Genomic DNA, 56,150 nt, shown 5'->3' with positions numbered 1-56,150 from the left:
GCCAGATCCTGTTCTTCGGCCAATCGATCGACGGCAAGCGCAAGGCGCTGGTCTTCGACATCGAGGCGGGTCGGCTCGTCGCCGACATCACCGTCGCCGGCAACTAAGGCCGATGGCTGCCGGGCCGATCACGATCGAAAGCGCCGACGATCCGCGCATTGCGGAATTCCGCGCGATCCGCGAACGCGACCTGACGGGCAGGCAGAACCGCTTCATTGCCGAAGGCACCGTCGTGCTGCGCATGCTGGCCGAAGCCCACGCTACGAGACGCGGCTTCGAGGTCGAGAAAATCCTGCTGCTGCGAAACCGCGCCGAAGGCGTCGCAGACATTCTTGCGCGCGTGCCGGACGATGTCCCAGTCTATGTCGCCGAGGCGGATGTTCTCGACGGCATCGTCGGCTTCCATCTGCATCGCGGCGTGCTGGCGCTCGGCCGACGCATCGCGGGCAGCGAGAACCTGCTCGACAACCTGCCGGAGCGCGCGCTGGTGCTCGTTGGCTGCGGCATTTCCAATCACGACAATGCCGGTTCGATGTTCCGCAATGCGGCCGCCTTCAACGCGGACGCCATCTTCCTCGACGAGACCTCCTGCGATCCGCTTTACCGGAAGGCGATGCGTGTCTCGGTAGGTTCCGTGCTGAGCGTTCCCTATCAGCGGAGCAGCAGTGCTCTCGATATCCTCGTCGCACTGGCAGAACGCGGTTTCGATATCTGGACGCTATCGCCGCGCGCCAACACGGATATCCGTGCGATAAAATCTTCGGATCGCATGGCGCTGGTGGTCGGTACCGAGGGAGATGGGCTGCCGGAAGCTGTCCTGGCGCGCTTCAGGAGTGCGCGCATTCCGCAATCTGCCCGCCTCGACAGTCTCAATGTCGCAACGGCGACCGGCATCGCTTTGTTTGCGATGGCATCTGCGGCCGATCGCCTCTGAATCAGCCCGGTTGCGACAGGATCGTTGCGGCGCGCTGGGCGAGGCTCACGCGTTCGCCCTCTTCGTTACCCGCATCCTCCGGCAGAAGGTCGCGGATCGGCGAGGAGGGGCCCTCGTTAAGCGCCGTCAGTGCCACCATGCCGGCCGCGATCGAGGCGATCTCTTCGCGCATGGCGCTGTCGTTGCCCGTCGTCGCCTTCGCCTTGGAAATGCGATCGGAAACGGCTGCACTGCGCGCGCGAACTTCTTCGGCAAGGCGGGCGGCAACCGCTGCTGAATCAAGTTCGGAAGCTGGAGATTCTTCCTGCATCAGTTCCTCCCCTTTCATTTCGACCGTCGCCAGACCCGCATCGCGAAGCGCGTGGTTTGCCTTGCGCAAGCCGGCATTGAGCGACTTCAATTGCTCCTTGAGCTTGGCGATTTCCTGCTGGCGGCGGCCGAGCAGCGTTTCCTTGTCGGCAGCGGCAGCCGCCTCGCGGGCGGATTTGTCCTCCAGGCGGATCACCATATGCTCCTGCTGCGTCAGCTTCTGCTCGGCATCCTTGGCCCGCTTCTGCAGAAGATTGACGTCCTGGCGCAACGTGTCGCGTTCGTCGCGCAGCGCGTTGGCACGGGATTTTAGACTTTCCATCTCGGTTTCGCGCGCCGCCATGTCGATTTTGAGGTTGTCCGCCTGCTCGGCGAGCTTGTTGAGGCGCGTGCGCAGCGTCTCGATCTCGCTTTCCTTAGCAGAAGTCGCCTGTTCGGCAATGTGCAGGCTCGTCTTCAACTGGCTGATATAGTTTTCGTCCTTGCGCCGGTGGGAGCGCATTTCGGCGGCCTCGACGTTCAGATCGCCGATCTGCGCCTGCAATGCGCCGAGTTCGGACGACAAGCGGCCGGCATCGAGCGCAAGGGAATCATGGCGAAGCTGCAGGGACAGCGATTTTTCGCGCTCGCGTATCAGGTCCTGTGCCGTTCTGGCATTCTCCGCAGCGTAGAGCGCCCGTACCATGTCCTTCTGCGCCCTTACTTCCTGTGGGGTAAGGGGCATTGTCGCCTTCATGCGGTTTTCCGTATACCAGACGATGCGGCGATGGATTGCAGGAGAGATCAGGAAGACGAGGAACGCCGCCGTCAGGAAACCCAGTCCGAACAGAAGAGCATATTCGATCACGGCGCGGCCATTGCTTTAAGGTTTCATTTGCGTCAGCGCCAATGATTAAAGCACGCGCTGCGCCTAGAGCAAGTGGCGGATAGGTGACGGCGGGCAAGAAACCCGCCGCGGGATCGTGGGATTAGAAGGGGTTCCAGGTCGGGCCGGGCGTGATTTTCAGATAGCCGACGTTGACGCCGAGGCGGGCTCCGACGCCGGTGCGGATCGGAACCACCAGAACATTATTGTTTTTGAGCAGCGTCATGCCAAAGCCGGCAATGACGAAGGCCTGGCCGCTGACACCGCCGAAGCGGGCATAAATGCTGTCGATCGAAGGCAGGTCGTAGACCAGCATCATGACGCGCGTGCCCTGGCCGCCGTAGTCGATGCCGAGGGACGGTCCCTGCCAGTAGAGCGAATGTGCGCCGGCGTTCTTGGTGTTGAGCTGGCCTTCTCCGTAGGTCAGGCCGGCGATGAAGGCGCCGGATCCTTCCTGTCCCAAAACGTAACCGTTGGGCAGACCATATTTTTGAAAGGCCGCTTCAACTACCTTTGCCAGGCCGCCGCTGGTCGATCCGAAAAAGGAATGGCCAGCGTCGACGATCTCCTGCATGGTGTACTGATTGCTGTTGGCCTGCTGTGCTGCCGCCTGCTGCGGGGAGAGCACAAATGCTGCAATGGTCAGCGCGACGAAGAGTCGGCAAAAGCCCATAAATCTTCCGGGGGATTGAAGGCGCATGGTGTCATCCGTTCATCATGGTCGGTTCGATGAGCCGTTTCCGGCGTGGATGCATTTTGCGCGGATCGTCTTAACAATCGGTTTACCAAATATGGTGTCATTATGGCGACGAGTACGGCGCAAACTTCGTGCAATTTTGATCAAGCATGATAGGCGGGATGAAACTTTGCCGCCTTTAGGAGACGATGATGTCCAAGAACCCCAATCTCACATTGACCGGCCCGGATCTGGCCGCGCTACTTTGCAGCCGTGTTTGCCATGACGTCATCTCGCCCGTCGGCGCGATCAACAACGGTCTCGAGCTGCTGGACGAAGGCGGCGCCGATTCGGACGCCATGGACCTCATCCGCACGAGCGCGCTCAATGCCTCGGTTCGCCTGAAATTTGCACGCCTCGCATTTGGCGCCTCCGGTTCGGTCGGCGCGTCGATCGATACCGGCGAGGCAGAGCGCGCAGCCAAGGATTTCGCAGCTGCCGAAAAGAAGACCGAGGTGAGCTGGAATGGGCCGCGCGCCATCGTCGCGAAAAACCGGGTCAAGCTGCTGCTCAATCTCTTCCTGGTTGCCTATTCCTCGATCCCGCGTGGCGGCTCACTGGAAGTGACGCTTGAGAATCCGGAGTTCGACGCCAAGTTCAAGATCGTCGCCAAGGGCAAGCTGATGCGCCTGCCGGCGAAGTTCGTGGAAATCACATCGGGCCAAGTCGAGGAGGCGATCGATGCGCATTCGATCCAGCCCTACTACACGGTCCTGCTTGCCGAAGAGTGCGGCATGGAGCTCGGCCACAGCGCGACGGGCGAAGAAATTATCTTCACCGCGGAGGCGGTTTTTGTCTAGCGTCATGGTTGCATCGCTGCAGCCTGGCACGTCACAGGTAACACTTCCTTAGCCTAATGGACCTATTCTCAAGGACTGAGGAAGCGCCACTGGGGTAAAAGTGGAGCGAAGGAGCAGGCATGCAGCGGTTCATGATCACTGATAGTTCGGATGTCGTCCGCAAAGTCGGAAAGCGTATCCTTTCCGAACTCGATTTCCTTGTCAGTGAGGCGTCCAATGCAAGCGAAGCGCTTTCGCGCTGCCAGGCCGAGCTCCCGGAATATATGATCGTCGATTCCGGCATGGACGGCGCGCTCGAACTGATTTCCGCCATCCGGGCGATGGAAGGCGGCAAGGACGTCAAGATCTACTACTGTGTGATCGAGGCCGATCTCAAGAAGCTGATGATGGGCAAGCGGGCAGGGGCCACCGACTTCCTGCTGAAACCCTTCGACCGCAAGATCCTGACGGCCGTCTTCGGCAACCGCGCCATCGCCGCCTGATTTCCTATATTCTTCAAGGCCTGAGCCGCCTCCGGGCGGCTTTGTTTTTTGCGAGGCCATGCATCGAAACGAAAAATCCCGCCGGAAAAGCGGGATATCTCATGATCGAAAGGGGAAATTCGGTCTCTCAGGCGGTTTCGGCGTATTCGGCGCCATCCGGCTCGCGCAGAACGTAGCCGCGGCCCCAGACGGTTTCGATGTAGTTTGCGCCGCCGGCAGCATTTGCGAGCTTCTTGCGCAGCTTGCAGATGAAGACGTCGATGATCTTCAGTTCCGGCTCGTCCATACCGCCGTAAAGGTGGTTGAGGAACATTTCCTTGGTCAGGGTCGTGCCCTTGCGGAGCGAAAGCAGCTCCAGCATCTGGTATTCCTTGCCCGTCAGGTGAACACGCTGGCCGCCGACTTCAACGGTCTTGGCGTCGAGGTTCACGATCAACTCGCCGGTCATGATGACCGACTGGGCGTGACCCTTGGAACGGCGGACGATCGCGTGGATGCGAGCGACCAATTCGTCCTTGTGGAACGGCTTGGTCATGTAGTCGTCGGCGCCGAAGCCAAGGCCGCGGACCTTGTCTTCAATCCCTGCCATACCGGACAGAATCAGGATTGGTGTCTTGACCTTGGACAGGCGGAGAGTGCGCAGCACCTCATATCCGGACATGTCTGGAAGGTTCAGATCGAGAAGGATGATGTCGTAATCATACAGTTTGCCGAGATCGACGCCTTCTTCACCAAGATCGGTGGTGTAGACGTTGAAACTTTCGGATTTCAGCATCAGTTCGATGCTCTGCGCTGTCGCGCTGTCGTCTTCGATAAGTAGTACCCGCATTATTATCCCCTTTACCGCCGCCGAAAGGTGGTCTGGCCCCCTACGCGATACCGAATACTTCACTGCGTGATTTGGAAGCTGCCACGAAATGGTTAACAAATTCTGATTCACTCTGGCAAGAGGTAACGAATTTATTAAGCAATTTGTCCATTTCTCTGTTTTCCAATGAGAATCCGCAACGCCAATTCCTTAACTTTTACATTAAGAATGGCCGGTAAGCGATTTATTCGACTCACCAATGAACAGGATCCGGAAATCGCGTAGTGATGTTTACCGACCCTTAAATCATCGGCACTATCATTAACGATGCCCGTAAACGAAAGGTTACCAGCGGTAGGTTTTTGTTAATACCGATGGAAATTTTTTTGGCAGGCCGTTTCAAACCGGTGCGCAAGGGCAATTTTAGTAGAGCCGGATCTCGCATCACTGGAGTAATGCGTATGAAGTCGCGTGAGAGCCTAGTTCGCCTGAAGGAGTTTCAGGTGAACGAAAAACGACGTCAGCTGCAGCAATTGCAGATGATGATGTCGGAATTCGAACGAATGACGAAGGATCTGGAAAGTCAGATCGTCATCGAAGAGAAGAAGTCCGGCATATCCGACCCGAATCACTTCGCCTACCCGACCTTCGCAAAGGCGGCACGCCAGCGTGCCGACAATCTTCAGGTTTCCATCAAGGAATTGAAGATGCAGGAAGAGTCACTGGAGCAGGCGCTCGAGGAGATGCAGGCGGAATATGCCCGCGCTACCGCGCTCGAAGAGCGAGATAGCGTCATTCGGGCCCGCGCCTGATCGATTGGCAGCGGACGCCGGCTGCGGCGTCCTGTAGATCGCCTGAAGAAGCCATGTATGACGGGCCGTAGTCCGTCATACATGGCTTTTGGTGTTGTTAATTCACCACGTCGCGCCATTCCTCGTGGCGTTGTGATTGCGCCTTGAAGAACGGGCAGAGCGGAAAGATCTTCCAGCCGCCCTTTCTCGCCTCTTCGACGGCGTGAAGCGCAAGCGCCTGGCCGACGCCTTTGCCGCGCAGGGCATCCGGCACGCCGGTGTGATCGATGATGACGAGCTTCGGCGACGTGCGGGAATAGCTCATTTCGGCTTCGTGGCCGTCGACCTTGGCCACATACCGCCCGCCCGAGGCATTGTCTTCGTTCCGAATATCCATTGTATTTTCTCCGAAAACCGATGTTGTTCAGGCAGACCGTGACATGGCGGCCATGCCATGCCAAGCCGGTGCAGGTGACGACACAGTGTTCAACCAAGGGGTATTCGATGAGTAGACTGGTGGGAATCCGGCCGGTACTGCTTGCTGCAGCACCATTTTTCCTGGCGCTTGGGCTGGTACTGCCTCTGATCCGATTCGAGAAACTCTACTTCTTCGACGAAACGCCGTCGCTGCTGGAGATCGTTGCTTCGCTCTGGAGCGGAGGGGATATCCCGCTCGCGCTGATCGTCGGGATCGTGTCAATCGTATTGCCGATCCTGAAGATCGTCGGCATTGCCGCCGAGGCGACAGCTGCCGGCGGCGGGACCGGCAGCTGGTTTTATCGTCACGCCGTACCGTATCTGTCCAAGTGGTCGATGATGGACGTATTACTGGTGGCGATCGTGGTAGCGGCGGCGAAGACCACGGGCCTGGCGGATGCTTTTACTCAGCCGGGACTCTGGTGCTACGCAGCGTCAACAATAATTTCGGGCCTTCTTCACTCCCTTCAGGGAAATGCGTCCGGCCCGAAATAAATGTCTTTGCCTGAGGCAGATGGTTCAGTGACGGTATTGCTGGATACGCGTCGTGCGCAGGCCGGCAAGGCCGTGACTGTTGATCGACGATTGCCAGGACAGGAATTCTTCGACGGTGAGCGTGTAACGCTCGCAGGCTTCTTCCAAGCTCAACAGGCCACCGCGCACCGCGGCGACAACCTCAGCCTTGCGACGGATAACCCAGCGCCGGGTATTCGGCGGCGGAAGATCCGCAATCGTCAGCGGGCTGCCATCGGGGCCGATGACATATTTTACTCGGGGACGTATCATTTCGGTCATTGGACTCTCTACACAACTCAAGACCACGCGGGCACTCTAGCTTGTCACATTTAAAAATTGCCTAAGCGCACAGTAAGACTTTGATAACAACTTTAGCTGCCTGACCGCCCGCCGCGGCGGGCTGCCTGCCGTAGCGTCAATTTGTACCGGATGCATGACTCCCATGCCGAATAGATATTACAGACATTTTGCGGGCGGCCTTATAAGCGCTACAACATCATGAATGAGCGCTAGACCTCGTCTCCGTTCTTCTCGCAGCATCAGTCAAAGATTGCCTCGGCATGCCTACACGCCCCTACGACGCGGGGCATCGTTGCAGTCTTGCTGTTGTCCGGCGCCATAGCGCTTGCTCTTGCGAGACCCGAACCGATGGCCCGCGGCTGAGGACAAGTCGATGACAAGACGGCTGGCCCTTACCCCACCCCATTACAGACTTTGGCGCAGATTGACGGACGAGAGCTTTGGAGACGTCGTGCTGGGGTTCGTGAACGGCGGGAATGAGGGCGCATTGCCGCCCGGCAGCATTGGCTCGGTCGGTAGTGTCTCTGACCGTATTTCTGCTAAGGCTGGGAAGCAAATCGCCCGCGATGTCACCAATCTGCCGAAGTGTGAAGGGCGCAACGGACTGATGGGGCCTCTCGCTCATCAGGCCTCTTGTCTTGATGGAGGAGCGCTCAGGATGAGCACCGACCTGGATACCGTGCGGTCGCTATGATACGGTCGCGGCGGAGTACGCTGCCGAGGCCGCGGCGATGCCCGAATGGGTCGCGACAGAGATCGATGCGTTCGTGACCGAGCTGGGCGGCTCGGGCCGGGTGCTGGAGATCGGAAGCGGTGGCGGGCGAGATGCACTTGAGCTTGAGAAGCGGGGAATTAGCGTCCGGCGCACCGACATTGCAAAGGGTTTCGTCGAACTGCTTCGCGAAAGTGGCTTCGAGGCCGACCTGTTGGACCCGCTGACCGAAGACTTGGCCGACCCGCAGCGTCCCGGCACGCCGTACGACGGGATCTGGGCCTGTGCCTGCCTGATTCATGTCGCGCGCGAGGATTTCGGCACGGTGCTTGGACGGCTTGCCAAGGCGACCCGGACTGGTGGCCGCTTGCACGCCTCGGTTAGAGAGGGCGAAGGCGAGGATGTGTCCACACACGGCAGTGCTGCAGCGCCGCGGCGCTACGTCGAGACGTACTGGCGCGAGTCTGCCCTGCGGTCCGCACTCACAGACGCCGGCTGGATCGTCAGCGAGGTACGTCGGTGCGTCGGAAAGCCCCATGATCGGTGGCTGAGCGTTCGGGCGAGTCGGGCGTGACGCACACAGAACTTGCGGGAATGGCCGGTTGTGGCGCGACTATGAACTCTAGGTGGTCACCGCAATGTCGGCTTCCGGTCGAAGGCAAAGATCCCCTCTGTGGCCGACATGGGGGCGCATAGCGCTCGGTCGAATTGTTCAGACCGAGAACATTTGCGCCGAGAAGTACGGCCCCGCTGGATGCGGGGCCGCACTATGTCAAATCTCGGTATGCTCCGCTAGTTCCAAAGCATCCTCAATGTCCACCCCCAGGTACCTGACCTGTTCTCGATCTTGGTATGACCCAAGAGGATCTGGATCGCTCGAAGATTGCCTGTCGCTTTGTAGATCATCGCGGCTTTGGTGCGCCGAAGCGAATGCGTGCCGTAGTCTTCGCGACGTAGTCCGATTGCTGTTACCCACTCATCCACCAATCGGGCATACTGGCGAGTGCTCAGATGATCGGCACGGTCGACTCGACTAGGAAAGGCGTAGTCGTCAACTGTTCCACCTCTGCGTTCAAGCCATGCAGTCAGACTCGCCCTGACGTCAGTCGTGATCTCGAACTGCACCGGACGACCGGTCTTTTGCTGGACGACCATGGCACGGGTTCGAATTTCTATAGCTGTGACGAGAGTGCCGATTTTGATTTTAACGAGATCACAGCCGCGAAGTTTGCTGTCGATTGCGAGATCGAACAGCGCGCGATCTCTCATGCGCCCCTCCCGGTCAAGGAAGAAGCGTATTGCCCAAATCTGGCGCTGCTTCAGCGGCTTTTTGACGCCGACCTTCCGGCCGGCGTTCCATGCGGGACGGCCCAGTGCAGTTGGATCGTATTGTGCAATACCCATTTGAGTTCTCCTTCGGCCAAAGGTTGGCCGCTTGGAAAACGTATGTGAGCAGTGAGAGGGGCCGTCATTTCGTTGGCGAAGCGTTCCCAGGTATTGTGTCTTCTCACTAGATCGAAAGCCATGATAAGCGGCGCCTATGGGAATCAAGAACTATCTGATCGAAGGCGGTTCCGGCACTGGGAAAACGTCTGTCGCTACCGAACTGGAGCGGCGGGGCTACCATGTCGTCCATGGTGACCGGGTCTTGGCCTATGTCGGCGACCCCGAGAACGGCCAGGCACTCGCAGGACCACCCGAAGGCGCGGACCGCATCGTTTGGGGATACGCGCACTGGATCTGGCCTGTCGACAAGGTCCGGGCTATTGCTGCCGACACCACCCATCCTGCCACCTTCTTCTGTGGCGGCTCGCGCAATTTCGATAAATTCCTAGAGCTATTCGACAAGGTTTTCGTGCTCGACATCGACGTTGAGACGTTGAACCGACGATTGGATGGGCGGCCAAATGAGCCGGGCTTCGAGCCGGCCGAGCGGGCGCTGGTACTCCGCTACCATCATACCCGGGAATATCTTCCTGCCGGCATCAATATCGACACGGCGGGTACCGTCCCGAGTGTCGTCGACGATATCCTCGCTCAACTCACCTGACGCCCTGAAAGTATTGTGAATGGGATGGGAAGCACTCGATTATTGCGGGAACGCTAGCCGCCTGAACGGCTCACAGGCGGCATTATCGCTTTCGTAGTCGACCGGCAGCTCTCAGAATGAGAAACCGGGTGTTTTAACGACCGACAAGGGGGCGCGTCGCAGACGGAAAAGGGGGCCGTTTACCGACTGGCTGCTTTCACATCGCGCCGGATTCTGCTTCAGGGCTCACCATGAGCCGATATGACCTGATAGACTTTGAATGGCGCGTGATCGAGCGCTTCTTCTCCAAGCTTTTCCGCCGCGTTGCCACCCGATACGACAAGCACGCCGCCAACTTCCTCGCTATGGTTCAGCTCGCCTCAATGCGGCTTTGGCTCCGCGCTTATGAGTCTACGGCCTACCAGATACCCCTCCCTTCCGACGTCGTTGCGGGCGAAAGGGCTGCCTTCGCCGTCACGGTCAGCTGCACGCCATTCTTTTTTGATTTTTAAGGATTTTCGCCCGAAGCCATTTGCATCCGCACAGCCATTTCCTTGTCGCCCCAGGAGATGAAGTCGGGATTGGCGAAGTCGAAATCCGCCTTGTCGCCGGTTTTGCCGTAGGTCAGCGGCAATCCGTCCATGGTAACGGTCGTGCCGCCTGCAGCGCGCAGGATCGCGTCGCCCGCGGCCGTGTCCCATTCCATCGTCCGGCCGAAGCGCGGATAGAGGTCGGCCTTTCCCTCGGCAAGCAGGCAGAATTTCAGCGAAGAGCCGATATTGGTGCATTCGGAGATCGCCTGCTCGATGAGAAAGGTGTCGGTCGCGGGACTTTTGTGGCTGCGGCTGGCAAGAGCGAGGCGCTTGGCAGGTGGTGCGCGGACCGTGATTGCAATGCGTTCAGTCACCGTAAAATCGGCGCCGACGAGGAGTTTTTCCGCGTGTCCTGCCTTGCCTGCAAAAGCAATACCGAGTGCTGGTGCATAGACGATGCCCGCAAGCGGCACGCCATGCTCCACATAGGCAATGTTGACCGTGAATTCCCGCCGCCTGTCGACAAATTCGCGCGTGCCGTCGAGTGGGTCGACAAGGAAGAAAGCCTTACCCTCGATATCCGGCACGTGGCCGGCCGCCACCGATTCTTCGGCAATCACCGGAATATCTGGATAGCTGCGTGCAAGATGGGCAAGGATGATCCGCTCCGCTTCTTCATCCGCGCGGGTCACGGGACTTGAATCTGCTTTCGTCGCGACAGCGCACCCTTCGTCGAAGATCGCGATGATCGTTCTACCCGCCTCAAGCGCCGCCTTTTCGAATATCGCTAACATGTTCCCCTCAACGGATGTCAGCATCCGGAAGTAGTATAAAGACATATATGGTGATCGAGCCACCTTTTTGCGCGGGGCATAGCCGTCATTCGAGAAAATAGATTGCTGGCGACCGCGATGGCAACGGGCCATAGAGGGGCAAGTGGTTCCTCATCAAAACAATCGGAATTCTCCACAACGAAGGTTAGCGCAGGGTCCATTAGCACCACATCATAATTGATTCGACTGCACGTCTTTGCTGTGATCCACTCGCTTGGGCATGTGCCGCCGCCCTGAAGGCTGCCAACCTTAAGGAGCTCCACATGAGCAATAGCCAGGAGCACAGCAAAACGGTTGTCGAGACGCCGAGAACGCAGACGATCGACATGAAGCTGGAGATCGTCGTTATTCCTGTTTCGGACGTGGATCGCGCTAAGGGCTTTTACAGCGATCTGGGTTGGAGACTCGACGCCGACTTCGCCGCCGATGAAGGCTTTCGCGTAATCCAGTTTACGCCGCCTGGCTCCGGGTGCTCGGTTATCTTCGGCCAGAACGTCACTGCAGCAGCACCCGGCTCCGCGCGGGGCTTGTACCTGATCGTCTCCGATATCACTGCCGCCCGACGCGAGTTGCTCGGGCGTGGGGTCGAGGTCAGCGAGGTGTTTCACGACGCTAGCGGCGTCTACGCTGGCGCCGACGAACCCTACCTGTTTGGCCAGCTCCGGATCCCTGGTCCGGATCCCGAGCACCGCAGCTACCGCTCGTTCGCCTCATTCAGCGATCCAGATGGTAACGGCTGGTTGCTCCAGGAGATTACCGCCCGATTGCCCGGACGCGTGGACGCCGACGCCACGACATTCACCTCGTCGACAGAGCTCGCGGCAGCCCTCCGGCGTGCGGCTACCGCGCATGGCGAGCACGAGAAGCTGACGGGCGAGTACGATGAGGGCTGGGCGGGCTGGTACGCCGAGTACATCGTCAGCGAGCAGGCCGGCAAGCAGCTGCCATCGTAAGGGCGGTGCCGACGGCGGCGACGGGTCGCTGCAAAGGCATATCTGTTTTGCGCCACCGAGCCCGACCTTGCCAATGATGCCGCGAATGTCGCGTCTCGACCCGTTCTGCGGTTCCAGCAGGTTGATCCCTCTTCGTCCCGCTACAGCCACCGCCCGACGCGGGCTTTGTAGGTGAGATAGACGTCGCCGAACTTCCGCTCGAGATAGGCCTCCTCGCGGGCAACCACGCCGTAGCGGATGACGAGATAGAACGGCACCAGCAGGACGATGAGCCACAGACTGTCGATGGCGATGGCCAAGCCGATGAGGCCGAGGAACATGCCGATATAGATCGGGTTGCGCGTGAAGCGGTAGGGTCCCTCGTCGACGATCGTCGCCGTTGGCTGGGTGGTCTGGATCTGCGTCCCCGCACGGCGGAAGGTCCCCGCCGCCCAGATCAGCAGCGCCAGGCCGGCGAAGAACACGATGCCGCCCAGCGCAGCCGGCCGGCATGGCCGTCGGCATGAACGGCAGCCGATAGAGCCAGTCGAGCGCGAGCCCGGCAACTACAGCGAGCGCCCAGGCGATCGGCGGCCGTACCGCCGCGCCTGAACTGTCGCGCCAATTCCCGCTCACCTCGTTCATGCCCGCCCGCCCGATCTGCTCCGGGCCTACCAAGGCCCTTCCCCGGTGGGGAGTTTACGTTGCTTCGAAAGAGATTTGAAGTCAGAGGGCGTGGACAGGCAAGGATCGAATTCGGCCGACACTTCTCGCTATGCAAATGTCAGCTCCAGAGAAGCGACGGATTTTAACCTAAGGTGCACGTTTCCCGCCGACTTTTGTGATCGTGCAACATCCGCCCCTCTCAGCTCAAAGTGTGACTGCCCGGAACAAAGAGGCGGGCGGGCGTGTTAACCGGCGAAACCCACCGCGTTGAAGCTCCGCCTCATTTCCGCGAGACCAAGATGGCCATCCACTTCAATCATACGATCCTGTCGGCTCGAGACAGTAAGGCCTCGGCAGATTTCCTGGCCGATATGCTGGGCCTGTCGCCGCCGCGGCGCTGGGGGCCGTTCCAGATGGTCACGACCGACAACGATGCCAATCTCGACTATATGGATACGAAAGGTGAGATCGTACGCCAACACTACGCCTTCCTGGTCGGCGATGCTGAATTCAACGCGATATTCAATCGAATTCGAGAGCGGAACCTGCGTTACTGGGCCGATCCCGGCCAGAGAAAGCCAGGCGAAACCAATGACCACGACGGTGGACGCGGACTCTATTTCGAAGATCCGAACGGTCACCTGCTCGAAATCATCACGCGTCCTTATGGCAGCGGCGGCTGGAATCCGTGAGAGTTGGCACTGGCGCATTTGCCAATTGCAACGCCCGGCAGGCCGTTCGTTTGAAACGTTTTTCGCGTCCGGCCTTCGAATTTCGTAGGAATTTGCCGAAAGTTCCGGTTTTATGGAATAAGTGCCATGCTTAACGCAGCCCCGCCTTGCCCGCCTCGCAGGCGATTTGGTTAATCCACAGCCGGTTTCTGGCTAAAATTTCCTCAGGGAATGCCTCTTTAATGTGGATTTTGGGCCGAAACGCGCCATTTACGTCCGTTTCGCCAAGAATCTGACCCAGTAAAGCCTTTTTGTCTTCACATTTTCGCGGAAAACGGTATGGATGCCGCATATGAGGTTCCGATAAAAGGGAACTACAGACCAAAAAGAGATGCAGTCATGTTGGCTCGCATCCAGGGGAAATGACATATGGAGTATTTCGTCCAGCAGCTCTTCAACGGGCTGACGCTCGGATCCATCTATGGCCTTGTCGCTATTGGCTACACGATGGTTTATGGCATTATCGGCATGATCAATTTCGCCCATGGCGATATCTTCATGCTCGGTGGTTTCGCCGCTCTTATCGTCTTTCTCGTTCTCACATCCATCTTTGCAGGCTTTCCGGTCGCAGTTCTTCTGCTGCTGATGCTTATCGTTGCGATGCTGATGACGAGTTTGTGGAATTGGACGATCGAGCGTGTTGCATACCGACCGCTGCGCGGTTCCTTCCGCCTGGCGCCGCTGATCACCGCGATCGGCATGTCGATCACCCTGTCCAACTTCATCCAGGTGACGCAGGGTCCGCGCAACAAGCCGATTCCGCCGCTCGTCGGTTCGGTTTACAATATCGGCGGTATTTCGATCTCGCTGAAGCAGATCATCATCATCGTCATCACCGTGGTGCTGCTGGCCGCCTTCTGGTACATCGTCAACCGCACGGCGCTCGGACGCGCCCAGCGCGCGACGGAGCAGGACCGCAAGATGGCCGCTCTTCTCGGCGTCAACGTCGATCAGACGATCTCCATCACCTTCATCATGGGCGCGGCGCTCGCCGCAGTCGCCGGCACGATGTACCTGATGTATTATGGCGTCGCTTCGTTCAACGACGGCTTCACGCCGGGCGTCAAGGCGTTTACCGCAGCCGTTCTCGGCGGCATCGGCTCGTTGCCGGGTGCCGTTCTCGGCGGACTGATGATCGGCCTCATCGAATCGCTCTGGTCCGCCTATTTCACGATCGCCTACAAGGATGTCGCGACTTTTGCGATCCTCGCTTTCGTCCTGATCTTCAAGCCGACCGGCATTCTCGGACGGCCGGAAGTCGAGAAGGTATAACATCATGGCAAACATCGAAAATCCTGCTGGCAAGCCCGCACCCGGGCTTGTCCAGAAAGGCCTTACGGAAGCCTTATTCGCGGCCCTCCTTTCCCTCGGTCTGTTCGTTCTCTATGTCGGCCTCAAGACCGACCAGAACATCAACAACGAGCTCATCATCGTTCAGCGCTGGGGCTTGCTTGCGATCTTCGTGGCGATCGCTGCGATCAGCCGCTTCGTCATCGTCGTTTTCGTCAAGCCGAACATCGACAAGCGCAAGCTTGCCAAGGCGAAACAGGGCGAGCTCGACATCTCGACCGAGAAGGGTTTTCTCCGCCAGCATTTCCTGAAAATCGCGCTGGTCGCACTTTTGCTCTATCCCGTGGCCATCTACGCGGCCTTCGGCGCGCAGGGCTCGCTAAAATGGGTCGACAACTTCGGCATCCAGATTCTCATCTATGTGATGCTCGCATGGGGCCTTAACATCGTCGTCGGCCTTGCCGGTCTGCTCGACCTCGGTTACGTCGCGTTCTACGCGGTCGGTGCCTATTCCTATGCGCTGCTCTCCAGCTATTTCGGCCTGTCCTTCTGGCTTCTGCTGCCGATGTCGGGCATCCTGGCGGCGCTTTGGGGTGTCATCCTCGGCTTCCCCGTCCTGCGTTTGCGCGGCGACTATCTCGCCATCGTGACGCTCGCCTTCGGTGAAATCATCCGTCTCGTGCTCATCAACTGGACGGCTGTGACCAAGGGCACCTTCGGCATCTCCGGCATCCCGAAGGCGACGCTGTTCGGCATTCCCTTCGATGCGACGTCGGGCGGCTTTGCCAAGCTCATGGGCCTTCCGATGTCGTCGGCCTATTACAAGATCTTCCTCTTCTATCTGATCCTGGGCCTTTGCATGCTGACGGCCTACGTCACGATCCGGCTTCGCCGCATGCCGATCGGTCGCGCCTGGGAAGCGCTGCGCGAAGACGAAATCGCCTGCCGTTCGCTCGGCATCAATACGGTCACGACCAAGCTCACCGCCTTTGCGACGGGTGCGATGTTCGGCGGCTTTGCCGGCTCGTTCTTCGCAGTGCGCCAGGGCTTCGTCTCTCCGGAATCCTTCGTGTTCCTGGAATCGGCCGTCATCCTGGCCATCGTCGTCCTTGGCGGCATGGGCTCGCTGACCGGTATTGCGATTGCTGCGCTCGTCATGGTCGGCGGGACGGAATTGCTGCGCGAGATGGACTTCCTGAAAGCCGTCTTCGGTCCGGATTTCACGCCGGAACTCTACCGCATGCTTCTCTTCGGCCTCGCCATGGTCGTCGTCATGCTGTTCAAGCCGCGCGGCTTCGTCGGCTCGCGTGAACCGACTGCCTTCCTCAAGGAGCGCAGGGCAGTTTCCGGAAGCTTTATCAAGGAGGGGCATGGCTGATGAGCCCCGCAGAAATGACGACAATGTCCAGCGATACCCTGCTCAAGGTCGAGCATCTGTCGATGAAGTTCGGTGGCCTCATGGCCATCAACGACCTGTCCTTCGAAGCCAAGCGCGGTGACATTACCGCGCTGATCGGCCCGAACGGCGCCGGCAAGACGACCGTCTTCAACTGCATCACCGGCTTCTACAAGCCGACGATGGGAATGATCACACTGAACCAGCAGAGCGGAAAGCAGTACCTGCTCGAGCGCCTGCCGGATTTCCGCATCACCAAGGAAGCTCGTGTCGCGCGTACCTTCCAGAACATCCGCCTGTTCTCGGGCCTCACCGTTCTGGAGAACCTGCTCGTTGCCCAGCACAACAAGCTGATGAAGGCATCGGGCTATACGATCCTCGGCCTGCTCAACATCGGCCCATACAGGAAAGAGGCTGCAGCATCCATTGAGCTCGCACGCTTCTGGCTGGAAAAGGCCGATCTGATCAGCCGCGCCGACGATCCTGCGGGCGATCTGCCCTATGGCGCGCAGCGGCGTCTCGAAATCGCCCGCGCCATGTGCACCGAGCCGGAATTGCTCTGCCTGGACGAGCCCGCCGCCGGCCTCAATCCGCGTGAATCGGCGGCTCTCAACGCATTGCTGCAGGGAATTCGCGCCGATACCGGTACGTCGATCCTGCTCATCGAACACGATATGTCGGTGGTCATGGAAATCTCCGACCATGTCGTGGTGCTGGAATACGGGCAGAAGATTTCCGACGGCACGCCGGAGCATGTGAAGAACGACCCGAAGGTCATCGCGGCCTATCTCGGTGTCGAGGACAAGGAAGTGGAAGAGGTCATCGCAACCGTCGAGAGCCTCGAAGGGGGCGCAAACTGATGGCCGGCGAACAGCTTCTCAAGGTTCAGGGCGTTGAAACCTATTACGGCAATATCCGTGCGCTCGCGGGCATCGATGTCGACGTCAACAAGGGTGAGATCGTCAGCCTCATCGGCGCCAACGGCGCCGGCAAGTCGACGCTGATGATGACGATCTGCGGCAGCCCGCAGGCGCGCACCGGCGCAGTGATCTTCGAAGGGCGCGACATCACCCGCATGCCGACACACGACATCGCGCGGCTTCGCATTGCGCAGTCGCCGGAAGGCCGCCGCATCTTTCCCCGGATGACCGTCACGGAAAACCTGCAGATGGGTGCGGGCCTCGACAACCTCAAACATTTCAACGAGGACATCGAGAAGATCTTCACGCTGTTCCCGCGCCTCAAGGAACGCTACGCGCAGCGCGGCGGCACGCTTTCGGGCGGCGAACAGCAGATGCTGTCGATCGGCCGTGCGCTGATGGCGCGCCCGAAGCTCCTGCTTCTCGACGAGCCGTCGCTCGGTCTCGCGCCGCTGATCGTCAAGGGTATTTTCGAGGCGATCAAGAAGCTCAACGAGCAGGAAGGCCTCACCGTTTTCCTCGTCGAGCAGAATGCATTTGCTGCCCTGAAGCTCTCGCACCGCGCTTACGTGATGGTGAACGGCAAGGTAACGATGAGCGGGTCCGGCAAGGAACTGCTCGCCAATCCGGAAGTCCGTGCCGCCTATCTCGAAGGCGGAAGACATTGAGCTGGGCAGAAGGGAGAGTTTGATATGCAGGGACTTTTCTTCGAACCGGATACGGGCGTGCGGATGGTCATCCGCGGGCTGGTCGTGCTGATCGGGTTCTGGACGGCATGGCGCGCCGGCAGGGCTGCAGCTGAAAGCTGGAGCAACTATCCGCTGGTCGTCGTCTACACCTTCCTGCTCGCCTGGGTGATGCAGTTCCTGCATCATGCGCTCTTCAACGGGCCGATGCTCAGCGCCTTCTTTTACATCATCGATTTCGTGCTGCTGCTCGTCTTCTCGACAGCGGGTTTCCGTTATCGCCGCACCAATCAGATGGTCAACAACTATTACTGGCTGTACGAAAAAACTTCCGCGTTCTCGTGGAAGGACAAACATTGACAGTCCGTTGAAACTAGGCATGAATTGCCTTCAGAGTGGAACAGCTTTCCTGGCGCAGTCAATGGTGGGTAATGCGCCGGGTCTTGGACCGGAACCCGCCCAAAAATTGGGAGTAAGAATATGAAGAAATCTCTTCTGTCGGCAGTGGCACTGACGGCGATGGTCGCCTTCAGCGGCAACGCCTGGGCCGACATTCTCATTGGCGTCGGCGGTCCTTTGACTGGCCCGAACGCTGCGTTCGGCGCTCAGCTTCAGAAGGGTGCCGAGCAGGCAGCCGCTGATATCAACGCCGCAGGCGGCATCAACGGCGAGCAGATCAAGCTCGAACTCGGTGACGACGTCTCCGACCCGAAGCAGGGCATCTCGGTCGCCAACAAGTTCGTCGCTGACGGCGTGAAGTTCGTGATCGGCCACTTCAACTCGGGTGTTTCGATCCCGGCGTCTGAAGTCTATGCTGAAAACGGCATCCTCGAAATCACCCCGGCTGCAACGAACCCGGTGTTCACCGAGCGCGGCCTGTGGAACACCTTCCGTACCTGCGGCCGTGACGACCAGCAGGGCGCGATTGCCGGCAAGTATCTTGCCGATCATTTCAAGGACGCCAAGATCGCTGTCATTCACGACAAGACACCTTACGGTCAGGGTCTTGCCGACGAGACCAAGAAGTCCCTGAACGCTGCTGGCGTCACCGAAGCCATGTATGAAGGCATCAATGTCGGCGACAAGGACTTCTCCGCCCTCATCGCAAAGATGAAAGAAGCCGGCGTCTCGATCATCTATTGGGGTGGTCTGCACACCGAAGCCGGTCTCATCATCCGTCAGGCAGCCGACCAGGGCCTGAAGGCAACGCTCGTTTCGGGCGACGGTATCGTCTCGAACGAACTTGCTTCCATCGCTGGCGACGCAGTGGCCGGTACGCTGAACACCTTCGGCCCGGATCCGACGCTCAACCCGGCCAACAAGGAACTCGTTGAGAAGTTCAAGGCTGCCGGCTTCAACCCGGAAGCTTACACTCTCTACTCCTACGCTGCCATGCAGGCGATCGCCGGTGCTGCCAAGGCGGCCGGTTCGACCGATGCGGAAGCCGTCGCAACCGCGATGAAGGAAAAGGGTCCGTTCCCGACCGTTCTCGGCGACATCTCCTTCGACGAAAAGGGTGACCCGAAGATTCCGGGCTACATCATGTACGAATGGAAGAAGGGTCCGGACGGCAAGTACAGCTACTTCCCGCAAAGTATGTAAGCTTCGCTTGCACGGTCCTCTACCGTTTACGGAAGCCCGGTCTCGACCGGGCTTCTTTCTTTTGGACAGGCGTTTCAATTCTTGCGGTCATCCTCTAGTTCTTTGAGGCGTAGAATTTTGAGACGGAAGCACCAATGTCCCCACCGCGCATCCTCGTCACCCGCCGCTGGCCCGCCGCGGCAGAAGCCGCCCTTGCCGAACGTTTCGACGTAACCTTCAACGAGAAGGATATTCCGCTTGGTCTCGATCAAATGCGGCAGGCGATGGCAGCCTATGATGCGGTCCTTCCCACCGTTTCCGACAAGCTGCCTGCCAGCGTTTTCGAAGGTGATATCCGCGCGAAAATTCTCGGCAATTTTGGCGTCGGCTACAATCACATCGATATCGCTGCCGCCAAGGCGAAAGGCATCTTGGTCACCAATACGCCCGGCGTCCTCACCGACTGCACCGCGGATATCGCCATGCTGCTCCTGCTCGCCGTTGCCCGCCGGGGCGGGGAGGGCGAGCGCCAGCTTCGCGGCGGCGCGTGGAAGGGCTGGTGCCCGACGCACATGATCGGCACAAAGGTGGCCGGCAAGACGGTCGGGATCATCGGATTCGGCCGCATCGGCAGAGCCTTTGCGCAGCGCTGCCATTCCGGCTTCGGGATGGACGTCGTCTTCTACAATCGCTCGACGATCGATGCCGCGGAGGCTGCGCGCTATGGGGCTCGCCAGCTGGCGACGATGGAGGAGGTGCTGGCCGCTTCCGATTTCGTTTCGCTCCATTGCCCCGGTGGTGCGGAGAACCGGCATCTGATGAATGCAGCGCGCTTTGCGGCGATGAAGCCAGGCGCGTTTCTGATCAATACGGCGCGCGGCGACGTTGTCGACGAGGCGGCATTGATCAGCGCCCTTCAGAGCGGCAGCATCCGCGGCGCGGGGCTCGACGTCTACGAAACGGAGCCGCAGGTGCCGGAAAAGCTGAAGTCGATGGAAAATGTCGTGCTGCTGCCGCATCTCGGCAGCGCGACGCAGGAGACCCGAACGGCAATGGGCATGAAGGTGGTGGAAAACATCACCGCCTTTTTCGACGGGCGTGAGCCGCCCGATCGCGTCGTTTGATTTCGTTGCCTTTGGCGCAGGATGACCTATCGCGAGAGCTGCCGATCGGGCTCGCTTGCTGCAATCTTCCTGCCATGACCGCTCAAGCCGAACAGCACACGTGCCGGGCCAGGCACGAAGTCGACACAGACGGCGAAGAGCACCGAAAGCAGGATAGTGGCGGCCGTGACGATCGAATAGCTCACTGCGACCGGCATATCGAGCGGTAGCACATAGTACAGCGCGGCTACCGTTACGGTTTGATGCACGATGTACAGCGGGAATACCAGCCGGTTCATCGCAGACAGCTTTTCGCTGGGCTGATTGAAGTGACGCGCCGCAAAACCGACGAGCGACAGGATCATGCTCCAGGCCAGCAAGAAGATCCCTGCCGTGAATAGCGGCGTATTTTGCGCGTAGCTGCCGATCGCCTGGTCCTCCGGCACCATCCAGGCGTAGCGATAGAGCAGCCCGCTTGTCACCAGGGCGATCGCAGCACTGACGAAGCGCCGGCCGATGATCGTTTCGATTAGCGCACTGTGATGGCGGGCCATGAGAAAGCCCAGTCCGAACCAGCTTGCCCAGACGGCAAACCACGCGCCGTCATTGTAAAGGGCATTCGTTTGCTTCGGAAAGAAGGGCGAAAGCGCCAGGTTGAGTGCGAGCGGCAGCAGGAAAAAGAGGTAGATGAAGCCGGTTTTCGAAGTGCGTTCGAACCAGGCTGCGATCTTGTTTCCCGGCTGTACCAGATATCCGAAGATGGGATAGCAGATCACTGACATGACCAGCAGATAGGCGACGAACCACATATGCGCCCACGTGAAGTTGCCCTTGGGGTAGCGGCCTTCGGTGAAGTAGCGGGTCGTCCAGAATTCGAGAAGTGAACCCTGATAGCCGTTCTCATACATTCGTTCGTACCAAACCTGCGGCACAACGATCACTGCCATGGCAAAGAGGAGGGGTATCAGCAGACGAAACGTGCGCTTGCGCAGGAAGGACAGGCTGCCTGCCGAGCCGAATGTAAAGGCCGCTCCCATGCCCGAGATGAAAAACAATAACGCAAGCCGCCAAGCGCGCGGGAAGTCCATGACCAAAGAAAGCGTGGTGCTTGTCTTGTCGCTGTGGATTAGCCAGTTGATGTCGGGCAGGAAGGACGCCGACGAATGGTAGACGAGCAGAATGGCGAAGGCGAAGATCCTCAACCGATCCACATAGTAAAGCCTGCTTTTCATGCCCGCCGCCTGCCGCTCAATCGCCTATGGTGCCTTTTGCATACGCGCAAAGGATTTAAGGATCGCTGCCTAAGCTTGGTAAAAATATTTCTCCTTCCGGACGACGCGGATCCCCATCCACTGTTGAAATGCGTGCCAATCAGGCACTGCCGGCCGGCAGGTTCAGTTCGAAAAGCAGTTCGTTGTCCTTCTCGCCAATCAGTTCCCAGCCAGCTTGACGATAGAGCTTCTCGGCTCTTGTTCCCGGGTCTGTTGTCAGCCAGATGCGATCATGGCCTGCATTCTTCAGGACCGAACAGGCGCTGGCAAGAAGGGCCGTTCCGATACCGCGCTTTGCGTAAGCATCATCGACAAACAGCGCCCAGATGTTGCCGTTGCGCGGGTCCCCGGCGGAAAAACCTAAGATCTCGCCATCCTGTTCCCAGACGAATATTCCCGGGTTTGCAATAAACCAGCGCAGATCGTCGAGTGTAATCTTGCCGGGATCGGATAGCCTGTTTTCACGAACGCTGTTTCGGATTTCAACGATGCGTGCGATATCGCGTTCTTTCGCCTTCCGGATCAATATCTCCATCCTTTGCCGTGTCGGGATCTCGATAAGCTGCCCAGACGCTCATATCTCATGCAGCACATGCGCCGCCTTGACCGCAGCCGAGGCCCGGTTTTCGACGCCAAGCTTCACGTAGATCTGCTCCAGGTGCTTGTTCACCGTGCGTGCCGACAGTCCCAGAATTTCACCGATATCGCGGTTCGCCTTGCCCTTGGCGATCCAGAGCAGTACCTCGGATTCGCGCTGGGTCAGGGAGAAATGCTGGCGAAGCACGGCGTCGTCGCTGCGTTGATTGGCGGCGGTCAGGCGGAAGAGATATTCGTCGGGTCCGATGGTGCCGAGGAAACCGAGTTGAAGCGTTGCCTGGCCCGCGTTTGCGATGGAGATGACGGCATCGCGCCCGCCTGAAGCGCGCATTTTCATCCACTCGGCAATATGATTGGTGACGATGTCCATGCCGTCGTCGCTGCCCGTCGCTGCATTGACGAGGCGGGTTGCCTGCGGCGTCGACCAGTGAACGGCACCGTCGCCTTTAACGGCAAGCAGGTGACGTCCAGCAGCGTCCAAGGCAACGCGGGCGCTTTGCGCCGAACGCGCGTTGCGGAGATGCACCCGAATGCGGGCGCGAAGCTCGTCGATATTGATCGGCTTGGTCAGATAGTCGACCCCGCCAGATTCCAGCGCGTGGACGACGTGTTCGGTTTCGGTGAGGCCGGTCATGAAGATCACCGGCACCTGGCTGACGGCCGCATTGGCCTTCAGCTTGCGGCAGGTCTCGAAGCCATCCATCGAAGGCATGACCGCGTCGAGCAGGATCAGATCCGGCGTGATGCGCTCGACGATATTCAAGGCTGCAGAGCCCGAGGTTGCAATCAGCACGGAAAAACCGGACTGCTCCAACGCATCGGTCAAGAAGCCCAGCGCCTCGGGGGAGTCGTCGACCAGCAGAACGATATCGCGGGGGAGGGCCGGTTCAGCCAATGGTTTCTACCTTTTCGTCGAAGCCACGCAGGAAGGTCATGAAGCCGGCGAGATCGAAGGCGGCGACATAGGTGCAAAGTTCATCCGTAAATGGCTGATTTGCCTCCACCTTGGCAAGGTCTGCAAGTTTGGCTTCGATGCCGCGGATATAGCCGATCTCGCCGAGGCGGAGCAATTCGTCGATATGCGCGCTACCGGGGCTTTTCATCGGCGGCTGAGCCACGGGAATAGGTCCCCGGGCGGCGTCGGCATAGATCCACTTCAGGCCAAGATGCAGCGCCAGCTTGTCGCGAAGCTGCTTGATATCGACCGGCTTGCCGATTGCATCGCTGTGGCTGCCGTCGCTGTCGGCGGCAGCTGCCGCGTCTCCGATATTGGCCGAGAGCATGACGATCGGGGAGGTCTGGCCGGTTTCGCGCAGGCGCGATACGAGTTGCCAGCCGTTCATGCCGGGCATCGAAATGTCGACGAGGAAGAGGTCCGGCTGGATGCCTTCGATCAGAGTAAGGCAATCGGGCCCGTTGCCCGCCGTCAGCATGACGAAATCGAGCGGCACCAGGATTTCCCGCATCATCTCGCGATGATCTTCGTTGTCGTCGACGACGACAATCGTCCGACGCGGGCCGTCATAGCTGACGATCTTCTTTTCCTGGGGCGGCGCGATCATTTCGCGCGTCACGGCAAATAGCATCAGGCGAACGCGGAAGGTCGACCCCTTGTCCTTCTCGCTGACGACGGCGATTTCACCGCCGAGCGTGTTGGTGAGGAGTTGCGTGATCGTCAGGCCCAATCCAAGCCCCGGCATGGGACGGATGCTATCGGCCTCACCCCGCTGGAAAGGTTCGTAGATGCGGCTCAGGTCCTTTTCGGCAATGCCGCGACCGGTGTCGGAAACGGTGAAGGTCGCGACCTGGCTGCGATAGCTGACATCGAAGGTCACGCTCCCCTCATCGGTAAACTTGATGGCGTTCGAAAGCAGATTGACGAGGATTTGACGCACGCGTTTCTCGTCGGTGCGGACGAACTGCGGCAGGGACTGAGAGCGGTCATGCCTGAAAGCAAGACCCTTCGCCTGCGCCTGCGGGCGGAACATGTCGACGATCTGGTCGAGGAAATCGTGGATGTTGATCTCATTCGAATAGACCTGCAGGCGGCCCGCCTCGATCTTGGAAATGTCCAGCAAACCGTCGATTAGGCCGGAAAGATGCTCGGCGCTGCGGCGGATGACCTTGATGGACGACTGGCGCGGCGCAGGGATGGTCTCGTCGCGCTCCAGAATCTGGGCATAACCGAGCACGGCGTTGAGCGGCGTTCGCAACTCATGGCTCAAGCCCACGACATAGCGGCTTTTCGCCCGGTTCGCGGCTTCTGCCGCCTCCTTGGCATTCTGAAGCGCTGCGTCGGTCTTTTTATGCGCGGCGATTTCCCTCAGCAGCAGAGTATTTTGACGCGAAGATTCCTCTTCGGCGACGACGCGGCTGTCATGCGCGAGCACGTAAAACCAGCAGACGACGCCGGCGATCACGGAGAAGACGAAGAAGACGATCAGGATCGTGCCGTTGACGACCTCCGCCGTTTCGGGAGAGGCCGAGGCGACCTGATGGGCAATCATCGCAAGGATTACGCCGACAGCTGTCAGGGCCAGAACCACGGCGATGCCGTAACGTCCGAGGCGGGTCGACAATTTCTCGATCACCGTCTCCGGCAGCAAGGTCTTGGCGACGGTGCCAACCTGCGTGTTGAACCGCGCCTTCGGCTTGCACATGTCGTGGCAGCGGCTGTCGAGCGAGCAGCAGAGCGAGCAAATCGGCGCTGCATAGGCTGGGCACCAGGCCATGTCTTCCGGCTCGAACGGATGTTCGCAGACGGAGCAGGTGATGTTCGGCAAGTTCTTCCAGCTGTGACGCGGTTTGCGCGCCAGATAGAACTTGCCCTTCGTCGCCCAGGCGATCAGCGGCGAGGCTGTAAGCGCGATCACCAGCGTGATGTAAGGTGCAAGCGAAGCGGCGATTGCGCCGAAGGCGCCGAAATGCGCAATCAGCGCCATCGTCGCCGAAAGACCCATGGCGCCGAGGCCGACCGGGTTGATGTCGTAAAGATGTGCGCGCTTGAACTCGATGCCGGGCGGCGCAAGGCCGAGCGGCTTGTTGATGAAGAGATCGGCCGAAATCGTGCAGAGCCAGGCCATGGCGATGATCGAGAATATCCCGAGCGTTTCCTCAAGCAGCCGGTAGATGCCGAGTTCCATGAGAAGCAGGGCGATCGCCACGTTGAAGATCAGCCAGATGACGCGGCCGGGGTGGCTGTGGGTCAGGCGCGAGAAAAAGTTCGACCATGCGAGCGACCCGGCATAGGCGTTCATCACGTTGATCTTCAACTGGGAAACGACGACGAAGGCCGCCATCAGCAGCAATGCCCCGTTGTGCCAAGGGATCATGTAGCCGAAAGCGGTCAGGTACATCTGCGCCGGATCGGCGGCGCGGTCGACGGCCACGCCGGCACTTAACGTCAGCACGACGAGAAAGGAGCCGGCAAGCAGCTTTGGTGCGCCGATGATTACCCAGCCGGGGCCGGCCAGAAAGACGGCTAGCCGATGACGCAATTTGCGCTGCCCGTCCGGCGGCAGGAAGCGGAGAAAGTCTGCCTGTTCGCCGATCTGGGACATGAGGGCAAGGATCACGGCCGAAGCGGCGCCGAACTCCATCAGATTGAAATCCGCGATTGTACCTGGCGGGCCCGAAGCGTGACGAATGCCGGCGAAGGCGCGCCAGAGATCGAATTTTTCCCAATCGAGGATCGCGATGAAGATGAAGGGAAGGATATTGAGCACGATCCAGAAGGGCTGGGTGACGAGCTGGAACCTGCTGATCAGCTTGACACCGTAGGTCACCAGCGGGATCACCATGACGGCGCTGACGATGTAGCCGATCCAGAGCGGGATGCCGAGCGTCAGTTCCAGCGCGCCGGACATGATCGAAGCTTCGATCGCAAAGAGCATGAAGGTGAAGCTGGCATAGATCAGCGAGGTGATCGTCGAGCCGATATAGCCGAAGCTTGCGCCGCGCGTCAGAAGATCGATGTCAACGCCGTGCCTGATTGCATAGCGGCTGATCGGCAGGCCGATCGCGAGCATGGCGATCGAGGCGACGACGATCGCGAAGAAGGCGTTGGTCGTGCCATAGGAAAGCGTGATGGCACCGCCGATCGCTTCGAGCGCGAGAAAAGAAATCGCACCGATTGCGGTCTGCGAGATGCGCTGCGAGGAAAATTGCCGGGCGCTCTTGGCGGTGAAGCGCAGCGCATAGTCTTCCAGCGTCTGGTTCGCGACCCAGCGATTATATTCGCGTCTCACCGGAATGATGCGTTGGCGCGCTGCCATGCCTATTTTCTAGCACTCTCGATAAAATGATCATTGAATAGGCAGCTTTGGCAGGAATGACGGAAAACGCAAGAGCTGCAGCCTAGCAAGTTCACACAACAGCCATATTTTTGAAACGCGTCTGTCACAACCAAATCCTACCGCTCCGGCATTCCTTCCTAAAAATTCGGAAATCCACTATGTCTGTGTTGCGCCATCGCCTCAACGGCTGCACGGCAGCGGTGACGCTGAAGACCTTCCCCTTACGGGGAGGGTCCAAATCGCCGCCGCGTCTCGCGCCGACCTTCCCATTTCGCCCCCACCTCTACGTCATATTGCGTATACGGTTTTGCGCTGCAGCCCCCGATAGTTCTTTAAGCAACAGTTAATCTCCGTTTCCGGCCTGTTGCGGAACAAGAAGAGGGGAGTTCAACCAGATGAATCTCAAGTCCTATGTAACGGGCGCCGCGCTTGGCGTCGTCATGGCGGCGTCAGCCGCCTTCCACGGAGCCGCTGCTGCCGACGACACGATCAAGGTCGGCGTTCTGCATTCGCTCTCCGGTACCATGGCGATCTCCGAAACGACGCTCAAAGACGCCATGCTGATGCTCATCGATGAGCAGAACAAGAAGGGCGGCCTTCTCGGCAAGAAGCTCGAAGCGGTTGTCGTCGATCCAGCCTCCGATTGGCCGCTGTTTGCCGAAAAGGCACGCGAGTTGATTGAAAAGGACAAGGTTGCGGCCGTCTTCGGTTGCTGGACCTCGTCTTCGCGCAAATCGGTCCTGCCGGTTTTCGAAGAGCTGAACTCATTGCTCTTCTACCCGGTTCAGTATGAAGGCGAAGAGTCTTCGCGCAATATCTTCTACACGGGCGCTGCTCCGAACCAGCAGGCGATCCCGGCCGTCGACTACCTGATGGAAAAGGAAGGCGTAAAGCGCTTCGTGCTTGAAGGCACCGACTACGTCTATCCGCGCACCACCAACAAGATCCTGGAAGCCTACCTCGTATCCAAGGGCATTCCGAAGGAAGACATCATCGTCAACTACACGCCGTTCGGCTTCTCCGACTGGCAGACGGAAGTCTCCAAGATCAAGGAATTCGGCTCGTCCGGCAAGAAGACCGCCGTCGTCTCCACCATCAACGGTGACGCCAACGTTCCCTTCTACAAGGAACTCGGCAACCAGGGCGTCAAGGCAACCGACATCCCGGTTGTCGCCTTCTCGGTCGGCGAAGAAGAGCTTGCCGGTCTCGACACCAAGCCGCTCGTCGGTCACCTCGCAGCCTGGAACTACTTCGAATCGGTCGAAAGCCCGGCCAACAAAAAGTTCATCAAGGAATGGCACGCCTTCACCAAGAACGACAAGCGCGTGACCAACGACCCGATGGAAGCCGCCTATATCGGCTTCAATGCCTGGGTTAAGGCGGTTCAGGCTGCCGGAACGACCGATACCGACAAGGTTCTCGACAGCATCATCGGCACCACGGTTCCGAACCTCTCCGGCGGCTATGCCACCGTCATGCCGAACCACCACATCACCAAGCCGGTGCTGATCGGCGAAATCCAGGCTGATGGCCAGTTCGAAATCGTCCAGGAAACGTCAGCCGTCGTCGGCGACGAATGGTCCGACTTCCTGCCAGACTCCAAGGACCTGATCTCCGATTGGCGCAAGCCCATGAACTGCGGCAACTTCAACGTTGCAACGGGCAAGTGCGGCGGCAAGGGCTCCTGAGTACGAACCCGATCCGTTGACTGCCTGAAGCCTTCCGTCCGGATCCCTTGTCCGGGCGGAAGCTCCGTCCCGAGCGATTGCTGCCCACAAGGCCAACGACAAGCCAGGCGAGAGAGCCCCATGTTTCGCGCCATCAAGATTTTCCTTTTGACGATCTGCCTTGCCCTGCCGACGTTCGCCACGACGCTCGAGGCGCAGGACGATATCCACGCCCTTGTCGATGCACTCGGCACCGGCGGGTTTCCGGAGCGCGAGGCTGCCATCAAGGCTCTTGTGGCTTCAGGAGATCCGCATGTCGGCCAGATCCTGCAGCAGCTGAGTGACGGCCAGCTTTACGTGAATTCCGAAGAAGGCGGCCCCGTTCTCCTGCAGAGTGGCTCCGACGACGAGCCGACCTATTCCGACCCGATCACCGGCGAGGCTGTCGCCGATATCGATCCGGACTACATGTCCAAGGTCAAGATCAACAATTCCCTGCGCGGCGTGATCGCCAGCGCCATGAGCACGCTGACGCTGCTGAGCCCGGACCGTGGCGCACGGCTTTCCGCCGCTCAAGGGCTGCTGAAAGATTCCGACCCTTCCAATCTCGAGCTTCTGAACTCGGCGCTCGCCGATGAAAAGGATGCTGAAATCAAGAACACGATGGAAGCGGCCCGCGCCGTCATGATGCTCAAGAGCGATGTCAGCGCCGAAGACAAGAAGGCGGCGATCGATACGATCGCGGCGCGCGGCGACCGCAATGCGCTCACCATCCTGACCACCGCGATGGAGACTGCACCCGACGACCTGAAGGACGGCATCGAGGCCAATATCGCCGCTATCAAGCGCAATCTGGCGCTCTGGGATATCGTGCAGAACGTCTGGTACGGCCTGTCGCTCGGCTCGGTGCTGCTTCTCGCGGCAATCGGGCTTGCCATCACCTTCGGTGTCATGGGCGTCATCAACATGGCGCATGGCGAAATGGTGATGATCGGCGCTTACACGACCTACGTCGTGCAGGAACATATCGCATCGAACTTTCCCGAACTCGCAACCTATTCGCTGGTGATTGCGATTCCGGCGGCCTTCCTATTCACCGGCTTCGTCGGCCTCGTCATAGAGCGCATGGTCATCCGCTATCTCTACGGCCGCCCGCTCGAAACGCTGCTGGCGACATGGGGCGTGTCCCTCATCCTGCAGCAGGCGGTTCGCACGATCTTCGGCCCGACCAACCGCGAAGTGCGCAATCCAAGCTGGATGTCCGGCGCCTTCGAACTCGGCGGGCTGTCGATCACCTGGAACCGTATGTGGATCATCGTCTTTTCAATGATCGTCTTCGTGACTTTACTGCTGCTCCTGAAGCGCTCCGCCTTCGGCCTGCAAATGCGCGCGGTCACGCAGAACCGCCGCATGGCGTCGTCCATGGGCATCCGCACCGGCTGGGTCGATGCCTTCACCTTCGCGCTCGGCTCCGGCATCGCCGGCATGGCGGGTGTGGCGCTTTCGCAGATCGACAACGTCTCGCCGAACCTTGGGCAGAGCTACATCATCGACAGCTTCATGGTCGTGGTCTTCGGCGGCGTCGGCAATCTTTGGGGCACGCTGGTGGGTGCGTTGTCGCTCGGCGTCGTCAACAAGTTCCTGGAGCCCTTCGCTGGCGCAGTGCTTGGCAAGATCCTCGTGCTCGTCCTCATCATCCTCTTCATCCAGAAGCGTCCGCGCGGGCTCTTCGCACTCAAAGGAAGGGCGGTGGAAGCATGATTACGGCCTTCCTTCTCCGGTCTCTCGATCGCAAGATTTCCATTGCCATCGCCATTTTGCTCACGGTCGCCGTGCTGGTGCCGGTTCTGAACCTCATGACAGGTCCGGCGAACCCGTTGCATATCCCGACCTACATCATGGCGCTGTTCGGCAAATACCTGACCTATGCGCTGCTGGCCCTGGCCCTCGATCTCGTCTGGGGCTTCTGCGGCATCCTTTCGCTCGGTCACGGCGCCTTCTTCGCGCTCGGCGGTTACGCGATGGGCATGTATCTGATGCGCCAGATCGGGTCGCGCGGCGTTTATGGCGACCCGATCCTGCCCGACTTCATGGTGTTCCTGAACTGGAAAGAACTGCCCTGGTTCTGGTACGGCTTCGACCAGTTCTGGTTTGCAGCGCTGATGGTGCTGCTGGTGCCTGGGCTGCTCGCCTTCGTCTTCGGCTGGTTCGCCTTCCGTAGCAGGGTCAACGGCGTCTATCTCTCGATCATCACCCAGGCGATGACCTATGCGCTGCTGCTTGCCTTCTTCCGCAACGACATGGGCTTCGGCGGCAATAACGGCATGACCGACTTCAAGGACATCCTCGGCTTCAACGTGCAGGCCGACGCAACGCGCGCAGCACTCTTCGCCGCGACCGCAAGCCTCCTGGCGCTGTCGCTGCTGATTGCTTCGGCCATCGTGCGTTCGAAGTTCGGCAAGGTGCTGGTCGGTGTGCGCGATGCGGAAAGCAGAACGCGCTTCCTCGGCTACCGCGTCGAACACTTCAAGCTCTTCACCTTTGTCGTCTCGGCGATGATGGCGGGTATTGCGGGTGCGCTCTACGTGCCGCAGGTCGGCATCATCAATCCCGGAGAATTCGCACCGGCAAACTCCATCGAGGTCGTCATTTGGACGGCCGTCGGCGGCCGCTCGACGTTGATTGGTCCGATCATCGGGGCGATTCTGGTCAATGGCGGCAAAACCATCTTCACCGGCCTTTTTCCTGAGTTCTGGCTCTTTGCGCTCGGCGGTCTCTTCGTTGCCGTCACGCTGTTCCTGCCAAAAGGTATCGTCGGCACGATCGCCCCGTACCTCGGCAAGAAGAAGCCGAGGACGGAAACCGCGCCGCCTGCTTTTCAGGAAGAAGGCGTCGATGCAAAAATCCAGGCAGACGGAGTGAGCGGCTATGATCCCGGACATCAAACCCAACAGCGTGCTCTACCTCAACAACGTCTCGGTTTCCTTCGACGGCTTCAAGGCGCTGAACTCGCTTTCGATCGTCATCGAGCCCGGCGAGCTTCGCGCCATCATCGGCCCCAACGGCGCCGGCAAGACGACGATGATGGACATCATCACCGGCAAGACGCGGCCGGATGAGGGCGAGGTTTATTTCAACGGCGACATCGACCTCACCAAGAAAGATGAAGCCGATATCGCCCAGCTCGGCATAGGCCGCAAATTCCAGAAGCCGACAGTCTTCGAAAGCCATACGGTCTGGGACAATCTGGAACTCGCGCTGAATCGCAAGCGCGGCGTTTTCTCGACGCTCTTTTATCGCCTCTCGTGCCGACGACAAGGCGCGCATCGAGGAAATCCTTAAGACCGTGCGGCTGACGCATCGTAGCGACGAGCTGGCCGCCAATCTGTCTCACGGGCAAAAGCAATGGCTGGAGATTGGCATGCTGCTCGCACAGGAGCCGAAGCTGTTGCTGGTCGACGAGCCGGTTGCCGGTATGACCGATGCCGAAACCGTGGAGACGGCGATCCTGCTGCGGGAAATCGCCAAGACTCGCTCGGTCGTCGTCGTCGAGCACGACATGGGCTTCATCCGCGACCTCGGCGTCAGGGTGACCTGCCTGGCGGAAGGCTCGGTGCTTGCAGAAGGGTCGATCGATTTCGTGAGTTCCGATGCGAAGGTGATCGAAAATTATTTGGGGCGCTGAGGGATGATTGATCTAATTGTCGTTGGCAGGGCGCTGAGCCTTTCCCAACCCCTTCCCACAAGGGGGAGGGGTCTAACCGGGTCGTTCCCTCATTGCCATGATTACACGCTTTTGCATGGGTTGATGGAAAGCAAGACGGTCGCTTCCAGTCAGACACTGCCCCTTGTGGGAAGGGGTTGGGGAGGGGCCTTTGAACCCGCAACGCGCCAGGAGGCCGCCTCATGCTGACAGTCGAAAACGCAAACCTGCACTATGGCGCCGCACAAGCGTTGCGCGGCATCTCGATCAAGGCGGAGATGGGTAAGATCACTTGCGTGCTGGGGCGGAACGGCGTGGGGAAGAGTTCTCTTCTGCGCGCCGTCACCGGCCAGCATCTGCTGTCGGCCGGAACCGTGAGCTTCAATGACGTGGCGTTGAACGGCCTGCCGCCTTATGCGCGCGCCAAGCAGGGTATCGGCTATGTGCCGCAAGGGCGCGAAATTTTCCCGCTGCTCACCGTCAAGGAAAACCTCGAAACCGGCTTTGCTCCGCTCGGCCGCCGCGACCGCAACATCCCCGACGATATCTTCAGCCTCTTCCCGGTGCTGAAGTCGATGTTGTCCCGTCGCGGCGGCGATCTTTCCGGCGGGCAGCAGCAGCAACTGGCGATCGGTCGGGCCATGGTGACGCGGCCGAAGATCCTTGTGCTGGACGAGCCGACGGAAGGCATCCAGCCGTCGATCATCAAGGATATCGGCCGGGCAATCCGCTATCTGCGCGACTCGACCGGCATGGCGATCCTGCTCGTAGAGCAGTATCTCGACTTCTGCCGCGAGCTTGCCGACTACGTCTACATCATGGACCGCGGCGAGATCGTCCACGAGGGTTTGGCGGAAACGCTCGATACGCCCGAGGCCAGGCGCCACCTGACCGTCTGAGCGGCATATGCCGCTTTCCAAGGCAGCTTCCATGTTCTGGGCAACCGTGTCTGCAGCCGTTCCTTCAAGATCGGCAGGCGGCATAAAAATTGCTTGCTTTCAATTATTTGCGGCATTGAATGAGAACGGCCGGGCAAACGGCGAAGGCGCAAGGGGATGGAATGACGATCGCAGCGGCAATCACCAGGCCACAAAGGGCACAGGGGCGCGGGCACCTGGCCGCGAAGCTGCTAGACGGGCGGGCGCGCATCCGCGAACTCTATCAGGAAGGTGCCGCCAAAATACGCCTCCCGGAGACTTTCGATGCTTCCATGGAGGCGGTCATCATCAATACGGCGGGCGGGTTGACCGGTGGCGACCAGATGAACTGGAGCGTCGTTGCAGGTCCAGACCACGCGTATCGATGTGACGACACAGGCCTGCGAGAAGATCTACAAGGCATCCGCTGGAACGGCCGAAGTCACGACAACGATCGAGGCCGGCGCGAATGCACGGGTCGACTGGCTGCCGCAGGAGACGATCCTGTTCGATCGCGCCTCGCTGTTCCGCCGCCTCGACGTCGATCTCGACGAGACGGCGGAGTTCCTGGCCGTCGAGGCGATCCTGCTCGGCCGCAAGGCGATGGGCGAGAAGATGGAGACCGGCCTTTTCCGTGATCGCTGGCGAATTCGCCGCGCTGGTAAGCTGATCCATGCCGAGGAGTTGCGGCTTGATGGCGCCATCGGCGCGCTGACTGCTCGCCAGCCCGTCCTCAGCGGACAGGTGGCTTTTGCAACGTTGCTCTATGCCGGGCCGCTTGCAGAAGCCTATCTCGCGAGCGTGCGCCCGTTGCTCGGCGGACATGCGGCAGGCGCCAGCGCTTGGAACGGCAAGCTCGTCGTGCGCGCTGCAGCCGCTGACGGCTTTGCCCTCAGAAAAATCCTGATCCCGGTTATTTCCGCCTTGCGCAACGGTGCGCCTGTGCCGAAAGTCTGGAATCTCTAGTTTCAAAGCAGATGGATGGACGATGAACCTCACTCCGAGAGAAAAAGACAAGCTGCTGATCTCCATGGCGGCGATGGTGGCGAGGCGCCGGCTCGAACGCGGCGTGAAGCTCAATCATCCCGAAGCGATCGCGCTGATCACCGACTTTGTCGTGGAAGGCGCGCGTGACGGCCGCCCGGTCGCCGAACTGATGGAAGCGGGCGCTCATGTCATCGGCCGGCATCAGGTGATGGAAGGCGTTCCCGAGATGATCCATGATGTGCAGGTGGAAGCGACCTTCCCGGACGGCACCAAGCTTGTCACCGTCCACGAACCGATCCGCTGAGGAGGTCGCAATGCTCGAACTTCGTCCGAACTGCGAATGCTGCGACAAGGATCTGCCGCCGGAAAGCCGCGAGGCGATGATCTGCACTTTTGAGTGCACTTTCTGCGCCGACTGTGCAAGCGATGTGCTCCAGGGCCAATGCCCCAATTGCGGCGGTGAGTTCACTTGCCGCCCGGTGCGCCCGGCCGCCATGCTCGCCAAATATCCGGCATCGACGAAACGTATCTTGAAGGCCGAGGGCTGCGTGCCCGTGAAGGCGGCGTGAGGAAAATTAAGATGATCCCAGGCGAAATCATTGCCGCAAGCGGCGACATCGAATTAAACGCCGGTGCGCCGACCGTCACCATTGAAGTGTCGAACACCGGCGACCGCCCGGTGCAGGTCGGCAGCCACTACCATTTTGCCGAAACCAATGCCGGCCTCTCCTTCGATCGCGACAAGGTGCAGGGCATGCGCCTCGACATCCCGGCGGGCACGGCCGTGCGTTTCGAGCCGGGTCAGACGCGTTCCGTGACGCTGATCCCGCTCTCGGGCAAGCGTGAGGTCTATGGCTTCCGCCAGCTCGTGATGGGCAAGCTCTGAGAAGAAAAACCGGGAGGAAATCGATGCGGTTGAATTTGTACCTGACCGGTGCTGCGGCGGGAATGATCGTGGCTGGTGCCGCGCAGGCCCAGGAGCCGGATTGCAAGAACCCGAAGACGCAGGCCGACATGACTTTCTGCGAGCAGTCTCGATACGAGGCGGCCGACACGGCGCTCAACGAGCAGTGGAAGAAGACGCGCGCAGCGCTCGCGGCGACCGACAAGGATCTGGACGAGAAGGATCGCGGAGCCGAAAAAGCGCTATTAACCGCGCAGCGCGCCTGGATTTCCTATCGGGACGCCCAGTGCGAGGCTTACGGCTTCCAGGCGCGTGGCGGCACGATGGAGCCTATGCTGGTCGCAGGTTGCCTTGCCAACCTGAGCGATGAACGCACCAAGCAGCTCAAAGAGCTTTCCGACGCGGTGGGACTGAGGTGAGCGGCAAGATCATGATCGTCGGCAATGGGGAAATCGGCGAGGCGGGAGCAGCGGCAATCACGACTGCGGACTTCGTCATCCGTTTCAACGAATGCCGCTCCTATGCCGCAAGCCCCGGCCGCACCGACGTCGTAGCCGTCTGCAACACCGGGCGCCCGGCCAAGGCGATGTTGGGTTCGGATACGTGGCGGACGCACCCGGCCGTCATGGAGGCGTCGGAAATCTGGAGCGTCCGCGATCCCGAAAAATTCGCCGTCTTGCGTGCGCCGCTCGCCGTTTCGCATCCGGAGCTCGACGACTTCTGCGACGATTATACGAGTCACTTCAACGTCTTCTGTAAGGACGCTGGCAAGGAACATATAGTCGTTGAGAAAGTGATTCATGAAGCAGTCGACGACGCCCTGGCTACCTTTGATCCCGCACCTTATGTCGTTCCGAGCAGCGGCATGATTGCGATTGCCGCGACCTTCCGCAGGTTTCCCGAGGTCGAGATCGGCCTTGCCGGCTTCAGTCATTCCGGCTGGGAGTGGCATCCTTTCGCCGCCGAACGGCAGCTTGTCGACAGCTACATCGCCAATGGCCGGCTGGCGCGCCATCCTGCCGATACGTCTCTTTCTTCCTCCCAAGGAGCCTGACATATGCCCCACAAGATTTCCCGCGCCGCCTATGCCAGCATGTTCGGCCCGACCGTTGGCGACAAGGTACGCCTCGCCGATACCGAGCTCTTCATCGAGGTCGAAAAGGATTTCACGACCTATGGAGAGGAGGTGAAGTTCGGTGGCGGCAAGGTGATCCGCGACGGCATGGGGCAGAGCCAGGTGACGCGCGCCAACGGTGCGGTCGATACCGTCATCACCAATGCGGTGATCGTCGATCATACCGGCATCGTGAAGGCCGATATCGGCCTCAAGGACGGACGGATCGTCGCGATCGGCAAGGCCGGCAACCCGGACACGCAGCCGGGCGTCAATATCATCGTCGGACCAGGCACCGAGGCGATCGCGGGCGAAGGCAAGATCGTGACGGCCGGCGGGATGGACAGCCACATCCACTTCATCTGCCCGCAGCAGATCGAAGAAGCGCTGATGAGCGGTCTTACCTGCATGCTCGGCGGCGGCACCGGCCCAGCGCATGGCACATTGGCGACGACCTGCACGCCCGGCCCGTGGCACCTCGCCCGGATGATCGAGGCGGCCGACGCCTTCCCGATGAACCTCGCCTTCGCCGGCAAGGGCAATGCATCGCTGCCCGGCGCGCTCGAGGAAATGGTGCTTGCGGGCGCCACCTCGCTGAAGCTGCACGAAGACTGGGGCACGACGCCCGGCGCGATCGACTGCTGCCTGACGGTTGCCGACCAATATGACGTGCAGGTGATGATCCATACCGACACGCTAAACGAAAGCGGCTTTGTCGAAGACACGATCGGCGCCATCAAGGGCCGCACGATCCATGCCTTTCACACGGAAGGGGCAGGCGGCGGCCACGCGCCGGACATCATCAAGATCTGCGGCCAATCGAACGTCATCCCGTCTTCGACCAATCCCACGCGGCCCTACACGGTCAACACGATCGCCGAACATCTCGACATGCTGATGGTCTGCCATCACCTGTCGCCGTCGATCCCGGAAGACATCGCCTTTGCCGAAAGCCGCATCCGCAAGGAAACGATCGCAGCAGAAGACATCCTGCACGATATCGGCGCCTTCTCGATCATCTCGTCGGACAGCCAGGCCATGGGCAGAGTTGGCGAGGTGGCAATCCGCACGTGGCAGACGGCCGACAAGATGAAGCGCCAGCGAGGCCGTCTGAAGGAAGAAAAGGGCGACAATGACAATTTCCGTGTCCGGCGTTACATCGCCAAATACACGATCAATCCGGCGATTGCGCACGGCCTTTCCCATGAGATCGGCTCGATTGAAGTCGGCAAGCGCGCCGACCTCGTCATCTGGAATCCCGCCTTCTTCGGCGTGAAGCCGGACATGGTGCTGCTCGGCGGCTCAATTGCCGCTGCACCCATGGGCGATCCGAACGCCTCCATCCCGACACCGCAGCCGGTGCATTATCGGCCGATGTTTGCCTCATACGGCAAGAGCCTCACCAATTCCTCCGTCACCTTCGTTTCCCAGGCGTCGCTCGATGCCGGGCTGAAGGGAAGGCTGGGGGTCGCCAAGGACCTCGTTGCGGTCAAGAACACCCGCGGCGGCATCTCCAAGGCATCGATGATCCACAACAGCCTGACGCCGCATATCGAGGTGGATCCGGAAACCTACGAGGTGCGCGCCGACGGCGAACTGCTCACCTGCGAACCGGCAACCGTGCTGCCGATGGCGCAGCGCTACTTCCTTTTTTAGCGCACCAGGAGCGCCGGCTTCGATCGCTGGCGCTCTTAAAGCGCCATATCAAAATTGCTCATCACAAGGTTGTATAAAGCGATAAAAATTTGTCGCAAGCAACGGTCGCTTCCGTTTGAAATGCCGAAATCCTTTCGATTTACAATAACCTTTTATTTTCAATTACTTGGATTTATATTCGAGGCTATCGATTTTGCTTGCTGCGGCGTGCGTTCGGCCCGTAAAAACAATACAACATTAAATCGTATAAACTCGTTCCAATTTTAACGAACCGCTTAAGAAGCCGGCAGGAGTTGAGCACTAATCAGATATCTCCGGGGACGCCGAGCTGGAGGTTGATTCTCATGAGGAGCTGGATTTTTCTCCAGGCTGAACTTGGCAATTTTCACCATCGCGGCACGATTTTCAGCTTTGCGCTGAAGATGAGTTTTGCCGCCGTTATCCTGTCGATCCTGTTGATCCTCGCCGTGATGCCGCTGCTTGCCTTCCTCGGCGTGCTGCCCTTCACGCTCGCTCTTACCATCAGCTACAGCATCGCGCTCTCCTGGCTTCTCAGTGGAATTGTCTGCGGAATTCTTTCGCTGATCGTCGGCCATGCAATGCATCAGCTGACGGTATCGCGCGCGGAGTTCGAAAAGCTCAGCCGGATCGATATGCTGTCTGGCCTGTTGAACCGCCGTGCGTTTGCGGAAGCGCTCGACAGCATCGACGACGGCGCCTCGCTGGTGATTTTCGATGTCGACCGTTTCAAGGCGATCAACGACCGTTTCGGCCATGCCTGCGGCGATGCCGTCATCATAGCCGTTTCCGCAATTCTCGCTTCGGCATTCGACGGTTCTTCGGTCGTTGCGCGTCTCGGAGGCGAAGAGTTCGGCGTTATCGTTTCGGGCGGTGACGTCGAAGAACGGCTGCAGAAGATCGAAGCGGTGAAGACGCAGATTGCCCGACGGTCGATCGCTGCCGATGGCTGCGACATATCGATCACTATTTCGGCCGGTATTGCCGACCTTCTGCCCGGGCGCAGCAAGGAGGCCGTTTATGCGTCCGCCGACAAGGCGCTTTATCTGGCAAAAGCGCTCGGCCGCAACCGCGTCGTTCATGAACGGAACGCGCTGGACCACACATGGCATCACCATCTGGTCGAGGGCGGCCTTGGCGTCCAGGGAGCAGTGCCAGATTTCGACGATACGCAACGCGCCTATGGCATATAACGGCTGCGCGAGAGCATTGGCGCTTGCGCTGCCAGGCGCTATTTTGCATGGTCTTGATCTCACAGAAACGGACATGTCATGCAGCGCGTCACCTCCTATCTTCCGGCCGGAACCCCGTCTTCCAATCCTATCGGCAAAGTCGTCCTGCCGCATGATCTGAGGCATCTGCGCCGTAAGCTCCTGCATCTCGATAACGGCGACATGGTCATGCTCGACCTGAAGGAGCCGGTGCTGTTTGCAAGCGGCGATATGCTGGTGCTCGAGGACGGCGAACTCATCGAAATTGAGGCTGCGGACGAGAAGCTTTTCGAGATCAGGGGCCGGGACCGGCTGCATCTCATCGAGCTTGCCTGGCACCTCGGCAACCGCCACCTCGGCGCGCAGATCGAAGAGGAGCGCATCCTGATCCTGCGCGACCACGTGATCCGGTCGATGCTCGAAGGGCTCGGCGCGACGGTCAGCGAGGTCGCCGAGCCTTTCCAGCCCGCCCGCGGCGCCTACCATTCACACGGCAGCCACTCACATGGGCACGACCACGGCCACCACGCGCATGATTGAACTGCAATGAGCGAGAGCGGCGACGTGCAGGCCTTGCTGCGTCTCATGGCATGGCTTTCGCCGGCCTTTCCGGTCGGCTCGTTTGCCTATTCCGGCGGGCTCGAGCGCGCCGTCCATGACAGGCTTGTTACGGATGCAGCCTCGCTGGACGGATGGATCGAAACGCTACTTTCCCATGGGAGCATCTGGAACGATGCCGTGCTCTTTGCAGCGAGCTGGCGGGGGCAATCGAATGCAGGAGTGCTTGCGGAGCTTGCCGCGCTGGCGCAGGCCCTTGCCGGCTCGCGGGAGCGCCATCAGGAGACCACGCTGCTCGGCGATGCCTTTCTGGCGGCGGCGCGCGCCTGGCCCGATACCATCGTTGATCGCCTGCCGCAGGCCGTTGCCTATCCCGTTGCCGTCGGCGCAGTCGCCGGCGCGCATGGCATCGAACTGCAAAATGCGCTCGCAGCCTTCCTGCATGCCTATGTCTCGCAATCGGTCTCGGCGGGCATCCGGCTCGGCGTTGCCGGGCAGAAGGACGGCGTGGCTATCCTGGCGCGGCTGGAAGAGGCGATTGCCGCGACCGCTCATCGTGCGTCCGGCTCGACGCTCGACGATCTGGGTTCGGCGGCGGTTCAGGCGGATATCGCCTCGCTGCGGCACGAGACGCAGACAACGAGGCTCTTCCGCTCCTGATCGGGGCATCTGCGCTATTTGCCGGTGGCAGCGCCGTTATCCGGACGCTATCATCGGTCGAATTGGAGTGTGACATATGAAATCAAGAAACGGACCTCTTCGTGTGGGCATCGGCGGGCCTGTCGGCTCTGGAAAGACGGCGTTGACGGAGAAGCTCTGCAAGGCGATGCGTGACGACTATTCCATCGCCGTCGTCACCAATGACATCTATACGACCGAGGATGCCGAAGCGCTGATGCGCATGCAGGCGCTGCCGTCTGACCGCATCGTCGGCGTGGAAACCGGCGGCTGCCCACATACGGCAATCCGCGAAGATGCGACGATCAATCTCCAGGCGATCGCTGGCCTGAATGAGCGTATTCCGGACCTCGATGTCGTCTTCATCGAGTCCGGCGGCGACAATCTGGCAGCGACATTTTCGCCCGATCTGGCCGATATCACCATCTATGTGATCTCCGTCTGCCAGGGCGAGGAAATCCCCCGCAAGGGCGGGCCTGGCATCACCAGGTCGGACCTTTTGGTGATCAACAAGAAGGACCTCGCACCCTATGTCGGCGCCGATCTCGACGTCATGGACCGCGACGCGGCGCGCATGCGCGAGACGCGTCCTTTCGTCTTCTCTGACATGAAGCGTGGCGAAGGCATCGGCCCGATCGTAAGCTTCCTGAAGGAGCAGGGCGGGCTCTAAGAACGGACGCGTCCCGCTTTCGGATATTTCTTCGCCAACTGAAAATTCGAAAGCGACGATCGTCTCGATAGCCGGCGCGGCCTCGCATTTGAATTTGATATTGTACCAATGGCGGTTGCTTCGAAACGCGCCGTCATCGGCTTGACGGTGGTCGGCAAGTCCGCCGCTCAATGCGGCGCTTGCCATCCTTGATCGCGCACCTAATGTCGATCCTGACCCCGGTGACGAACTGGCCGAGGCACAGGGAGCATCGAGCTTCCGTCCATGATCGTATCCAAGGCGGCTCAATCAAGCCGCCTGTCTTTTCGCTGCTTACCTTTGTTTCGTCGATTGCCAGGAAAGGCGCTCACAACGGCCGCTGCAAGCAGCTTTCGCGATTCCAATTCCACATAAGGCCGGGTTCGCCCCGGCCTTATGTGGTTCGGTGCAAGCTTACTCCGCTGCGAAAGGCGGCAGGCGGAGCACGTTCTTGTCGTTGGCATTGGCGCTCTTGCGCTTGCCTTCCGGGTTCTCGATCGCCTCTACCCGTTCGCTGAGAGCGCCGACAGCTCCGGTCAGTTCCTCTCGGGACATCGCCAGTTCCTCCTGATCCTTCTTGCCGACGAGGCGACCGAAGAGCCAGCCGAGCAGGAGCGAGAGGTCGTCCATGATCAGGAAGAAGGACGGCACGACGACGAGTGAAAGCACCGTCGAGACGATGATGCCGCCGATCACGGCGATCGCCATCGGCGCACGGAACGAACCGCCTTCGCCGACGCCGAGTGCCGAGGGCAGCATGCCGGCCGACATGGCGATCGAGGTCATGATGATCGGCTGGGCGCGTTTGCGGCCGGCCTCCACCATAGCTTCGACGCGTGTCATGCCGTGACGGCGCATTTCGATTGCGAAGTCGACGAGCAGGATGGCGTTCTTCGTCACGATGCCCATCAGCATGAGGTTGCCGATCAGAACGGGCATCGAGAGCGGATTATTGGTGATGATCAGAGCAACCGCCACACCGCCGATTGCCAGCGGCAGCGAGAACAGGATGGTGAACGGCTGGATCACATCCTTGAACAGCAGGATCAGGACGGCCAGAACCAGCATCAGGCCCATCAGCATCGCGTTGACGAAGCTCTGCTGCATTTCCTTCTGGACCTTCGTGTCGCCGCTTTCGACAAGCTGCACGGTCGATGGGATATGGGTGTCCTTGACGATCTGCAGGAAGCGAGCCGATGCGGTATCGAGAGCCACGCCCTGCGGCAGGTCGGAGCCGATCGCGACGACGCGATTTCGGTTGTTGCGCTTGATCGAGCTCGCGCCTTCCGCATAGTCGATGTCAGCCACGGTCGAGAGCGGCACGATCGCGCCGCTCGCCGTCTGGATCTTCAGCGCACGGATGGCCGCAAGATCGCGCCGCATATCGATTGCGGTCTGAACGCGGATCGGGATCTGGCGGTCGTCGAGGTTGATCTTGGCAAGCGCCGCATCGACGTCGCCGATCGTGGCGACACGGATCGTATCGGAGATCTGCTCCGGCGTGATGCCGAGGCGGGCCGCCTGGTCCTTGCGCGGACGAACCTGCAGTTCCGGACGCGGCAGGGCGCCTTCGGCACTGACGTTTGCCAGCAGCGGTTCTGCACGCAGCTTCAATTCCAGAAGGCCGACGGCTTCGTTCAGGTCCTTCTCGTTCTTGGAGAGGAAGTTGAACGACAGGTCACGCTCGCCGCGGTCGTTGAGCTTCAAGATTCGAACGTCGGGAATATCCTTCACCCTGGCGAAGACTTCCTTTTCGATATCCCATTGCGGACGTTCGCGGCCATGAACCTCGACCTTCGGCAGATGCGGGCCGATGACCGGGATGGAGCCAAAGACATCGTTGATAACCCTCTTCACCAGCGAGTGGTCCAGCTTGAAGAGCGAAAGCGTGATCGTTGCACGGCGCAGTTCAAGGTCGCCCTTGGGGGATGCGCCGCCGAGAACGAAGACGCTTTCGACGCCGTTGATGTCCTTGACCTTGTTGTAGATCGCGTTGGAGGTCTGTTCGGTGTCTTCGAGCGTCGCGTTCGGCGGCAGCTCGACGGAAAGCACGATGCGTGACGCATCTTCCGGCGGTAGAAAGCTGCCGGGAACCTGGGCAAGCAGTGCTACCGAACCGATCAGGAAGGCGATCGCCGCAAAGAGCGTCGCATAACGCGTCCACCAGCGGGCGGTCGTGGCGCGCACGAGACGCGTATAGCCGCGGAAGAAGAGCCCGTCATTGTCATGATGGTCGTCCTGGCCATCTTGCGCGCGCATCAGGTAGGCGGCCATCATCGGAGTGATGAGACGCGCCACGACGAGCGAGAAGAACACCGAAAAGGCGACCGTCAGGCCGAACTGGATGAAGTACTGGCCGGGAATGCCCGGCATGAACGAGACCGGTACGAAGACGGCAATGATCGTGAACGTCGTGGCGATGACGGCGAGACCGATTTCGTCCGCCGCTTCGATCGCCGCCCGATAGGGGGTTTTGCCCATCTTGATGTGCCGGGCGATGTTTTCGATTTCCACAATCGCATCGTCGACGAGGATACCTGTCGCGAGCGTCAGCGCGAGGAAGCTGACGAGGTTCAGCGAGAAACCCATCAGGTCCATGATCCAGAAGGTCGGAATCGCGGACAGGGGAAGGGCGATCGCTGAAATCAGCGTTGCGCGCCAGTTCCGCAGGAACAGGAACACGACGACAACCGCCAGCAGCGAGCCCTCCATCAAGGTGTGGAGGGCAGCTTCATAGTTGCCGTAGGTGAAGTAGACGGAGTCGTTGATCAGCTCGATGCCGACATTTGGATTTTCCGCACGCACCTTGTCGAGGCTTTGCGCCACCGTTTCGGCGACGCTGACTTCGCTGGCGCCCTTGGAGCGGAAGACGCCGAAGGTAACGACGGGGGTATCGTCGAAACGCGAGAAGGATTTCGGTTCCTGATAGGTGTCTTTGATGGCGCCGAGTTCGGCGAGCTTGACGAAACGGCCGTTCGGCAGGGCGATCGTCGTATTGGCGAGTTCCGCCACGTTGCGGGCGTCGCCGAGAACGCGGATCGCCTGCTCGCTGCCCGCCACCTGGCCGCGTCCGGAGCCGAGGTCGACGTTGGTTCCGTGCAGCTGCTTGTTCACGCTGGCGGCAGTGATGCCGTAGGCGTTCAGCTTGTCGGGGTTGAGCTCGATGCGGACTTCACGTTCGGCACCGCCATAGCGGTCCACGCGGCCGATGCCGGCCTGACCTTGGAGGGCGCGCTTGATCGTATCGTCGACGAACCAGGAGAGTTCCTCGAGCGTCATGTCCGGCGAGGAGACGGCAAAGGTCTGGATCGCCTGGCCTTCGACATCGACCTTGGCGACGATCGGTTCCTCGACATTGGCCGGAAGATCGCTGCGGATGCGGTCGATCGCGTCCTTGGTGTCCTGGACCGCCTGCTCCGTCGGCACTTCCATGCGGAACATCACGTTGGTTTGCGACTGACCGTCGGTGACCGTGGACTGGATTTCGTCGATGCCGTTGATCGAGGCGACGGCGTCTTCGATCTCCTTGGTCACCTGCATTTCGAGTTCGGCCGGCGAAGCGCCGCTCTGCGTCACGTTGATCGAGACGAGCGGCACGTCGATGTTCGGGAAGCGCGTGATCGGCAGCTTGTTGAAGGACTGAATGCCGACAAAAAGCAGCAGCGCGAAAAGCAGCAGCGGCGCTACGGGATTTCGGATAGACCAGGCTGAAAAGTTCATCGAGCCGTCTCTCAGTTGGAAGCAGCGGGCTGTTCACGAACAGGCGTAATGCGGTCGCCGTCGCGGACATAAGCACCGGCCTTGGCAACGACTTCCTCGCCGTCCTTCAGGCCCTTCACAATCTCAATATAGGCGCCGTCCTGGATACCGGTTTCCACTTCGGCGAATTTCACAACTCCGTCTTCGACCTTGCGGGCGGACGAGCCTTCACTGCTTGTCAGGACAGCCGAAAGCGGCAAAGCCACGTTCTGGGCCGTCTTCATGATGATTTCGGCGCTGCCGTACATGCCCGAACGCGCCTTGCTGTCATCATCGATCAGGATATGAACGAAGCCGAGGCGCGTCGTCGGGTCGACCGTCGGCGAAACGAGGCGCACCGAACCCGTTAGCTTGTCGCGGCTGCCGGCAAGCGAGATCGTCGCCTTCTGGCCCGGCTCGATCTTGATGATATCGCTCTCGCCGACTTCGGCGACCAGTTCGATATCGTCGTCGCGGATGATGGTGAAGAGTGGTTCGCCCGAACCCAGGGCGATCGCGCCGACCTTGGCGTTCTTTGCCGAAACCGTGCCTGCGACTGGCGTCCTCACATCGGTGCGGGCAAGCCTCAAATCCGTGTCGGCGATCTGGCTGTCGACGACCTTGAGGTCCGCCTGGGCAACTTCGATCGCCTGCTCGGCGGAGTTCACACGGGCATTGGCAGAAGCGGCAGCGGCATCTGCCTGTTCCACCGTCGCAGTGGACACCGTGCCCTTCTTGCCCATTTCCTGCGCGCGGGCCTGCTGCTGGCGGGCCTGCTCGGCATTCGCCTCTGCTTCGACCAGTTGTGCCCGCAACTGCGCGAGCGTTGCTTCGCCCTTTGCCTTGGTTGCCACCATCTGGCTCTTTTGCAAGAGCAGCGCGTCGTCGTTCAGCGTCGCAAGCGTGCTGTCTGCTGCAACCTTGTCGCCGACATCGGCATTCAATGCGCGGATCGAAAGGCCCTCGACCTGCGGCTGGATATAGACTTCCTCGACCGGCTTCACGGTGCCGGTCGCAACGACACGGTCGACGAGCGTACGAATTTTGGCGGTGGTCACGACGATCGCCGGCAGGTTCTGCTGCGGTTTCGTGGTTGCGGTTTCCTGCGCGAAAGCGGGAGTTAGCGCGAGCGCGGCGATCAAAAGGGTGGAGGCGCGTAGTATAGTCAGCGTGCGTGCCATGCGTCGTGATCCAAATGATATGACATAGTCAGCCAAAATCGCGCGTTGTCCCTCAGCTCGCGAACAGGCCATTTCGTCTCTGTGTTCTCAGAGGCATTCCCGCATTATTTGCCGTCTCTATTACAGAGAAGTCACTCCTCCGGCAAATCCGGCTTGTACTTGGTATCGATTTGCTCGATGCGCAAGACCGGCAGAAAATAATTCCCCTATCCGAACATACTAATTGCCGTTTACGTCCAGATCAATCATCGCATGGTTATGTGGTCATTCCGATGATTGATCGCAGCCGTATATTCCTAATGACGTGCGAAAGCCTGCCGATGCGACATCGCCCCTGAATTTTTTGAAGCGACGTTGAAAAACCGAAAACGCGCGGGCGTCGCCGCGCGTTTCCGTTTTGGATTGGCTGGAATTACTTCGCAGCCGCGTCCGTGATCTCGTGCGTCCAGGCGCCGGCCGGCTCCTTGTTGATGATCTTCTGGTCGAGAAGAGCCTTGGCCGTGCGATCGTAGAGCGCCGGGTCGAGCTTGCCGGTGCCGTCGCCGATCAGCTTGGCGACTTCGCCCATCATGCGCTTCTGGTGGTTCTCGTCCTGGCCGCCGGCATCGACGACGATCTCGGCTGCTTCATCCGGGTTTTCGGTCGAGTATTTCCAGCCCTTCATCGAAGCCTTGACGAACTTGACCATCTTTTCCTTGAAGGCCGGGTCCTTGAGCTTGTCTTCCATTGCGTAGAGACCGTCTTCGAGAAGGTCGTTGCCCATTTCCGTATAGTTGAAGACGATCAGCTCTTCCGGCTTGAAGCCCGCATCGATCGCCTGCCAGTATTCATTGTAGGTCATGACCGAGATGCAATCCGCCTGCTTCTGCAGGAGCGGCTGCACGTCGAAGCTCTGCTTCAAGACGGTCACGCCATCTGCGCCGCCGTCGGTCTTGAGGCCGAGCTTGTTCATCCAGGCGAAGAACGGATATTCGTTGCCGAAGAACCAGACGCCGAGGGTGCGGCCCTTGAAGTCGGCTTCGGATTTGATCGGGCCGTCCTTGCGGCAGATCATCTCCATACCCGACTTCTGAAAGGGCTGGGCGATGTTGACGAGCGGCACGCCCTTTTCGCGGGCAACCAGCGCGCCACCCATCCAGTCGACGATCACATCGGCGCCGCCGCCGGCAATGACCTGTTCGGGTGCGATGTCCGGACCGCCCGGCTTGATGTCGACGTCGAGGCCCTCTTCCTCGTAATAACCTTTCTCCTTGGCGACGTAATAGCCGGCGAACTGGCTCTGCGTGACCCATTTCAGCTGCAGCGTCACCTTGTCGGCGGCCATTGCATGGGCAGCCGCGAGCGCCATTGCGCTTGCCATCATTGCAACCATCAGTTTTTTCATTTTCTTTTCCCTCTGAAGTTATGCCCAATCCCATTTGCGAGAATAAAGCGACGTCTAGCCACCACGGATAGACGGATGCCAGAAAGTCACCGCCCTTTCGGCGAGGGCGACGGCTCCATAGAAAATCGAGCCTGCCAGCGCCGCAACGGCGATTTCGGCCCAGACCATGTCGACATTCATGCGCCCGATCTCGGTGGAGATGCGGAAGCCCATTCCGACGATCGGCGTTCCGAAGAATTCCGCAACGATGGCACCAATCAGCGCCAGCGTCGAGTTGATCTTCAGCGCATTGAAAATGAAGGGCATGGCTGCCGGAAGCCGGAGCTTCAGCAGCGTCTGCCAGTAGTTCGAGGCATAGGTGCGCATCAGGTCGCGCTCCATGCTGCCGGACGCGGCCAGGCCCGCGACGGTGTTCACCAGCATCGGGAAGAAGGTCATGATGATGACGACGGCGGCCTTCGACGGCCAGTCGAAGCCGAACCACATGACCATGATCGGCGCCACGCCGATGATCGGCAGCGCCGAGACCATATTGCCGATCGGCAGCAGGCCGCGGCGCAGGAACGCCACGCGATCGGCCAGGATCGCGACGATAAAGCCACTGGCACAGCCAACGGCGTAGCCGATCAACACGGCCTTGAAGATCGTCTGCTCTAACGTCTTCGCCGAGGATCTGCAGCGACCCGGCGATACGTGCGCCAATAGCGCTTGGCGGCGGTAGGAGCACGAAGGGAATGCCTGCCCCGCGGGTCGCCGTTTCCCAAAGGATCAGGATCCAGGCGCCGAAGATCGCAGGGATCAGCAGGCGCAGGAACGAGCTTTCGAAATTCGAGGCAGGCTTGATCTCGCAAAGCACGGTGACGCAGCGCCAGGCAAGCAGCCAGCAGGCGGCGATAAGGAAGAAAAAGGATTTCGCCGCCATGCCTTCATTGCCGGCAATGCCGGAAAGCAGCATCCAGGCGGCTACATGAGCGCCGATCAGCAGAACGGTCGCGGAATAGAGCCGCGGCAGAGGCGCTACCGAAAAGAGGGCGGATGCCGCGACGATGACGACGACAAGTGTCACCGTTTCATTGCTGAAGGGGCGGGGGGCGGCTTCGCTGAGGAGCGGCAGCGAGAGCAGCGCCGCGGCGCAGAGAAAAAGAGCGACCAAGGCCTGCCAGGAGATATTCAGCTTCTTCATGCGGCCTGCCTCCCATGGCGCGATCGACGATCTTCGACACGAGGCCGACGATCGCAACGAGCATGGCCGCCAGCACGGAGCCTGCCACGAGTGCCGCCCAGATATCGATCGTCTGGCTGTAATAGGAGCCCGCCAGCAGCTTCGAACCGATGCCGGCGACTGCGCCTGTCGGGAGTTCGCCGACGATTGCGCCGACAAGGCTCGCGGCAATCGCCACCTTCATCGACGTGAAGAGGAAAGGGATCGAGGCCGGGACGCGCAGCTTCCAGAAGGTTTGCAAAGCGGTCGCATTATAGGTGCGCATCAAGTCGAGATGCATGATCTCCGGCGAGCGCAGGCCCTTCACCATTCCGACCGCGACGGGAAAGAAGGAGAGATAGGTCGAAATCAGCGCCTTCGGGATCAGGCCGGTGATGTTGATGGCGCCGAGCACCACGATGACCATCGGCGCGATCGCCAGGATCGGCACCAGTCTGCGATGCGATTATCCACGGCATCAGGCTACGGTCGAGCGTCTTGATATGCACGATGCCAACGGCGATCGCGATGCCGAGCAGGGTTCCGAGCGCAAAGCCGAGAACCGTCGAGGACAGTGTCACGCCGGCGTGGTAGACGAGGCTGCGATTGCTGGACAGTTTTCTGAGGAAGGTGTTCTCGAAGACATTGGTTGCCACCTGATGCGGGGCCGGCAGGATCGGCTTCGGCTGCGAGAGCGTCTTTTCGACGAATTCCATCACGGTAGAGGTGACGTTGCCGCGCTGATCCATGTCCCGCTGGAAGGGCGCGTTCATGAAGATCGCCCCGACGTACCAGACGACGATGAGCGCCAGCAGGATCGTCACGACGGGGATGAATTTGTCCTTGAGGGTATCGGGTTTCATTGGCCTGCCCTCCTACTCCTCATAGCTATGCCCCGCCCTGAGCCCCTCACGCACGCGGTGGGCGATTTCCAAAAATTCCGGGGTTTCGCGGATGCCGAGGGGGCGCTGCGCCGGGAGCGTGGAGTCGATGACGTCGGTGACGCGACCGGGGCGCGGGGACATGACGACGATCTTCGTGGAGAGGTAGACGGCTTCGGGGATCGAGTGGGTGACGAAGCAAATCGTCTTGTTGGTGCGCGCCCAAAGCTTCAGAAGCTCTTCGTTCAGGTGGTCGCGGACGATTTCGTCGAGTGCGCCGAAAGGTTCATCCATCAACAGCAGGTCGGCGTCGAAAGCCAGTGCGCGGGCGATCGAGGCACGCTGCTGCATGCCGCCGGAAAGCTGCCAGGGAAATTTCTTCTCGAAGCCGGAGAGGTTGACGAGATCCAGTGCCTCGGCGATGCGCTTTTTCTGGTCGGCGGCGGCATAACTCATGATTTCCAGGGGGAGCGCGATGTTCTTCTCGATCGTCCGCCAAGGATAGAGCGCCGGCGCCTGGAAGACGTAGCCATAGGCGCGCGCCTTGCGGGCGTCGTCCGGCGTCATGCCGTTGACGGTGATCTCGCCTGAGGTCTTCTTCTCCAGATCGGCGATGACGCGCAGGAATGTCGTCTTGCCACAGCCGGATGGGCCGATGAAGGAAACGAAATCGCCCTTGCGGACATCGAGATTGACATCGCTCAGCGCATGCACCGGCCCGTCATTCGTCTGGTAGGTGAGACAGAGATCCTTTGCGGATACGACGGATGCTTGCATCGATGCTTTACCAGTCCTGTTTTCCCCGCGTCGCCGCGGTTTGCGTGCTATGATGATCGCCGGTTTTCCTTGCCGCGGCAAAATTCATGGAGAATGACGATGGATGCGAAGTCAAAGCCCACCTGCCACATCATTCGCCCCAGCCACGCTTATAGCGGCAAGCAGGGGCTGAGCTACTTCGAGGGCATCGCTGCGGAAACGGTCGGCGCGAAGGGCATCTGCATGCATCTTCTGACGATCCCGCCGGGCGTACGCGCCAAGGCGCATCTGCACGAGGCGCATGAAACGGCGATTTACATGCTGTCCGGCGAAGCGCACACCTGGTACGGCGACGAGCTGGAGCATCATGTCGTCGTCCATGCCGGCGAGCTGTTTTATATTCCGGCGGGCGTCCCGCACCTGCCGGCGAACCTCAGCAGCACGCCGTGCACCGCGATCATCGCGCGGACAGATCCCAACGAGCAGGAAAGTGTCGTGCTGCTGCCGGAACTGGATAGACTGGTGGAGGGGTGAAAAATACCTCCCTCTGTCCTTGCGGGCATCTCCCCCACAAGGGGGGAGATCAGATTGAGGACGCTCGTCGATCCCCATGAAAGCGCCGGGCGCATTGTGCCGCTCAACTGAGGTGATGCGATAGCCGCATGTTCCCGCTCTCCCTTTTTGCGGGGGAGATGTCACGAAGGGCAGAAGGGGGTATCCCGCACGCTCGACATCCCTTCCCGATCACACGCCACTTGCCGGAATGCCGGTGCGCTCGACCTTGCGCGGCGCGGTGACTTCCTTCCAGGTCGACAGCGCCTTGCTGACGGCGGTGACCGGTTCGCGCTTGACGAATTCGCCATGGCCCTCGCGGGTCTTGATCGTGTCCTCTTCAATGGCGACGACGCCGCGCGTCAGCGTGTAGCGCGGCAGGCCGGTGACCTGCTTGCCTTCGAAGACGTTGTAGTCGATGGCCGACTGCTGGTTTTTCGACGGTGATGGTCTTTGCGCGCTTCGGGTCCCAGACGACGAGATCCGCGTCGGCACCAACGAGGATCGCGCCCTTCTTCGGATAGATGTTGAGGATCTTCGCGATGTTCGTCGAGGTCACGGCGACGAATTCGTTCATCGTCAGCCGGCCGGTATTGACGCCATAGGTCCAGAGCATCGGCATGCGGTCTTCAAGGCCGCCGGTGCCGTTCGGGATCTTGGTGAAGTCGCCGACGCCGAAACGCTTCTGGTCGGTCGTGAAAGCGCAATGGTCGGTCGCGACGACCTGCAGCGAGCCGGAGGCAAGGCCGGCCCAGAGGCTATCTTGATGCTGCTTGTTGCGGAAGGGCGGTGACATGACGCGGCGGGCGGCGTGATCCCAGTCCTTGTTGAAATACTCCGTCTCGTCGAGGGTCAGGTGCTGGATGAGCGGCTCACCATAGGCGCGGATGCCTTTCTGGCGGGCGCGGCGAATCGCTTCGTGCGCCTGTTCGCAGGAGGTGTGGACGATATAGACGGGGCAGCCGGCCATGTCGGCAATCATGATGGCGCGGTTGGTCGCCTCGCCTTCCACTTCCGGCGGCCGGGAATAGGCGTGCGCTTCCGGGCCGTTGTTGCCTTCTGCCATGAGCTTTGCCTGCAATTGCGCGACGACGTCGCCGTTTTCGGCGTGGACCAGCGGCAGCGCGCCGAGTTCGGCGCAGCGCCGGAAGGAGGAATACATCTCGTCGTCGTCCACCATCAGCGCACCCTTGTAGGCCATGAAATGCTTGAAGGTGTTGATGCCCTTATCCTGGACGACGGCCTGCATCTCATTGAAGACCTGCTCACTCCACCAGGTGATCGCCATATGGAAGGAATAGTCGCAGTTGGCGCGGGTCGATTTGTTATCCCACATCGTCAGCGCTTCAAGTAGCGACTGGCCGGGCGAGGGCAGGGCGAAATCGACCACCATCGTCGTGCCGCCGGAAAGGGCCGCGCGCGTGCCGCTCTCGAAATCGTCGGAGGAATAGGTGCCCATGAACGGCATTTCGAGATGCGTATGCGGGTCGATGCCGCCCGGCATTACGTAGCAACCGGACGCATCCAGTGTCTCATTGCCGGAAAGGTTCGGCCCGATCTCGACAATCCTGCCGTCTTCGATCTTCACATCGGCCGTGTAGGTGAGGTCGGCCGTGACGATGGTTCCGCCCTTGATGACTGTGCTCATTCTCCGAACTCCCTGGCGCTGCGCGGTGCCTGCGCAAGCTGTTTATCCAATGACTGGCGGTAGCGGATGCAGCCGCGCATGAACTGGGGCCAATCCGGCACGATCTGGCCGCCGGTGGGTGAATCCGGCAGAAGCGCCCACATATCGGGGTGATGCCAACAGAGCTCGTGCATGGACGTATCCCGGTGGGTGCGGATCGCATGGCGCATGGCGCGGGCTGCCGAAAGCAATTCCGCATGCGTCATGGTATTCAGATCGGCATCCGCATCGGCCGTCATCTGACGATCTCCGCCGTCTCGGCAACAGCATGAAACAGCACGTCTGCACCGGCGGTCGCCCATTCCTTGGAAATCTCCTCCGCCTCGTTGTGCGACAGGCCGCCGACGCAGGGGCACATGATCATCGTCGTCGGCGCCACCTTGGCAGCCCAGCAGGCGTCGTGGCCGGCGCCGGAGATGAGGTTCATGTGGCTGTATCCGAGCCTTTCGGCGGCGTCGCGCACGGCAGTGACGAGCTTCGGATCGAAGGTCACCGGTTCGAAATGGCCGATCGCCTCGATCGAACAGCCGACGTCCAGTGCATCGGCGATCTTTGGCGCTTCGGCCTCGATCTTGGCGCGCATGCGGTCGAGCTTTTCCTTGTCAGGCGAGCGGATGTCGACGGTAAAGATCACCTTGCCGGGCAGCACGTTGCGGGAGTTCGGCGAGAAGAGCACCTGGCCGACGCCGCCGACGGCGCCCGGCTGCTCGCTCATGGCGACCTTCTGGACCATCTCGAAGATGCGCGCCATGGCAAGCCCGGCATTGACGCGCATGTTCATCGGCGTCGAGCCCGTATGGGCTTCCCTGCCGGTCAGCGTGAATTCGAGCCACCAGAGGCCCTGACAGTGGGTGACGACGCCGATCTGCTTCTCCTCGGCTTCGAGGATCGGACCCTGCTCGATGTGATATTCGAAATAGGCGTGCATCTTGCGGGCGCCGACTTCTTCGTCGCCGAGCCAGCCAATGCGCTTCAGCTCGTCGCCGAACGTCTTGCCCTCGGGATCCTTGCGGCCATAGGCATAGTCCAGCGTGTGAACGCCGGCGAAAACGCCGGAGGCAAGCATGGCCGGGGCGAAACGGGCGCCTTCCTCATTGGTCCAGTTGGTGACGACGATCGGGTGCTTCGTCCTGATGCCGAGGTCGTTCATCGTACGGACGACTTCGAGGGCACCGAGCACGCCGAGCACGCCATCATATTTGCCGCCGGTCGGCTGGGTGTCGAGATGCGAGCCGACATAAACGGGGAGCGCATCGGGATCGGTGCCCGGACGGGTTGCGAACATCGTGCCCATCTTGTCGACGCCGACGGTCAGGCCTGCGGCTTCGCACCATGTGCGAAAGAGGCTGCGGCCTTCGGCATCGGAGTCCGTCAGCGTCTGGCGATTATTGCCGCCGGCAATTCCGGGGCCGATCTTTGCCATGTCCATGAGACTGTCCCAGAGACGGTCTCCGTTGACGCGCATATTCTCGCCTGGTGCTGCCACCATGTCTGAAATCCTCACCTGTTTTTTACGGTCATGCAAAGAACATGCGCCGTCTGTTCCCATCGTCAATTCCCGGCGCGCTTGTTTGTTTTGTTACGCCGGAAAATCGCCAGTTGCCTTTGTTTTGCATCTGACAGATAATTTGACCGATTGGTAAACATTACAGCTTCCCGCGCCGGGCTCAAGACGAAAATCAGGAAAAATTCAGACAAAATTGCAGGGAGTTGCTCAAAAGGACGGCAGAAGGAACCGTTTGACTGAAGCAATTGAATTTCAAGGGGAAACGAGAGCCAGATGGCAATTCCGAGAGCAGCGAAGACCCAGCGGCGCACGCGGATCCAGGAGGAGAAGGAAGAGCAGATTCTGGAAGCTGCGCTCGATGTGTTTTCCGCCAGGGGTTTCCGCGGCTCGACGATCGACCAGATCGCAGAGGTGGCCGGCATGTCGAAGCCGAACCTGCTCTATTACTTCCGTACCAAGGAGGCGATGCATCGGGCGCTGATCGACCGGGTGCTCTATACTTGGCTTGAGCCGCTTCGCGCCTTCAATGCCGAGGGCAATCCGGAGACTGAAATCCGCAGTTATATTCGCCGCAAGCTGGAATTGGCGCGCGACTTTCCTCGCGAAAGCCGGCTGTTTGCAAACGAGGTGCTGCAGGGCGCGCCGCATATCGAAGACGAGCTGAAGGGTCCGCTGAAGCAGCTCGTCGATGAGAAGGCCGAGGTCATTCGCGCCTGGGCGAAGGCCGGCAAGATCGCCAAATGCGATCCTTACCATCTGATCTTTTCGATCTGGTCGACAACGCAGCATTATGCCGACTTCGACGTCCAGGTGCGCGCCGTGCTCGGACAGGAGCATGCCGGGGCAGGGCGCTTCGAGGATGCGGCGCGCTTCCTCGAGCAGCTCTTCATCGGCGGGCTGATGGTTCGCCCGGCCTGACAGCCCTCTTCAGTGGTGCTGCCTCACCCGGTCAGGCGGGAAATGGCTTCAAGCGTCACGCCGATCGTCTCCGCGACATGGCGTTGCGCCGCGGAAAACGGCAGCGATCGTCCGCGCATCAGTTCAGACCAGGCCTGGAAGCTCTTGTGGAAGGTGAGGGCGTGGCTGTCGGCGTCGTGTTCTGCTGGCCCTGGCGAACCGCCAGCCCAATGCACCGTTCGCAGCATTTCCTGGCGGAAGAATACGATGTAATTGCGCGGTGGCTGCGAGGTCGGAATGGCCATCAGTCCGGCGACGTCGCCATTCAGTTCCGCCTCGGGCCAGAGTTCGGCAACACGATCGGTCGCGAACACATGGCCGGATGCCTTGCGGTTCAGCGTATCGATCAGCGCAGAGAATTGCTTTTGAGAGGGAGCGAGCCCTGAAAGCGCCGTGCGGCCACCGATCCAGACGCCGATGCCGTCTGCCGGAACAGCGGCCGCGAGCACTTCGGCCAGCCAGGCCGGATCATCGGGCAGGCCGGTATTGTCCGCAACCGCGGCCAACAGCCGCTCCACGATCTTTCGCGCCCTGGTTTCGAATTCCAGCGCTAGCCGGCACTCCCGGGTTTCGAGCCGCGAGGCGAACATCTGGGCGAAGAGTTCCGCCGTCAAGCGCCGTTCGACGGGAAGCAGGCGGGCAGCATAATGATGGCAGGCAAACAGGCCCCAGAGCCTGCCATCCACGACGATCGGAACCGAAAACGAGGCGGCGACGCCCATTTCCTTCAGATGGTCGATATGGCCCGACGGCGTCACACGCAGGAGCGACAGGGAGAGATCGATCGCCCGGCGCGTGCGCGTCGAGTTCCGGCACGACCGGAACCGGCGCGGCATCGACATCGGCGATGATGCGGAAGAGATTGCGGGCATAGAAGGCGCGCTCCTGGGCCGCAATGTCGGTGGCCGGAAAGTGAAGGCCAAGCAAGGATCCTATGCCGGATCTCGCGGCTTCCGCCACGATTTCGCCGGACCCTTCGTCATCGAAGCGGTAGACCATCACGCGGTCGAAGCCGGTAATGCCGCGCGCTTGCCGGGCGCTCTCGCGGAAAAAGGTTTCCAGGGTCTGCGCTTGGTCGATGCGCGCCATCATGGCGGGCATCGACAGCGTCGAGCCGCCTTGGCCCTCGCGCTGCGACGGTTCGGCCTCGATGACGATCTCACCCTCGCTGCAGTGCAGAGCCACGTCGAAAATGGGGCCGCCTTCCGCAAAGGCGATGCCGGACAGCCGCTCGATCATGACCGGACCTCGGATGACGGTCAGCCGGTTGCGGATCGTGTGCAGCGTCCTGGGCATGATGATGCCGGAGAGGGGCTGCCGAAGCACCTGTTCGCAGCCTACGCCCAGAAACTGTTCGAGATTGGCCGACGCACGGACGATTCTCCAGTCGGCGGAAGCCGCAAGCAGGAAACCGAAGGGCTGGATGGCGGCGCCGTTGCAGGCTTTGCTCACGAGACAGGGGACTCCGGTTCCGTTTCAGTTACCCCATTTCGGCGTAACAAGGAAAGGGATATACGGCGGAAACGCACTATTTCCAGTGAATACACCAAAAAATTCAGAGGGTTCCGAGACTTTCTTCGCTAACTCATGAGAGCCGGGAGCTTCGCGGCCA

The 56,150-nt window shown here is 60.2% G+C and carries 51 protein-coding genes and 11 pseudogenes (2 of these 62 only partly in view); 36 read left to right on the top strand and 26 right to left on the bottom strand.

The window, feature by feature from the left end:
• Window positions 1–107: the 3' portion of a hypothetical protein gene (locus ACW4PC_RS00860; protein WP_455872548.1), read on the top strand. It extends 277 nt beyond the left edge of the window; only the last 107 of its 384 coding nucleotides appear in the window; its start codon lies beyond the left edge, outside the window; it ends in the stop codon at window positions 105–107.
• A 5-nt stretch (window positions 108–112) separates the two neighbouring features.
• A complete protein-coding gene (locus ACW4PC_RS00855; protein WP_455872547.1) occupies window positions 113–934 on the top strand; it encodes a TrmH family RNA methyltransferase in 822 nt (273 codons plus the stop codon).
• A gap of 1 nt (window position 935) precedes the next feature.
• On the opposite strand, the gene ACW4PC_RS00850 is transcribed toward ACW4PC_RS00855, so the two are convergent.
• Window positions 936–2,090, bottom strand: coding sequence for a hypothetical protein (locus ACW4PC_RS00850; RefSeq protein ID WP_455872546.1), 1,155 nt, complete (start codon window positions 2,088–2,090; stop codon window positions 936–938).
• A gap of 121 nt (window positions 2,091–2,211) precedes the next feature.
• The gene (locus ACW4PC_RS00845) at window positions 2,212–2,808 is read right to left on the bottom strand and encodes a DUF1134 domain-containing protein (RefSeq protein ID WP_455872545.1); all 597 of its coding nucleotides are present in this window, start codon (window positions 2,806–2,808) and stop codon (window positions 2,212–2,214) included.
• 185 nt (window positions 2,809–2,993) lie between these two features.
• Here ACW4PC_RS00845 and chpT point away from each other — a divergent pair, with 185 nt between their 5' ends.
• Window positions 2,994–3,644 carry a histidine phosphotransferase ChpT gene (gene chpT / locus ACW4PC_RS00840; RefSeq protein ID WP_455872544.1) on the top strand — a complete coding sequence of 217 codons (651 nt, stop codon included), beginning with the start codon at window positions 2,994–2,996 and terminating at the stop codon, window positions 3,642–3,644.
• A gap of 119 nt (window positions 3,645–3,763) precedes the next feature.
• A complete protein-coding gene (locus tag ACW4PC_RS00835) occupies window positions 3,764–4,126 on the top strand; it encodes a response regulator (RefSeq protein WP_022716949.1) in 363 nt (120 codons plus the stop codon).
• A gap of 127 nt (window positions 4,127–4,253) precedes the next feature.
• Here the strand turns inward: ACW4PC_RS00835 and ctrA are convergent, their stop codons facing one another.
• On the bottom strand, window positions 4,254–4,955 hold the full coding sequence (gene ctrA / locus ACW4PC_RS00830; RefSeq protein WP_003542362.1) for a response regulator transcription factor CtrA: 702 nt from the start codon (window positions 4,953–4,955) through the stop codon (window positions 4,254–4,256).
• Window positions 4,956–5,395: 440 nt separating this feature from the next.
• Between ctrA and ACW4PC_RS00825 the strand changes: the two genes are divergently transcribed.
• A complete protein-coding gene (locus ACW4PC_RS00825) occupies window positions 5,396–5,746 on the top strand; it encodes a hypothetical protein (protein WP_039845703.1) in 351 nt (116 codons plus the stop codon).
• Window positions 5,747–5,843: 97 nt separating this feature from the next.
• On the opposite strand, the gene ACW4PC_RS00820 is transcribed toward ACW4PC_RS00825, so the two are convergent.
• On the bottom strand, window positions 5,844–6,122 hold the full coding sequence (locus tag ACW4PC_RS00820; RefSeq protein WP_194727806.1) for a GNAT family N-acetyltransferase: 279 nt from the start codon (window positions 6,120–6,122) through the stop codon (window positions 5,844–5,846).
• A gap of 107 nt (window positions 6,123–6,229) precedes the next feature.
• On the opposite strand from ACW4PC_RS00820, the gene ACW4PC_RS00815 reads away from it, so the two are divergent.
• Window positions 6,230–6,697: a paraquat-inducible protein A gene (locus ACW4PC_RS00815; protein WP_455872585.1), complete on the top strand. Its 468-nt coding sequence runs from the start codon at window positions 6,230–6,232 to the stop codon at window positions 6,695–6,697.
• Between the two features lie 24 nt (window positions 6,698–6,721).
• On the opposite strand, the gene sciP is transcribed toward ACW4PC_RS00815, so the two are convergent.
• A complete protein-coding gene (sciP, locus tag ACW4PC_RS00810) occupies window positions 6,722–6,997 on the bottom strand; it encodes a CtrA inhibitor SciP (protein ID WP_007533628.1) in 276 nt (91 codons plus the stop codon).
• 679 nt (window positions 6,998–7,676) lie between these two features.
• On the opposite strand from sciP, the pseudogene ACW4PC_RS00805 reads away from it, so the two are divergent.
• Window positions 7,677–8,304, top strand: a pseudogene (locus tag ACW4PC_RS00805) (class I SAM-dependent methyltransferase).
• 198 nt (window positions 8,305–8,502) lie between these two features.
• On the opposite strand, the pseudogene ACW4PC_RS00800 reads toward ACW4PC_RS00805, so the two are convergent.
• Window positions 8,503–9,134, bottom strand: a pseudogene (locus ACW4PC_RS00800) (tyrosine-type recombinase/integrase).
• A 136-nt stretch (window positions 9,135–9,270) separates the two neighbouring features.
• On the opposite strand from ACW4PC_RS00800, the gene ACW4PC_RS00795 reads away from it, so the two are divergent.
• On the top strand, window positions 9,271–9,780 hold the full coding sequence (locus ACW4PC_RS00795; RefSeq protein ID WP_455872543.1) for a nucleoside kinase: 510 nt from the start codon (window positions 9,271–9,273) through the stop codon (window positions 9,778–9,780).
• A 257-nt stretch (window positions 9,781–10,037) separates the two neighbouring features.
• A pseudogene (locus tag ACW4PC_RS00790) lies at window positions 10,038–10,160 on the top strand (IS5/IS1182 family transposase); the annotation flags it as partial.
• Window positions 10,161–10,267: 107 nt separating this feature from the next.
• On the opposite strand, the gene cysQ reads toward ACW4PC_RS00790, so the two are convergent.
• Window positions 10,268–11,086, bottom strand: a complete 819-nt coding sequence (cysQ, locus tag ACW4PC_RS00785) for a 3'(2'),5'-bisphosphate nucleotidase CysQ (protein WP_455872542.1) — start codon at window positions 11,084–11,086, stop codon at window positions 10,268–10,270.
• A gap of 302 nt (window positions 11,087–11,388) precedes the next feature.
• Between cysQ and ACW4PC_RS00780 the strand changes: the two genes are divergently transcribed.
• The gene (locus ACW4PC_RS00780) at window positions 11,389–12,078 is read left to right on the top strand and encodes a VOC family protein (RefSeq protein ID WP_455872541.1); all 690 of its coding nucleotides are present in this window, start codon (window positions 11,389–11,391) and stop codon (window positions 12,076–12,078) included.
• A gap of 140 nt (window positions 12,079–12,218) precedes the next feature.
• Here the strand turns inward: ACW4PC_RS00780 and ACW4PC_RS00775 are convergent, their stop codons facing one another.
• A complete protein-coding gene (locus ACW4PC_RS00775; RefSeq protein WP_455872540.1) occupies window positions 12,219–12,542 on the bottom strand; it encodes a methyltransferase family protein in 324 nt (107 codons plus the stop codon).
• Window positions 12,543–13,022: 480 nt separating this feature from the next.
• Between ACW4PC_RS00775 and ACW4PC_RS00770 the strand changes: the two genes are divergently transcribed.
• A complete protein-coding gene (locus ACW4PC_RS00770; RefSeq protein ID WP_455872584.1) occupies window positions 13,023–13,415 on the top strand; it encodes a VOC family protein in 393 nt (130 codons plus the stop codon).
• A 130-nt stretch (window positions 13,416–13,545) separates the two neighbouring features.
• Here the strand turns inward: ACW4PC_RS00770 and ACW4PC_RS00765 are convergent, their stop codons facing one another.
• Window positions 13,546–13,746: a hypothetical protein gene (locus ACW4PC_RS00765; RefSeq protein WP_455872539.1), complete on the bottom strand. Its 201-nt coding sequence runs from the start codon at window positions 13,744–13,746 to the stop codon at window positions 13,546–13,548.
• Window positions 13,747–13,823: 77 nt separating this feature from the next.
• Between ACW4PC_RS00765 and ACW4PC_RS00760 the strand changes: the two genes are divergently transcribed.
• From ACW4PC_RS00760 to ACW4PC_RS00730, 7 genes are all read left to right on the top strand, one after another.
• Complete coding sequence (locus ACW4PC_RS00760; RefSeq protein WP_183927508.1) at window positions 13,824–14,726, top strand: branched-chain amino acid ABC transporter permease; 903 nt, start codon at window positions 13,824–13,826, stop codon at window positions 14,724–14,726.
• A gap of 4 nt (window positions 14,727–14,730) precedes the next feature.
• A complete protein-coding gene (livM, locus tag ACW4PC_RS00755) occupies window positions 14,731–16,122 on the top strand; it encodes a high-affinity branched-chain amino acid ABC transporter permease LivM (protein ID WP_455872538.1) in 1,392 nt (463 codons plus the stop codon).
• Window positions 16,122–17,000: an ABC transporter ATP-binding protein gene (locus ACW4PC_RS00750; RefSeq protein ID WP_022716960.1), complete on the top strand. Its 879-nt coding sequence runs from the start codon at window positions 16,122–16,124 to the stop codon at window positions 16,998–17,000. Before livM ends, ACW4PC_RS00750 begins: the two co-directional genes overlap by 1 nt.
• Complete coding sequence (locus ACW4PC_RS00745) at window positions 17,000–17,728, top strand: ABC transporter ATP-binding protein (RefSeq protein WP_455872537.1); 729 nt, start codon at window positions 17,000–17,002, stop codon at window positions 17,726–17,728. Before ACW4PC_RS00750 ends, ACW4PC_RS00745 begins: the two co-directional genes overlap by 1 nt.
• A gap of 24 nt (window positions 17,729–17,752) precedes the next feature.
• Window positions 17,753–18,106: a DUF6867 family protein gene (locus ACW4PC_RS00740; protein WP_039845680.1), complete on the top strand. Its 354-nt coding sequence runs from the start codon at window positions 17,753–17,755 to the stop codon at window positions 18,104–18,106.
• Window positions 18,107–18,226: 120 nt separating this feature from the next.
• Window positions 18,227–19,348: a branched-chain amino acid ABC transporter substrate-binding protein gene (locus tag ACW4PC_RS00735; RefSeq protein WP_455872536.1), complete on the top strand. Its 1,122-nt coding sequence runs from the start codon at window positions 18,227–18,229 to the stop codon at window positions 19,346–19,348.
• Window positions 19,349–19,482: 134 nt separating this feature from the next.
• A complete protein-coding gene (locus tag ACW4PC_RS00730; protein WP_455872535.1) occupies window positions 19,483–20,451 on the top strand; it encodes a 2-hydroxyacid dehydrogenase in 969 nt (322 codons plus the stop codon).
• 26 nt (window positions 20,452–20,477) lie between these two features.
• On the opposite strand, the gene ACW4PC_RS00725 is transcribed toward ACW4PC_RS00730, so the two are convergent.
• The 4 genes from ACW4PC_RS00725 to ACW4PC_RS00710 form a co-directional block, all read right to left on the bottom strand.
• A complete protein-coding gene (locus ACW4PC_RS00725; RefSeq protein WP_455872534.1) occupies window positions 20,478–21,662 on the bottom strand; it encodes an acyltransferase family protein in 1,185 nt (394 codons plus the stop codon).
• Window positions 21,663–21,801: 139 nt separating this feature from the next.
• Window positions 21,802–22,227: an N-acetyltransferase family protein gene (locus ACW4PC_RS00720; protein ID WP_455872533.1), complete on the bottom strand. Its 426-nt coding sequence runs from the start codon at window positions 22,225–22,227 to the stop codon at window positions 21,802–21,804.
• A gap of 48 nt (window positions 22,228–22,275) precedes the next feature.
• Window positions 22,276–23,193: a response regulator gene (locus tag ACW4PC_RS00715; RefSeq protein ID WP_455872532.1), complete on the bottom strand. Its 918-nt coding sequence runs from the start codon at window positions 23,191–23,193 to the stop codon at window positions 22,276–22,278.
• Window positions 23,186–26,572 carry a hybrid sensor histidine kinase/response regulator gene (locus ACW4PC_RS00710; protein ID WP_455872531.1) on the bottom strand — a complete coding sequence of 1,129 codons (3,387 nt, stop codon included), beginning with the start codon at window positions 26,570–26,572 and terminating at the stop codon, window positions 23,186–23,188. Before ACW4PC_RS00710 ends, ACW4PC_RS00715 begins: the two co-directional genes overlap by 8 nt.
• A 416-nt stretch (window positions 26,573–26,988) precedes the next feature.
• Between ACW4PC_RS00710 and urtA the strand changes: the two genes are divergently transcribed.
• The 16 genes and pseudogenes from urtA (at window position 26,989) to ureG (ending at window position 40,676) form a co-directional block, all read left to right on the top strand.
• The gene (gene urtA, locus ACW4PC_RS00705) at window positions 26,989–28,281 is read left to right on the top strand and encodes an urea ABC transporter substrate-binding protein (protein ID WP_455872530.1); all 1,293 of its coding nucleotides are present in this window, start codon (window positions 26,989–26,991) and stop codon (window positions 28,279–28,281) included.
• 120 nt (window positions 28,282–28,401) lie between these two features.
• Window positions 28,402–30,021, top strand: a complete 1,620-nt coding sequence (gene urtB / locus ACW4PC_RS00700) for an urea ABC transporter permease subunit UrtB (RefSeq protein ID WP_455872529.1) — start codon at window positions 28,402–28,404, stop codon at window positions 30,019–30,021.
• Window positions 30,018–31,172: pseudogene (urtC, locus tag ACW4PC_RS00695) on the top strand (urea ABC transporter permease subunit UrtC); the annotation flags it as partial. The gene urtB and the pseudogene urtC, both read left to right, overlap by 4 nt.
• 16 nt (window positions 31,173–31,188) lie before the next feature.
• Window positions 31,189–31,945, top strand: a pseudogene (gene urtD, locus ACW4PC_RS00690) (urea ABC transporter ATP-binding protein UrtD).
• A gap of 221 nt (window positions 31,946–32,166) precedes the next feature.
• Window positions 32,167–32,862, top strand: a complete 696-nt coding sequence (urtE, locus tag ACW4PC_RS00685) for an urea ABC transporter ATP-binding subunit UrtE (protein ID WP_039845671.1) — start codon at window positions 32,167–32,169, stop codon at window positions 32,860–32,862.
• Between the two features lie 161 nt (window positions 32,863–33,023).
• A pseudogene (locus ACW4PC_RS00680) lies at window positions 33,024–33,846 on the top strand (urease accessory protein UreD).
• A 22-nt stretch (window positions 33,847–33,868) separates the two neighbouring features.
• Window positions 33,869–34,171: an urease subunit gamma gene (locus ACW4PC_RS00675; protein WP_022716975.1), complete on the top strand. Its 303-nt coding sequence runs from the start codon at window positions 33,869–33,871 to the stop codon at window positions 34,169–34,171.
• Between the two features lie 10 nt (window positions 34,172–34,181).
• Window positions 34,182–34,436, top strand: a complete 255-nt coding sequence (locus tag ACW4PC_RS00670) for a DUF1272 domain-containing protein (RefSeq protein ID WP_455872528.1) — start codon at window positions 34,182–34,184, stop codon at window positions 34,434–34,436.
• An 11-nt stretch (window positions 34,437–34,447) separates the two neighbouring features.
• Window positions 34,448–34,753 carry an urease subunit beta gene (locus ACW4PC_RS00665; RefSeq protein ID WP_022716977.1) on the top strand — a complete coding sequence of 102 codons (306 nt, stop codon included), beginning with the start codon at window positions 34,448–34,450 and terminating at the stop codon, window positions 34,751–34,753.
• 23 nt (window positions 34,754–34,776) lie between these two features.
• Complete coding sequence (locus ACW4PC_RS00660; RefSeq protein WP_074069271.1) at window positions 34,777–35,190, top strand: lysozyme inhibitor LprI family protein; 414 nt, start codon at window positions 34,777–34,779, stop codon at window positions 35,188–35,190.
• 11 nt (window positions 35,191–35,201) lie between these two features.
• Complete coding sequence (locus tag ACW4PC_RS00655) at window positions 35,202–35,825, top strand: Urease operon accessory protein (RefSeq protein ID WP_455872583.1); 624 nt, start codon at window positions 35,202–35,204, stop codon at window positions 35,823–35,825.
• A gap of 3 nt (window positions 35,826–35,828) precedes the next feature.
• Complete coding sequence (ureC, locus tag ACW4PC_RS00650) at window positions 35,829–37,541, top strand: urease subunit alpha (RefSeq protein WP_022716980.1); 1,713 nt, start codon at window positions 35,829–35,831, stop codon at window positions 37,539–37,541.
• Window positions 37,542–37,885: 344 nt separating this feature from the next.
• Complete coding sequence (locus ACW4PC_RS00645; protein WP_283068959.1) at window positions 37,886–38,752, top strand: GGDEF domain-containing protein; 867 nt, start codon at window positions 37,886–37,888, stop codon at window positions 38,750–38,752.
• 78 nt (window positions 38,753–38,830) lie between these two features.
• Entirely contained in the window at window positions 38,831–39,310 is a 480-nt protein-coding gene (gene ureE / locus ACW4PC_RS00640; RefSeq protein WP_455872527.1) for an urease accessory protein UreE, read from the top strand.
• Window positions 39,311–39,316: 6 nt separating this feature from the next.
• Entirely contained in the window at window positions 39,317–39,988 is a 672-nt protein-coding gene (locus ACW4PC_RS00635; protein ID WP_455872526.1) for an urease accessory protein UreF, read from the top strand.
• Between the two features lie 76 nt (window positions 39,989–40,064).
• A complete protein-coding gene (gene ureG / locus ACW4PC_RS00630; protein ID WP_039845662.1) occupies window positions 40,065–40,676 on the top strand; it encodes an urease accessory protein UreG in 612 nt (203 codons plus the stop codon).
• A 27-nt stretch (window positions 40,677–40,703) separates the two neighbouring features.
• Here ureG and ACW4PC_RS00625 read toward each other — a convergent pair.
• The 7 genes and pseudogenes from ACW4PC_RS00625 to ACW4PC_RS00595 form a co-directional block, all read right to left on the bottom strand.
• Window positions 40,704–40,862 (bottom strand): annotated as a pseudogene (locus tag ACW4PC_RS00625) (DUF930 domain-containing protein); the annotation flags it as partial.
• A 246-nt stretch (window positions 40,863–41,108) separates the two neighbouring features.
• Window positions 41,109–44,414, bottom strand: a complete 3,306-nt coding sequence (locus ACW4PC_RS00620) for an efflux RND transporter permease subunit (protein ID WP_455872525.1) — start codon at window positions 44,412–44,414, stop codon at window positions 41,109–41,111.
• 11 nt (window positions 44,415–44,425) lie between these two features.
• Entirely contained in the window at window positions 44,426–45,613 is a 1,188-nt protein-coding gene (locus tag ACW4PC_RS00615) for an efflux RND transporter periplasmic adaptor subunit (protein WP_455872524.1), read from the bottom strand.
• Window positions 45,614–46,025: 412 nt separating this feature from the next.
• Complete coding sequence (locus tag ACW4PC_RS00610) at window positions 46,026–46,997, bottom strand: ABC transporter substrate-binding protein (RefSeq protein ID WP_455872523.1); 972 nt, start codon at window positions 46,995–46,997, stop codon at window positions 46,026–46,028.
• Window positions 46,998–47,051: 54 nt separating this feature from the next.
• Window positions 47,052–48,180 (bottom strand): annotated as a pseudogene (locus tag ACW4PC_RS00605) (ABC transporter permease).
• Window position 48,181: 1 nt separating this feature from the next.
• Window positions 48,182–49,061 (bottom strand): annotated as a pseudogene (locus ACW4PC_RS00600) (ABC transporter permease); the annotation flags it as partial.
• A 12-nt stretch (window positions 49,062–49,073) separates the two neighbouring features.
• A complete protein-coding gene (locus ACW4PC_RS00595) occupies window positions 49,074–49,856 on the bottom strand; it encodes an ABC transporter ATP-binding protein (protein WP_455872522.1) in 783 nt (260 codons plus the stop codon).
• Between the two features lie 99 nt (window positions 49,857–49,955).
• Between ACW4PC_RS00595 and ACW4PC_RS00590 the strand changes: the two genes are divergently transcribed.
• A complete protein-coding gene (locus tag ACW4PC_RS00590; protein WP_074069259.1) occupies window positions 49,956–50,369 on the top strand; it encodes a cupin domain-containing protein in 414 nt (137 codons plus the stop codon).
• Window positions 50,370–50,579: 210 nt separating this feature from the next.
• On the opposite strand, the pseudogene hydA reads toward ACW4PC_RS00590, so the two are convergent.
• From hydA to ACW4PC_RS00575, 3 genes and pseudogenes are all read right to left on the bottom strand, one after another.
• Window positions 50,580–52,035, bottom strand: a pseudogene (gene hydA / locus ACW4PC_RS00585) (dihydropyrimidinase).
• The gene (locus ACW4PC_RS00580) at window positions 52,032–52,313 is read right to left on the bottom strand and encodes a hypothetical protein (protein WP_372414507.1); all 282 of its coding nucleotides are present in this window, start codon (window positions 52,311–52,313) and stop codon (window positions 52,032–52,034) included. The pseudogene hydA and the gene ACW4PC_RS00580 overlap by 4 nt, the downstream one beginning before the upstream one ends.
• Window positions 52,310–53,563 (bottom strand): Zn-dependent hydrolase, encoded by a 1,254-nt coding sequence (locus ACW4PC_RS00575; RefSeq protein WP_455872521.1) that lies wholly within the window; start codon window positions 53,561–53,563, stop codon window positions 52,310–52,312. The genes ACW4PC_RS00580 and ACW4PC_RS00575 overlap by 4 nt, the downstream gene beginning before the upstream one ends.
• Window positions 53,564–53,854: 291 nt before the next feature.
• On the opposite strand from ACW4PC_RS00575, the gene ACW4PC_RS00570 reads away from it, so the two are divergent.
• A complete protein-coding gene (locus ACW4PC_RS00570; protein ID WP_074069255.1) occupies window positions 53,855–54,499 on the top strand; it encodes a TetR family transcriptional regulator C-terminal domain-containing protein in 645 nt (214 codons plus the stop codon).
• A gap of 23 nt (window positions 54,500–54,522) precedes the next feature.
• Here ACW4PC_RS00570 and ACW4PC_RS00565 read toward each other — a convergent pair whose 3' ends face one another.
• From ACW4PC_RS00565 to ACW4PC_RS00555, 3 genes and pseudogenes are all read right to left on the bottom strand, one after another.
• Complete coding sequence (locus ACW4PC_RS00565; RefSeq protein ID WP_455872520.1) at window positions 54,523–55,374, bottom strand: GAF domain-containing protein; 852 nt, start codon at window positions 55,372–55,374, stop codon at window positions 54,523–54,525.
• Window positions 55,375–55,735: 361 nt separating this feature from the next.
• Window positions 55,736–55,990 (bottom strand): annotated as a pseudogene (locus ACW4PC_RS00560) (hypothetical protein); the annotation flags it as partial.
• A gap of 128 nt (window positions 55,991–56,118) precedes the next feature.
• Window positions 56,119–56,150 carry the 3' portion of a LysR family transcriptional regulator gene (locus ACW4PC_RS00555; RefSeq protein WP_455872519.1) on the bottom strand. The gene runs 868 nt beyond the window's last position, so 32 of the gene's 900 nt are visible here — the last part of the coding sequence; its start codon lies beyond the right edge, outside the window; its stop codon occupies window positions 56,119–56,121.

Source organism: Rhizobium yanglingense (assembly GCF_977109285.1).
This window is presented reverse-complemented; position numbering and strand designations above follow the sequence as displayed.

Excerpts from the sequence above, each read along its gene's own strand:
- ACW4PC_RS00855 (WP_455872547.1), top strand. The coding sequence starts at position 113 with ATGGCTGCCGGGCCGATCACGATCGAAAGCGCCGACGATCCGCGCATT.
- ACW4PC_RS00845 (WP_455872545.1), bottom strand. The coding sequence starts at position 2,808 with ATGCGCCTTCAATCCCCCGGAAGATTTATGGGCTTTTGCCGACTCTTC.
- chpT (WP_455872544.1), top strand. The coding sequence starts at position 2,994 with ATGATGTCCAAGAACCCCAATCTCACATTGACCGGCCCGGATCTGGCC.
- ACW4PC_RS00835 (WP_022716949.1), top strand. The coding sequence starts at position 3,764 with ATGCAGCGGTTCATGATCACTGATAGTTCGGATGTCGTCCGCAAAGTC.
- ctrA (WP_003542362.1), bottom strand. The coding sequence starts at position 4,955 with ATGCGGGTACTACTTATCGAAGACGACAGCGCGACAGCGCAGAGCATC.
- ACW4PC_RS00825 (WP_039845703.1), top strand. The coding sequence starts at position 5,396 with ATGAAGTCGCGTGAGAGCCTAGTTCGCCTGAAGGAGTTTCAGGTGAAC.
- ACW4PC_RS00820 (WP_194727806.1), bottom strand. The coding sequence starts at position 6,122 with ATGGATATTCGGAACGAAGACAATGCCTCGGGCGGGCGGTATGTGGCC.
- ACW4PC_RS00815 (WP_455872585.1), top strand. The coding sequence starts at position 6,230 with ATGAGTAGACTGGTGGGAATCCGGCCGGTACTGCTTGCTGCAGCACCA.
- sciP (WP_007533628.1), bottom strand. The coding sequence starts at position 6,997 with ATGACCGAAATGATACGTCCCCGAGTAAAATATGTCATCGGCCCCGAT.
- ACW4PC_RS00795 (WP_455872543.1), top strand. The coding sequence starts at position 9,271 with ATGGGAATCAAGAACTATCTGATCGAAGGCGGTTCCGGCACTGGGAAA.
- cysQ (WP_455872542.1), bottom strand. The coding sequence starts at position 11,086 with ATGTTAGCGATATTCGAAAAGGCGGCGCTTGAGGCGGGTAGAACGATC.
- ACW4PC_RS00780 (WP_455872541.1), top strand. The coding sequence starts at position 11,389 with ATGAGCAATAGCCAGGAGCACAGCAAAACGGTTGTCGAGACGCCGAGA.
- ACW4PC_RS00770 (WP_455872584.1), top strand. The coding sequence starts at position 13,023 with ATGGCCATCCACTTCAATCATACGATCCTGTCGGCTCGAGACAGTAAG.
- ACW4PC_RS00765 (WP_455872539.1), bottom strand. The coding sequence starts at position 13,746 with ATGCGGCATCCATACCGTTTTCCGCGAAAATGTGAAGACAAAAAGGCT.
- ACW4PC_RS00760 (WP_183927508.1), top strand. The coding sequence starts at position 13,824 with ATGGAGTATTTCGTCCAGCAGCTCTTCAACGGGCTGACGCTCGGATCC.
- livM (WP_455872538.1), top strand. The coding sequence starts at position 14,731 with ATGGCAAACATCGAAAATCCTGCTGGCAAGCCCGCACCCGGGCTTGTC.
- ACW4PC_RS00750 (WP_022716960.1), top strand. The coding sequence starts at position 16,122 with ATGAGCCCCGCAGAAATGACGACAATGTCCAGCGATACCCTGCTCAAG.
- ACW4PC_RS00745 (WP_455872537.1), top strand. The coding sequence starts at position 17,000 with ATGGCCGGCGAACAGCTTCTCAAGGTTCAGGGCGTTGAAACCTATTAC.
- ACW4PC_RS00740 (WP_039845680.1), top strand. The coding sequence starts at position 17,753 with ATGCAGGGACTTTTCTTCGAACCGGATACGGGCGTGCGGATGGTCATC.
- ACW4PC_RS00735 (WP_455872536.1), top strand. The coding sequence starts at position 18,227 with ATGAAGAAATCTCTTCTGTCGGCAGTGGCACTGACGGCGATGGTCGCC.
- ACW4PC_RS00730 (WP_455872535.1), top strand. The coding sequence starts at position 19,483 with ATGTCCCCACCGCGCATCCTCGTCACCCGCCGCTGGCCCGCCGCGGCA.
- ACW4PC_RS00725 (WP_455872534.1), bottom strand. The coding sequence starts at position 21,662 with ATGAAAAGCAGGCTTTACTATGTGGATCGGTTGAGGATCTTCGCCTTC.
- ACW4PC_RS00710 (WP_455872531.1), bottom strand. The coding sequence starts at position 26,572 with ATGGCAGCGCGCCAACGCATCATTCCGGTGAGACGCGAATATAATCGC.
- urtA (WP_455872530.1), top strand. The coding sequence starts at position 26,989 with ATGAATCTCAAGTCCTATGTAACGGGCGCCGCGCTTGGCGTCGTCATG.
- urtB (WP_455872529.1), top strand. The coding sequence starts at position 28,402 with ATGTTTCGCGCCATCAAGATTTTCCTTTTGACGATCTGCCTTGCCCTG.
- urtE (WP_039845671.1), top strand. The coding sequence starts at position 32,167 with ATGCTGACAGTCGAAAACGCAAACCTGCACTATGGCGCCGCACAAGCG.
- ACW4PC_RS00675 (WP_022716975.1), top strand. The coding sequence starts at position 33,869 with ATGAACCTCACTCCGAGAGAAAAAGACAAGCTGCTGATCTCCATGGCG.
- ACW4PC_RS00670 (WP_455872528.1), top strand. The coding sequence starts at position 34,182 with ATGCTCGAACTTCGTCCGAACTGCGAATGCTGCGACAAGGATCTGCCG.
- ACW4PC_RS00665 (WP_022716977.1), top strand. The coding sequence starts at position 34,448 with ATGATCCCAGGCGAAATCATTGCCGCAAGCGGCGACATCGAATTAAAC.
- ACW4PC_RS00660 (WP_074069271.1), top strand. The coding sequence starts at position 34,777 with ATGCGGTTGAATTTGTACCTGACCGGTGCTGCGGCGGGAATGATCGTG.
- ACW4PC_RS00655 (WP_455872583.1), top strand. The coding sequence starts at position 35,202 with ATGATCGTCGGCAATGGGGAAATCGGCGAGGCGGGAGCAGCGGCAATC.
- ureC (WP_022716980.1), top strand. The coding sequence starts at position 35,829 with ATGCCCCACAAGATTTCCCGCGCCGCCTATGCCAGCATGTTCGGCCCG.
- ACW4PC_RS00645 (WP_283068959.1), top strand. The coding sequence starts at position 37,886 with ATGAGGAGCTGGATTTTTCTCCAGGCTGAACTTGGCAATTTTCACCAT.
- ureE (WP_455872527.1), top strand. The coding sequence starts at position 38,831 with ATGCAGCGCGTCACCTCCTATCTTCCGGCCGGAACCCCGTCTTCCAAT.
- ACW4PC_RS00635 (WP_455872526.1), top strand. The coding sequence starts at position 39,317 with ATGAGCGAGAGCGGCGACGTGCAGGCCTTGCTGCGTCTCATGGCATGG.
- ureG (WP_039845662.1), top strand. The coding sequence starts at position 40,065 with ATGAAATCAAGAAACGGACCTCTTCGTGTGGGCATCGGCGGGCCTGTC.
- ACW4PC_RS00620 (WP_455872525.1), bottom strand. The coding sequence starts at position 44,414 with ATGAACTTTTCAGCCTGGTCTATCCGAAATCCCGTAGCGCCGCTGCTG.
- ACW4PC_RS00615 (WP_455872524.1), bottom strand. The coding sequence starts at position 45,613 with ATGGCACGCACGCTGACTATACTACGCGCCTCCACCCTTTTGATCGCC.
- ACW4PC_RS00610 (WP_455872523.1), bottom strand. The coding sequence starts at position 46,997 with ATGAAAAAACTGATGGTTGCAATGATGGCAAGCGCAATGGCGCTCGCG.
- ACW4PC_RS00595 (WP_455872522.1), bottom strand. The coding sequence starts at position 49,856 with ATGCAAGCATCCGTCGTATCCGCAAAGGATCTCTGTCTCACCTACCAG.
- ACW4PC_RS00590 (WP_074069259.1), top strand. The coding sequence starts at position 49,956 with ATGGATGCGAAGTCAAAGCCCACCTGCCACATCATTCGCCCCAGCCAC.
- ACW4PC_RS00580 (WP_372414507.1), bottom strand. The coding sequence starts at position 52,313 with ATGACGGCCGATGCGGATGCCGATCTGAATACCATGACGCATGCGGAA.
- ACW4PC_RS00575 (WP_455872521.1), bottom strand. The coding sequence starts at position 53,563 with ATGGTGGCAGCACCAGGCGAGAATATGCGCGTCAACGGAGACCGTCTC.
- ACW4PC_RS00570 (WP_074069255.1), top strand. The coding sequence starts at position 53,855 with ATGGCAATTCCGAGAGCAGCGAAGACCCAGCGGCGCACGCGGATCCAG.
- ACW4PC_RS00565 (WP_455872520.1), bottom strand. The coding sequence starts at position 55,374 with ATGCCGCGCCGGTTCCGGTCGTGCCGGAACTCGACGCGCACGCGCCGG.